The sequence below is a fragment of the Nonomuraea pusilla genome, assembly GCF_900109355.1.
Taxonomy (GTDB): domain Bacteria; phylum Actinomycetota; class Actinomycetes; order Streptosporangiales; family Streptosporangiaceae; genus Nonomuraea; species Nonomuraea pusilla.
This window is the reverse complement of sequence record NZ_FOBF01000024.1, coordinates 113,391-154,396: the sequence shown is the minus strand read 5'-3', so window position 1 is coordinate 154,396 and position 41,006 is coordinate 113,391. Positions and strand designations below refer to the sequence as shown.

At 73.2% G+C, this 41,006-nt stretch carries 34 protein-coding genes and 1 tRNA gene (1 of these 35 only partly in view); 16 read left to right on the top strand and 19 right to left on the bottom strand.

Annotated features, from left to right (window positions below):
* The coding region (locus BMX74_RS36195; protein ID WP_143078892.1) for a helix-turn-helix domain-containing protein at positions 1-220 on the bottom strand (220 nt) is incomplete at its 3' end.
* 127 nt (positions 221-347) lie between these two features.
* Here BMX74_RS36195 and BMX74_RS43475 point away from each other — a divergent pair.
* Positions 348-2,120 carry a serine/threonine-protein kinase gene (locus BMX74_RS43475; RefSeq protein WP_143078891.1) on the top strand — a complete coding sequence of 591 codons (1,773 nt, stop codon included), beginning with the start codon at positions 348-350 and terminating at the stop codon, positions 2,118-2,120.
* Here BMX74_RS43475 and BMX74_RS36185 read toward each other — a convergent pair.
* Positions 2,114-3,496 (bottom strand): LVIVD repeat-containing protein, encoded by a 1,383-nt coding sequence (locus BMX74_RS36185; RefSeq protein ID WP_256257480.1) that lies wholly within the window; start codon positions 3,494-3,496, stop codon positions 2,114-2,116. The genes BMX74_RS43475 and BMX74_RS36185 overlap by 7 nt on opposite strands.
* 80 nt (positions 3,497-3,576) lie before the next feature.
* Between BMX74_RS36185 and BMX74_RS36180 the strand changes: the two genes are divergently transcribed.
* Positions 3,577-4,188 carry a DUF305 domain-containing protein gene (locus BMX74_RS36180; RefSeq protein ID WP_082535266.1) on the top strand — a complete coding sequence of 204 codons (612 nt, stop codon included), beginning with the start codon at positions 3,577-3,579 and terminating at the stop codon, positions 4,186-4,188.
* Between the two features lies 1 nt (position 4,189).
* Here BMX74_RS36180 and BMX74_RS36175 read toward each other — a convergent pair whose 3' ends face one another.
* A complete protein-coding gene (locus BMX74_RS36175; protein ID WP_055505587.1) occupies positions 4,190-4,606 on the bottom strand; it encodes an SsgA family sporulation/cell division regulator in 417 nt (138 codons plus the stop codon).
* Positions 4,607-5,056: 450 nt separating this feature from the next.
* On the opposite strand from BMX74_RS36175, the gene BMX74_RS36170 reads away from it, so the two are divergent.
* Positions 5,057-5,131 (top strand) — tRNA-Val (locus tag BMX74_RS36170).
* Positions 5,132-6,578: 1,447 nt separating this feature from the next.
* Here BMX74_RS36170 and BMX74_RS36165 read toward each other — a convergent pair.
* From BMX74_RS36165 to BMX74_RS36155, 3 genes are read right to left on the bottom strand one after another with little or no spacing between them, the layout of a single operon-like run.
* The gene (locus BMX74_RS36165) at positions 6,579-7,271 is read right to left on the bottom strand and encodes a phosphatase PAP2 family protein (protein ID WP_143078890.1); all 693 of its coding nucleotides are present in this window, start codon (positions 7,269-7,271) and stop codon (positions 6,579-6,581) included.
* A 26-nt stretch (positions 7,272-7,297) separates the two neighbouring features.
* The gene (locus tag BMX74_RS36160; RefSeq protein ID WP_091105015.1) at positions 7,298-8,029 is read right to left on the bottom strand and encodes a phosphatase PAP2 family protein; all 732 of its coding nucleotides are present in this window, start codon (positions 8,027-8,029) and stop codon (positions 7,298-7,300) included.
* Positions 8,030-9,598 carry a phospholipase D-like domain-containing protein gene (locus BMX74_RS36155; RefSeq protein WP_256257477.1) on the bottom strand — a complete coding sequence of 523 codons (1,569 nt, stop codon included), beginning with the start codon at positions 9,596-9,598 and terminating at the stop codon, positions 8,030-8,032. It abuts the gene before it with no gap.
* A 91-nt stretch (positions 9,599-9,689) separates the two neighbouring features.
* Here BMX74_RS36155 and BMX74_RS36150 point away from each other — a divergent pair, with 91 nt between their 5' ends.
* Positions 9,690-10,553: a diacylglycerol/lipid kinase family protein gene (locus tag BMX74_RS36150; protein WP_236714916.1), complete on the top strand. Its 864-nt coding sequence runs from the start codon at positions 9,690-9,692 to the stop codon at positions 10,551-10,553.
* A gap of 24 nt (positions 10,554-10,577) precedes the next feature.
* Here BMX74_RS36150 and BMX74_RS36145 read toward each other — a convergent pair whose 3' ends face one another.
* From BMX74_RS36145 to BMX74_RS36140, 3 genes are read right to left on the bottom strand one after another with little or no spacing between them, the layout of a single operon-like run.
* On the bottom strand, positions 10,578-13,823 hold the full coding sequence (locus BMX74_RS36145) for an ATP-binding protein (protein WP_177227648.1): 3,246 nt from the start codon (positions 13,821-13,823) through the stop codon (positions 10,578-10,580).
* Positions 13,820-15,142 carry an oxygenase MpaB family protein gene (locus tag BMX74_RS44530; protein WP_055505582.1) on the bottom strand — a complete coding sequence of 441 codons (1,323 nt, stop codon included), beginning with the start codon at positions 15,140-15,142 and terminating at the stop codon, positions 13,820-13,822. Before BMX74_RS44530 ends, BMX74_RS36145 begins: the two co-directional genes overlap by 4 nt.
* Positions 15,143-15,163: 21 nt before the next feature.
* Positions 15,164-15,865 (bottom strand): Crp/Fnr family transcriptional regulator, encoded by a 702-nt coding sequence (locus BMX74_RS36140; RefSeq protein ID WP_055505581.1) that lies wholly within the window; start codon positions 15,863-15,865, stop codon positions 15,164-15,166.
* Positions 15,866-16,047: 182 nt separating this feature from the next.
* Between BMX74_RS36140 and BMX74_RS36135 the strand changes: the two genes are divergently transcribed.
* Positions 16,048-16,620 carry an RNA polymerase sigma factor gene (locus tag BMX74_RS36135; protein ID WP_055505580.1) on the top strand — a complete coding sequence of 191 codons (573 nt, stop codon included), beginning with the start codon at positions 16,048-16,050 and terminating at the stop codon, positions 16,618-16,620.
* Between the two features lie 15 nt (positions 16,621-16,635).
* On the opposite strand, the gene BMX74_RS36130 is transcribed toward BMX74_RS36135, so the two are convergent.
* Both BMX74_RS36130 and BMX74_RS36125 read right to left on the bottom strand, forming a co-directional pair.
* The gene (locus tag BMX74_RS36130; RefSeq protein WP_055505579.1) at positions 16,636-17,922 is read right to left on the bottom strand and encodes a hypothetical protein; all 1,287 of its coding nucleotides are present in this window, start codon (positions 17,920-17,922) and stop codon (positions 16,636-16,638) included.
* Positions 17,923-18,193: 271 nt separating this feature from the next.
* On the bottom strand, positions 18,194-18,613 hold the full coding sequence (locus tag BMX74_RS36125) for a hypothetical protein (protein ID WP_055505578.1): 420 nt from the start codon (positions 18,611-18,613) through the stop codon (positions 18,194-18,196).
* 132 nt (positions 18,614-18,745) lie between these two features.
* Here BMX74_RS36125 and BMX74_RS36120 point away from each other — a divergent pair, with 132 nt between their 5' ends.
* Positions 18,746-19,453: an HD domain-containing protein gene (locus BMX74_RS36120; RefSeq protein WP_091105010.1), complete on the top strand. Its 708-nt coding sequence runs from the start codon at positions 18,746-18,748 to the stop codon at positions 19,451-19,453.
* 42 nt (positions 19,454-19,495) lie between these two features.
* On the opposite strand, the gene BMX74_RS46775 is transcribed toward BMX74_RS36120, so the two are convergent.
* Positions 19,496-19,921: a DUF4031 domain-containing protein gene (locus tag BMX74_RS46775; RefSeq protein ID WP_420538158.1), complete on the bottom strand. Its 426-nt coding sequence runs from the start codon at positions 19,919-19,921 to the stop codon at positions 19,496-19,498.
* 19 nt (positions 19,922-19,940) lie between these two features.
* On the bottom strand, positions 19,941-21,110 hold the full coding sequence (locus BMX74_RS36110; RefSeq protein ID WP_055505576.1) for a cytochrome P450: 1,170 nt from the start codon (positions 21,108-21,110) through the stop codon (positions 19,941-19,943).
* Between the two features lie 385 nt (positions 21,111-21,495).
* Between BMX74_RS36110 and BMX74_RS36105 the strand changes: the two genes are divergently transcribed.
* Both BMX74_RS36105 and BMX74_RS36100 read left to right on the top strand, forming a co-directional pair.
* Positions 21,496-22,734, top strand: a complete 1,239-nt coding sequence (locus BMX74_RS36105; RefSeq protein WP_091105009.1) for a hypothetical protein — start codon at positions 21,496-21,498, stop codon at positions 22,732-22,734.
* 11 nt (positions 22,735-22,745) lie between these two features.
* Positions 22,746-23,438 (top strand): DUF2786 domain-containing protein, encoded by a 693-nt coding sequence (locus BMX74_RS36100; protein ID WP_091105007.1) that lies wholly within the window; start codon positions 22,746-22,748, stop codon positions 23,436-23,438.
* A 47-nt stretch (positions 23,439-23,485) separates the two neighbouring features.
* Here the strand turns inward: BMX74_RS36100 and pgm are convergent, their stop codons facing one another.
* Positions 23,486-25,123: a phosphoglucomutase (alpha-D-glucose-1,6-bisphosphate-dependent) gene (pgm, locus tag BMX74_RS36095; protein ID WP_091105005.1), complete on the bottom strand. Its 1,638-nt coding sequence runs from the start codon at positions 25,121-25,123 to the stop codon at positions 23,486-23,488.
* A 93-nt stretch (positions 25,124-25,216) separates the two neighbouring features.
* Between pgm and BMX74_RS36090 the strand changes: the two genes are divergently transcribed.
* From BMX74_RS36090 to thrS, 3 genes are read left to right on the top strand one after another with little or no spacing between them, the layout of a single operon-like run.
* Complete coding sequence (locus BMX74_RS36090) at positions 25,217-26,119, top strand: TIGR03564 family F420-dependent LLM class oxidoreductase (protein ID WP_091105004.1); 903 nt, start codon at positions 25,217-25,219, stop codon at positions 26,117-26,119.
* A 30-nt stretch (positions 26,120-26,149) separates the two neighbouring features.
* Positions 26,150-26,755: a glycoside hydrolase family 25 protein gene (locus tag BMX74_RS36085; RefSeq protein WP_176573459.1), complete on the top strand. Its 606-nt coding sequence runs from the start codon at positions 26,150-26,152 to the stop codon at positions 26,753-26,755.
* A gap of 42 nt (positions 26,756-26,797) precedes the next feature.
* Positions 26,798-28,759 carry a threonine--tRNA ligase gene (gene thrS / locus BMX74_RS36080; RefSeq protein WP_176573458.1) on the top strand — a complete coding sequence of 654 codons (1,962 nt, stop codon included), beginning with the start codon at positions 26,798-26,800 and terminating at the stop codon, positions 28,757-28,759.
* Between the two features lie 209 nt (positions 28,760-28,968).
* On the opposite strand, the gene BMX74_RS36075 is transcribed toward thrS, so the two are convergent.
* Positions 28,969-29,691 (bottom strand): PIG-L deacetylase family protein, encoded by a 723-nt coding sequence (locus BMX74_RS36075; protein ID WP_091105021.1) that lies wholly within the window; start codon positions 29,689-29,691, stop codon positions 28,969-28,971.
* 63 nt (positions 29,692-29,754) lie between these two features.
* Between BMX74_RS36075 and BMX74_RS36070 the strand changes: the two genes are divergently transcribed.
* Positions 29,755-30,285 carry an HIT family protein gene (locus BMX74_RS36070; RefSeq protein WP_236714915.1) on the top strand — a complete coding sequence of 177 codons (531 nt, stop codon included), beginning with the start codon at positions 29,755-29,757 and terminating at the stop codon, positions 30,283-30,285.
* Positions 30,286-30,333: 48 nt separating this feature from the next.
* Here the strand turns inward: BMX74_RS36070 and BMX74_RS36065 are convergent, their stop codons facing one another.
* On the bottom strand, positions 30,334-32,583 hold the full coding sequence (locus BMX74_RS36065; RefSeq protein WP_256257474.1) for an alkaline phosphatase family protein: 2,250 nt from the start codon (positions 32,581-32,583) through the stop codon (positions 30,334-30,336).
* 419 nt (positions 32,584-33,002) lie between these two features.
* Positions 33,003-33,902, bottom strand: a complete 900-nt coding sequence (locus BMX74_RS36060) for a branched-chain amino acid transaminase (protein WP_236714913.1) — start codon at positions 33,900-33,902, stop codon at positions 33,003-33,005.
* Between the two features lie 86 nt (positions 33,903-33,988).
* On the opposite strand from BMX74_RS36060, the gene BMX74_RS36055 reads away from it, so the two are divergent.
* Positions 33,989-35,284, top strand: a complete 1,296-nt coding sequence (locus BMX74_RS36055) for an aminotransferase-like domain-containing protein (protein WP_091105001.1) — start codon at positions 33,989-33,991, stop codon at positions 35,282-35,284.
* 176 nt (positions 35,285-35,460) lie between these two features.
* On the opposite strand, the gene BMX74_RS36050 is transcribed toward BMX74_RS36055, so the two are convergent.
* Positions 35,461-37,050 (bottom strand): glycoside hydrolase family 10-like protein, encoded by a 1,590-nt coding sequence (locus tag BMX74_RS36050; RefSeq protein WP_091104999.1) that lies wholly within the window; start codon positions 37,048-37,050, stop codon positions 35,461-35,463.
* A 138-nt stretch (positions 37,051-37,188) separates the two neighbouring features.
* Positions 37,189-39,336: an elongation factor G-like protein EF-G2 gene (locus BMX74_RS36045; protein ID WP_055506289.1), complete on the bottom strand. Its 2,148-nt coding sequence runs from the start codon at positions 39,334-39,336 to the stop codon at positions 37,189-37,191.
* 161 nt (positions 39,337-39,497) lie between these two features.
* On the opposite strand from BMX74_RS36045, the gene pgsA reads away from it, so the two are divergent.
* The 3 genes in view from pgsA to BMX74_RS36030 are tightly spaced (each overlapping or abutting the next) and all read left to right on the top strand, a layout consistent with a single transcriptional unit that may run on beyond the window.
* Complete coding sequence (gene pgsA / locus BMX74_RS36040; RefSeq protein WP_055505566.1) at positions 39,498-40,100, top strand: phosphatidylinositol phosphate synthase; 603 nt, start codon at positions 39,498-39,500, stop codon at positions 40,098-40,100.
* Positions 40,097-41,005 (top strand): phosphatidylinositol mannoside acyltransferase, encoded by a 909-nt coding sequence (locus tag BMX74_RS36035; protein ID WP_091104998.1) that lies wholly within the window; start codon positions 40,097-40,099, stop codon positions 41,003-41,005. The genes pgsA and BMX74_RS36035 overlap by 4 nt, the downstream gene beginning before the upstream one ends.
* On the top strand, positions 41,002-41,006 hold the 5' end (the start) of the coding sequence (locus BMX74_RS36030; RefSeq protein WP_091104996.1) for a glycosyltransferase family 4 protein. Its footprint extends 1,126 nt past the window's final position; the window shows 5 of its 1,131 coding nt (coding positions 1-5); its start codon is at positions 41,002-41,004; its stop codon lies off the right edge, out of view. Before BMX74_RS36035 ends, BMX74_RS36030 begins: the two co-directional genes overlap by 4 nt.

The window sequence follows — 41,006 nt, the reverse complement described above, 5'->3', positions numbered from 1 at the left end:
ACCCCTTCTCGTTGAAGGCGTGGATGACATCGCGCACGTAGTCGTCGCTGACCTGCATCAACGAGGTGATGTCCGGGACGCTTTGGCCCTGGCCGGACATCATCACCACGATCGCCCGCCGCAGCTTGACCGGATCCTTCGCGCTCCGTGTGATCCGCTGCAGCTTGCGGCCTTCCTCCATCGTTAATGGCCGGACGAACACTTCCGGTCGGCGAGCCACGACCACCTCCCAATGTCGAAGAGGCAGCCAGCCTGACGGGTTCACCGCCGGAGATCAATTACCCGTCCGAGATTCGGTGACGGGCCACTAGTCTCGGATGCCCCACAACTGATCATGTGAGGCGCTCGTGGCCGTCCACCCCCTCCGCCCCGGCGACCCGCGGGCGATCGGCCCCCTCCGCATCGAGGGCCGCATCGGCCAGGGCGGGCAGGGCGTGGTCTACCTCGGGGAGTTCCCCGACGGCGTGCGGGCGGCCGTCAAGGTCATGAGCGGCGGCATCGACCGCTCCTTCGCCAAGGAGCTGGCCGCCGCCCGCAAGGTCGACGAGTTCTGCACGGCCAGGGTCCTGCTGGCCGACCTCGACCACGACCCGCCGTACGTGGCGAGCGAGTACATCGACGGCCCCGCCCTCTCGGCGGCGGGGCCGCTGCGGGGGGCCGCGCTCACCCGGCTCGCCATCGGCACCGTCACCGCGCTCGCCGCGATCCACCGGGCCGGGGTGGTCCACCGCGACTTCAAGCCGGGCAACGTCCTGCTGGGGCCCGACGGGCCGCGCGTCATCGACTTCGGCATCGCGCGGCTCGCCGACGCCACCGCGACCACCGGGCACCCGGCGGGCACGCCGCCGTACATGGCGCCCGAACAGCTCTCCGGCGGCGCCGCCGGGCCCGCCTCCGACGTCTTCGCGTGGGGCTCCACCATGGTCTTCGCCTGCACCGGCAGGCCGCCGTTCGGCGCCGACACCTTCGCCGCCGTCGCGTACCGCATCCTGCACGCCGAGCCCGACCTCGGCGACCTGCCCGAGCCGCTGCGCTCGATCGTGGCGCGCTGCCTCGACAAGGACCCGTCCCGGCGACCTTCCGCGAGAGACGTCCTGCTGGAACTCCTCGGCGAGCCCGCGGCGGAGGCGGAGGCCCTCAGCAAGGGAGCCAGGGCCGCCGCGGGTCCGGCCCCGGTCCGGCGGCGCGCGCTGCTGCTCGGGGCCGGAGCGGCCGCCGCCGCGGCCGCCGTGACGGGCGGTCTGCTGTGGCGCGCCCGCCCCGGCGAGGGGCCGGCCACCGGCCGCGGCGCCTCCACCTCGACGGCGGGGGCGCCGGGCACGGGCGGCACCTCCCAGGGCGCCGCCCCCAGCCCCTCCACGAACCCGCCGAGCGGCTCAGGCGCGCCCGCCTCCGAGCCGCCGGACTCCGGGGCGCCCGGTTCCCCCACGGCCTCGCCCGACCCCTCAGGGACGCCGGCCTCCGACCCCACGTCCGAGCCGCCGGCCGAGAACCCCACGGACCTCGCGATCGCCGTGGAGACCGCCCTCGCGGTGAAGCCCCTCGCCGACCTGGCCTTCGACGGCGGCCTGGACCAGAGCTCCTTCAACGCCCGCGCCGCCGGCCGCGTCCGCTACCTGCCCGGCGCCACGTACAGCGGCGCGAGCAGCGACTTCGCGGTCAGGATGAACGCCGCGGAGATCGGCGCGGCCGACATCACGGTCCTGTGGCGGGACGGCGCCGACCGGGGCACGTACCTGAACGGCCGCAAGACGGCGAAGCTGACGAAGGACTGGGACCTGTACGTCACGATGCTGGTGGCCATGGCGAGCGTCGGCGTCGTCCTCGACCTCGTGACGCACACCTCCCGCATCGACCGCGCGGGGCGCCGCTACGCCGGTGGGCTGTCGGCGGCGGCCGCTCCCAGCTCGCTGCGGGAGGCGCTGCTGCGGATCAGCGGGTTGGAGGACGACCGGCTCAAGGACACCAGGCTCGTCTGGCGGCTCGAACTCGACGCCCACAACCGCCCGTCCCTGGCGGAACTGACGTGGCGGATGCCGATCGAGAACGAGCAGCTCTCGTCCACCTTCACCTCCCACTACCGCGACTGGCGCGACGGGACGATCGCGCCGCCTCAGTAGGTCTTCTGCGTCTGGACGTTGAAGTCGGGCATCCGCACCTTCTTCGCCGGGTCGGTCAGCGGGTCGTCGATCTCCAGGACGTCCAGGCCCTCGCGGATGTCGCTGGAGTAGATGTAGCCGTTGTAGTAGTACGCCGACCACGACCCGGCGATGTCGCCGCCGCCCCCGTACGGGCCGCGCTCGAAGAACCCGATCTCCCTCGGCTTGGCCGAGTCGGTGAAGTCCCAGACCGACACGCCGCCCTGGTACCACGCCTGCACCATGACGTCCTTGCCGGGCACCGGGATGAGGGAGCCGTTGTGGGCGACGCAGTTCTCGACCTCCTGCTGCTCACGCCCGATCTTGAAGTAGCCGCGGCGCTCCAGCTTGCCGTCCTTGAGGTCGTAGATGGCGTTCGCGCCCTTGGTCCGCGGCGTGCGGGAGTCGCAGGTGGCCTGCGAGCCGCCGCCCAGCTCGTCGCTGAAGATGACCTTGGTGGCGTCGTTGTTGAACGTCGCCGAGTGCCAGATCTCGAAGTTCTCGGTGTCGCGGAACTGCTGCAGCACCTTGGGCCGCACCGGGTCGGAGATGTCGAGCAGCACGCCGTCGCCGAAGCAGGCCGCCGCCGCGAGCTTCTTCTCCGGGTAGGCGGTGATGTCGTGGCAGCCGGCCGCGAAGTCCGTGTCCTGGTGGTCGGGGAAGATCTCCGGGCTCGCCACGACCTTCGCGTCCTTGGGCGACTTCGTCGGGATCTCCACCACCTGGATGATCTCGTGGGGCGGCGGGCAGGTCTTGGAGTCCGGCTCCGGGCCGGGCGAGGAGACGTAGACGTACAGCGTCTCGCCCGCGGGGACCATCGTGTGGGTGTGCGAGCCGCAGTCGGTCCTGACGGCCGTCACGTACTTCGGGCTCTTCTTGTCGCTGATGTCGAAGATCCGCAGGCCCTCCCAGTCGCGCACGTCGGCGTTCGAGTCGCAGCCCTCGCCGCTGCGCGGCTCGTCCACGGACAGGACCAGCAGGTCGCCGTGGACGGAGACGTCGTTCTGCTGCGCCGGGCACGACACCTGGCTCACGGTCTTCGGCTGCTTCGGGTCGCTGATGTCGTAGATCGTGAACCCGCCGAAGTTGCCGACGAAGGCGTAGTCGCCCTGGAAGGCTAAGTCGGTGTTCCAGTCCATGTCGCCGTCGAGCGGCGCGGCCCTCGGGACATGAGCCACCTGCCGGACGTTCTTGCTGGTCATGACGTCACCGTCGGCGTTCTTCCCCGCGTCGGACGAGCCCGCGCGAGGCGTGTCCCGCGCGGACTGGCGCTCCCCGGCCGGCCCGCCCCCCGAGCAGGCGGCGGCCAGCAGCAGCACCGCGCACATCACCGCTCCGCGCACCTTGGCAGAGATCAACACGCGTCCCCTTTGTCTCGTGGCTCACTATGGAAGCTATGCCAGCACATTCGCGGGCGCGTGCGCTCTTCATCACGGTTATGGCGGCATTCTCCCTGTCCGCCTGTGCCGGGCAGCCCTCCGGGCCGTCCGCGGTCGGCACCGGGGCCCCCGTCCTCGTGCCGGGCACTCCCGGCGCGGCGGCGCGTACCGCGACGCCGGGCGAGCACGTCGGTCAGAGCCGGGCCGAGCCCGTGGCCGCCGACGTCAGGTTCGCCGAGGGGATGATCCCGCACCACCGGCAGGCCCTGGAGATGACCTCGCTGGTGGAGGAGCGCACCACCACCCCGGCCATCCGGTCGCTGGCCCGGCAGATCACCGCGGCGCAGACACCGGAGATCGAGCTGATGGCCCGCTGGCTGGCCGCGCTGGGCCGCCGCCCTCCCGCGGAGCACGCCCACGAGGGCATGACGGGGTACGGCATGGCCACGGAGGAGGAGCTGAACGCCCTGCGCGCCGCGCGCGGCGGGGACTTCGACCGCGCTTTCCTGCGGCTGATGACACGGCACCACGAGGGTGCCGTCACGATGGCGGGGGAGGAGCTCGCCTCGGGGAAGGACCAGCAGATGCGCATGCTGGCCAAGGACGTCTACTCGGGACAGAGCATCGAGGTCGCCAGGATGCGGCGCGTGCTCGCCGCCCTGCCCGCGTAGCTCAGGACGGCCAGAGCATGTTCGTCAGCTCGGCGTCGATGTCCATGAAGTCCGTCTCGCGACCCGCCGGCACCTTCTCGTAGGTGCGGTGGAGGAACTCGGTCAACGGCGCCAGGGGGACTTCGAAGAGCGCCTGCCCGAACGGCGACGTCAGGCTGATGTGCAGAGTGCGTTCGCCGTCGGCGCGTGCGGGCCACACCTGCACGTCGCCGTCGCCGACGCGTCGCACGATGCCGACGGTCAGGAGTTCACGGGCAAAGATCCACTCGACCGGTTCGTCGTTCCCTACGTGGAAGGCCATACGGATGGCGTACGGGTCGTCGGCTGTGTAGCTCAGTCCGGCGAGCAGGGGGACGGTCGTACGGTCGGGGACCACAAGCCGAAGGCCAAGCTCGGCGGAGACGGTGGTGCTGTTCATCGTCAGCCAAACCTTTTCGTCGTAGGTCCCCTCTTCGGGGCTTTCACTGCTCTGACGGACTTCGTCCTGAGCTATGACGCGGAACGAAGAAACCAGTAGGAAAGATTCCGCTCCCAGGCCGTTCTGTAACGCACATCACAGCTGGACATTCGGGCATCTACCTGGCTAAACGGCATCTATCGGGTCGTATTTGCGAGGGTTTTGCTGTTGGCGAAGGCGTTCCGGGACGCCGACCAAGAACGTTTCTCTGAAAGATCTCGATCGTCGTCTTCCGGGACAGCACGATGGTAAGCCAACCGCCTGTCGCGCCGACGGGCAACCGCCCCGTTTCACCCGAATCCCTCCCGCCTCCCTCCCCTCGGCCGTCGCCTCACCGGGCTTCGCTTCGCCAGCAGGTGCCGGAGTGCGGTATGGTTTTCCCCGTCGGCACCACGAAGGAGCCGGCAGGGCGGGCGATTAGCTCAGCGGGAGAGCGCTTCGTTCACACCGAAGAGGTCACTGGTTCGATCCCAGTATCGCCCACCAGCACGTCAGAGGCCGTCTCCCACGCGGGAGGCGGCCTCTTTCGCCGTACGGGGCCGTTCCGGCCCCGTCTCGTCTCGCGGGCGCCGCCCGCCTCGGCCGTTGTGACGCACATCACACCTATCGCTGCTGTCGCCATGCCCCCTTTCCGGCCCGCCGTTTCCGGGGAGGGCGGCGCGATGCCTCTTTTTCGGCCCGCCCGTTTCGGCGACGACCCCATCAGCGGGACGGAGACGGCACGAACCCCACCGCCCCGCGCGAGCCGTCCCCGCCCGAACCCGCCGCGCGCCGCAACGCGCCAGCGTCCTGACCTCCGCTCGAAGCCGACCGGAGTGCGCCGGCCTGGCGTCCCGAGCTCCCGAGCTCCCGAGCCCCTGAGCTCCTGAGCTCCCGAGCTCCTGAGCGCCTCGGGCGATGTGCGGCTCCGCGTCGGCCGCACGCCGTGGCCGGTGGGGCGTCCTTCTGCCGGCTGCCTTTCGGGGGCGTTCCTCTGTCATCGGGCCTCCTGGGGGCCGCCGGCGGCCCTGGAGTCCGGGCGCGCGAGGCCCGAGGCGGCCTGGGACCTGAAGGCCCGGAACATGGGGACGTGCCGACCTGGGGCCGCAGCGGCAGCGCCCGGCGCTCCCGGTTCCCGGCTTCCAAGGTCTCCGGCGATGTCGCGCGCCGCCCGGACTGCCGGACCAGCGGCGGCTTCGACAGGGCGGCTCGTGGGTGCCGAGACCGGCGGCGGCTTCGGTAGGGCAGCTCGTGGGTGCCGAGACCGGCGGCGGCTTCGGTAGGGCAGCTCATGGGTGCCGAGACCGGCGGCGGCTTCGACAGGGCGGCCCGTGGGTGCCGAGACCGGCGGCGGCTTCGGCAGGGCGGCTCGTGGGCGCTGGGGCCCGTGACGGCTCTCAGGGAGCGCAGGGGGTGGAGCCGCGCTGATGGCGGGCTCCGGGGGGGTGTCTTGCCCACGGCGTCTTGCCCACGGCGTCATACCTATGGCGTCTTGGGCGGGCCGTCTTACCTGTGGCGTCTTGGGCGGGCCGTCTTACCTGTGGGGTCTTGCGTGGGCGTCTTGGGTGTGGCGTGCTGGTCGGGCCGGGCCTCCGGGTCGGTGTCGTCGGGGCATGGGCGGTCCCAGGGGTGCGATCACGGTCGTCCAGGGGGACTCCGGGTCGGTCGCGTGGTCCCCGTTTCGGAGCTTCTCTCCGGCTTCTGTCTTCCCGATTCTGGTCTCCTTCCGAAAAGCCCTGCCGGGACGCGGCCTTCCGGTGCGGGGCGGCGCTTCGGGCGGGTGTTGTCGAGGGCTCGCAGGGCGAGGGGCGGGCGACCTAGATGTCCGGCTCTGTCGGGCTTTGTGGTGGTTTTGGGGATATGAAACTAGGGTGCATGAGTAATTTGCGGGTAAATCTGGCTTTAGACGGCAAAATTGCTATGTAAGGGATATTTCCACTAGAGGATTCCCGTTCTAACCCGCGCCGCCGAAATGGCCGACCGTGGCCGTCGATTTCACCTCGTCGCGGGCGCGCGGGCGGGCGTACAGGATGGCCCTCGCCGCCACCACCAGGCAGCAGACGCCGAGCAGCAGCCCCCAGAGCACGTCCGAGAGGAAGTGCATGCCCCGGTACAGCCGGGAGAAGGCGACCGCGAGCGGCGCGGCCACGCCCACCGCCCAGATCAGCGCCTGCAGCGCCCTGTTCCTGACGTGGGCCGCGAGGACGAGCGCCACCGCGCAGTAGAACCCGACGGCGGCGCTGACGTGCCCCGAGGGGAAGCTGGACGTGGGCGGCGCGGGGTCGAGGTGGTGCACCGGCGGGCGGTGCCGCCCGACGAGCTCGGTGGTGGCGAGGAACACCAGCGACTGCCCCCACACGGAGGCCACCAGGAACGCCGCCTCGCGCCAGCGGCGGAGGACGAGGCGGAAGGCGACGGCCGCGACGGCGGTCAGCGCCACGACGTACGGGGTGTCCGACAGGCTGCTGCCGAAGTCGGTCAGCGTGTTCCACAGCGGGGTGCGGGCCGCCTCCAGGCTCCTGCTCGTCGCGGCCTCACCGGTCGGCCAGGCGAGGATCGCCCGACCGGCGGCGTACGTCACGGCCGCCAGCACCAGCAGCGGCAGCACGAGGGATAACGCGTAGTACTTCATGTCCTGTCCGGTCACGCGAGGTCTGGGCTCTCTGGTCACGGTCACTTCCGTTCACGGGTCATCCGCGCGGAGTCGGGCTCCACGCCTTCCTCCAGCGGCTCGGCCGGCCTGAGGCCGTGCTCGCGCCGCCACGTCTCGAACGCCGCGGCCGTCGCCGCGATCACCGCCGCCCCGAGCACGATCCCGGCGACGACGTCGCTCACCCAGTGCACGCCGAGGGCGATCCGCGTGTACGCCACCGACAGCACCAGGAACCACGCGACCGCCCACGCCGCCCGCCGCCCCCACCGGGGCAGGTACGGCAGCAGGAGCAGCACGATCACGCCCGCGCCGAGCGTCACGTTCACCGCGTGCCCCGACGGGAACGAGTCGCCGGGCGCGAGCGCGACGGGGTCCGGCAGGCTCGGCCTGGCCCGGGCCACCACGATCTTCAGCGCCAGCCCCAGCAGCCCGCCGACGGTGACCGTCGTGAGCGCCCACAGCGCCAGCCGCGGCGCGCCCCGGTACAGCAGCCAGGCGGAGAACGCCGCCACCGCGACGCGCCACGGCCAGGGCCCGAACAGGTCGGTCCACACGACCAGCACCCTGGTCACGCCGGGGTTGGCCAGCGCGTACGCGTGCAGCCGCTCGGCGACGTCCCTGTCCAGGTCGTTGAGCGGCAGCTTGGCCACGACGAGCAGCAGCGTGAACGGGACCATGATCAGCCCGACGGCCAGGCCGGCGACGGCCAGCCGCAGGCCCAGCCCACGCCCCTGGCCCTGTCCGCCCCACATCTAGAACCTCCTCGATCTGCGCAGCGCCGGCGGACGGCCGTCCGGGTCGATCGCGAACCGGTAGAGCGGCAGCGCCAGCGCCCTGCGCACGCGGGGCAGCCGGGGCACGGGGTGCGGGCGCAGCCGTCCCGGCGGTCGCGGCCCCGTGCGCCCGGCCGCGTGCCAGGACTCAAGCCTGGCAGCCGACGCCGCGAACGCCTCGAAGGCGGTCACCGGGTCGCACAGCGCGTCCCGTTCGGGGCCGTCGCCGGGCAGGTCGAGGTGTTCGGCCATGAGCGCGAGCCGCAGCTCCCTGGCGAAGCGCCGCGCGCCGCCCGGCGGGCGCGGGTCCTCCTGCTCGTCGAGGACGGCGCAGCTCAGCTCCGAGTCGTAGCTCCACGAGCGCAGGTTCACGTTGTCGGAGCCGACGGCCGCCCACACGTCGTCCACCACGCACGCCTTGGCGTGGACGTACACGGGCGTGCCCCGGTGGTTCTCCAGGTCGTAGATCGCGACCCGGTCGCCGCCCGCCTGGAGCAGCCGGTGCAGCGCGTCGGCCCGGCCGATGAGGCTCGCCGGTCCCGCGAGCCAGCCGTCCTGATCGGGATGGCGGGGGACGACGACCACCATGCGCAGCCCCGGCTCGCGCTCCAGCGCCTCGGCGAACGGCTCGATCACGTCCGTGGACCACAGGTACTGGTCCTCCAGGTAGATCAGCGAGCGGGCCCTGCGCAGCACCTTGTGGTAGGCGCGGGCGACGCTGCGTTCGCCGTGCGGCGCGAACGGGTAGCCGGCGCGCCTCGCCGGATAGGTCCGCAGGAGCTGCACCGCGTGGGTGCCCGCAGGGGGAGGGGGCGGCCCGGGGCGGGGGAGCGGGGGCTCGTCGTCCAGCCGCTGGAGGTGGTCGCGCAGCCGGCGCAGAGGGTCCCTGGTCTCCGGCGCAGGGTCCTCCCAGCGCTCGCAGAACACCTTCTCCACCTCGGCGACGGCCGGGCCGCGCACCGCCACCTGGACGTCGTGCCACGGCGGGCGGGGGCCGTACACGCCGGGCATGGGGCAGGGCTGCGGGTCGCCCAGGTGCTCGGCGTCGTCCCTGCGGCTGTGGCATAAGTCGATGCCGCCGAGGAAGGCCACGTCCCTGGACGGGTCGCCGCGACGGCGCACGATGACGAACTTCTGGTGGTGGGAGCCGCCCGGCTTGGTCCGCGTGTCCAGCACGGCCTGGCCGCCCGCGGCCTCGATCCGCTCGCCCAGGTGCCGGTTCTCCGCCGAACTGAACCGCAGCAGGTCCAGGTGGGAACGCCAGATGAGCCCCCTGACGAGCGCGCCGCGCGCGGCGGCCGCCGCGACGGCGGCGCCGATCTCCGGCCCGCCGTCGGTGAGCCGCTCGTCGGGGTCGCCGCGCCAGTCGGCGAACAGCAGCAGGTCGCCCTCGCCCAGCTCGTCCAGCCGGGCCGCCAGCTCGGCGAAGTACGCGGCCCCGTGGATGAGCGGGCGCACCTCGTTGCCCAGCGACCAGGGGTCGAGCCCGGTCGCCCGGTTGCCTCGTTCCTCGGCCGTGAGGAACCAGTCCTCGATCCGCATTCGCATGCCGCTACCCGGGCCGCGCCGGATGATTCGTCGCCTGAAACGCCGCGCCCGGGGTAGTGCGGTGCCCGTGTCTCCCGAGAAGCCCCCTACGGTGGCCGTGATCGCCCACCGCAAGAAGACCCTCGGCGCCGGGCTCGACAGGGCCCGCGTGCTCATCACCGACCACGGCGTCGGCGACCTGCTCTGGTACGAGGTCCCGAAGAGCAGGAAGGCGCCGAAGAAGGTCCGCGACGCGCTGCGGCGCGGGGCGGACCTCGTGTTCGTCTGGGGCGGCGACGGCATGGTGCAGCGCTGCGCCGACGTCATGGCCGGGTCCGGCGTGCCCATGGCGATACTCCCCGCCGGCACCGGCAACCTGTTCGCCACCAACCTCGGCATCCCCGTGGACCTGGAGGAGGCCGTGCGCGCCGGCTTCCGCGGCCGCCGCGCCGAGCTGGACCTCGGCCGGGTCAACGGCGAGCACTTCGCCGTCATGGCCGGGGCCGGGTTCGAGGCCGAGATGATCGCCGACGCCGACGGGCGGGCCAAGAAGCGGTTCGGCAGGCTCGGCTACGTCAGGGCCGCCGTCCGGCACGTCGGCGGGCCGCTCGTCCCCATGAAGGTCGAGATCGACGGGACGCCCTGGTTCGAGGGCGAGGCGAGCTGCCTGCTCATCGGCAACGTCGGCACGATCGCCGGGGGCGTCGAGGCGTTCGACGACGCCCGCCCCGACGACGGCTGGCTGGAGGTGGGCGTGTCCACCGCCAAGGGTCCCGTGCAGTGGGCGCGGGTGCTCGGCACGATGGCCACCGGACGGTCCGACGAGTCGCCGTTCGTCCGCGTGACCCGGGCGAGGAAGGTCAAGGCCAGGTTCGGGTCGCCGCTGACGTACGAGCTGGACGGCGGCGACAGGAAGGCGACGACCCGCATCAAGGCCAGAGCCGTCCCCGGCGCCCTCACCGTCTGCCTGCCCTGACCGGCGGGGCGCCGCTCCGGCCCGCTACGACTCCCCGGCGGGGAGCCGGCGGGCCAGGTGGTGGGCGGCGCGGCCCCGCAGGAGCGAGGCGCACCAGCGGCGCAGGTCCGCCGGCTTGGGCCCGTCGGCCTCGCCGCGGTCCAGCAGGCCCGCCCAGTCGAGCAGCGACTCGGCCAGCATGAGCGGCACCCCGGCACGCTCGTGCACCTCGGCCGCCGCCTCGAAGTGCCGCGACGCCCGGCCGGGCTCGCCCAGCGTCACGGCGAGGTGCGCCAGGTAGTGGTGCCCGCAGTGGTGCGCCACCGCGCCGTGCCCGAACGTCTCGCCCTCCTCCTCCAGCGTCTCGTACACCCGGGCGGCCAGGTCGGGACGGTTCAGCCGGGCGGCGGCCACGGCGAGGTTGTCCAGGGCGGGACGCTGGGCCATGTTCCTCGGCGGCACCCCGCCCCGCCCGGCCAGGATCCGGTCGAGCAGCGGGCCGGCCTGCTCGTCGTCCAGCTCGCACAGGTAGCGCAGCACCGCGTGCACGGGGTCCACGCGGGGTGCCTGCCCGGCGCGGCGCAGCCGGTCGCGCAGCTCCCACAGCCGCCCCTGCAGCCGCCGGATCTCGGCGATCTGCTCCGAGTAGATCGCGACGGCCTCCAGGCGGCGGCCGATCTCGCCGCCCAGGCGCAGCGCCCGCTCGGCCTCCGACTCGGCCTGCGCCAGGTCGCCCTGCATGAGGGTCAGCCCGGCCCTGGAGTAGCCGATCAGCCACGTCAGGTGCGGCTGCGCGAGCCTGCGGGCCAGCTCCTCGGCCCGGTCGAGCAGCTCGGCGGCGCGCGCGGTGTCGCCGCTGTCGAGCACCGGCGGCGTGCGCTGCACCATGGCGTGGAACAGCACCAGGTCGTCGCCGGTCCTGCGGGCGGCCTCCAGCATCTCGTCGCCGTCCCTGTGCCGCTGGTGCAGCGGGTCGGCGGGGATGATCGTCAGGCTGCGCAGCCCCAGCACCTGGGCGAGCGTGCGCGGGTCGCCCGACTTGCGGGCCAGCGCCACCGCCTCGTCGCTCATGGCGAAGCGCCGCTCGCCGTCGGGCGCCCAGATCAGCTCGGACGCGAGCTGCGCCGCCAGCAGCGCCCTGGTGCTGACGTCCGTGGAGTCGACCAGGGTGCGCGCCTCGGTCAGCAGCGCGATGCGCTCGTGGTCGGGCGTGGCAGAGATGCCCGAGCCGCGGTCGCCGCCGAGCGCCGCGGTGACGATCAGGTCGCTGCGCCCGCACTGCCTGGCCAGGTCGGCGGCGTCCAGCAGGGTACGCCTGGCGTCCGGGTGGCCGGCCAGCCACATGGCCCGCCCGCAGTCCATCAGCAGCTCGGCCCTGCGCTCGGCCGGGTCGCCCTCGTCGGGCTCGCCCAGCAGGCCGAGGGCCCGCTGGTACCAGGTGACCGCCTCGCGGTGGGCCAGCCCCTCCAGCGCGTGCTCGGCGGCGCGCACCGCCGCGAGGCCCGCCTGGCGCACCCGGGCGGGGTCGCGGCCGTGCTCGGCGGCGGCCACGAGGTGCGTGGCCACCACGTACGGGCGCGACTGCATCGCGTTCGGGTCGGCCTCGCACAACGCGTCGGCCACCCGGCCGTGCAGCAGCCCGGCGCGCGCCGGCGACAGCGTCGAGTACAGGGCGGTCCTGGTGAGCTCGTGCGAGAACTGGCAGCGGCCCGCGCCCGTCATGGTGACGAGCCCGGCGCCCATGGCCTCCTCGGCGGCGGCGACGAACCTGGCCTCGTCCAGGCCGAGGGCGTGCCGCAGCTCGGCCGACTCCATCCGCTCGCCGACGGCGAGCAGGGTGACGAGCTCCCTCGCGTCCGGCGGGAGCTGAGCCCTGCGGATGCCCACCATGCGGGTGACGGAGTCGGGCACGGCCAGCGCGTCGAACTCCTTGCCCGCGGCCAGCTCCCTGGCCACCTCGCTGACGAGGAAGGCGTTGCCGCCGGTGACCCGGTGCAGCAGCTCCGCCTCCCCGGCCGGTCTGCGCAGGCCGGCCAGGGCGTGGCCGACCTCGTCCAGGCCGAAGGAGGAGACGGGGACGACCCGGCCGCCCGCGGTCAGCTTGTGCAGCTCGGGCACCGCCGACTCGGGCACCGGCCGCGACGTGGCGAGCACCAGCAGCGGCAGCGCGTCGGCGTCCCAGGTGAGCGCGTGCAGCATCTGCAGCGACTCCAGCGTCGCCCACTGCAGGTCGTCGATCACGAGCAGCACCGGCCGGATGTCGGCCAGCCGCTCGATCAGCGTGCGCGCGGCCGCCATGAGGTGGTACCGCTCCGACACCGGTTCCGTCGCGGGTGGCACGGCGAGCGACAGCGGCGGCGCCGCCAGCGAAGGCGCGAGCCGGACGAGCTGGCCGCACTGCTGGTCGACCCCGGCCCGCAGCAGCAGCGCGGGCGACGTGCGGGCCAGCCGCTCGACCGCCCCCGCGATCGGCTCGTACGCCTGCCTGGCCGGGTCGGTGCACCGGCCGGCCAGCACCGTGAACCGCCGCTTCAGCGCCCGCCTGGCCACCTCGGACGCCAGCCGCGTCTTGCCCACGCCCGGCTCGCCCTGCAGGATGACCAGCCCGCTGCCGAACTCGGCCGCGTTCAGCTCGCCGTCGAGCAGCCGCAGCTCCTCGTCCCTGCCGAGGAACGGCAGGACGTGCCCGCCGTGCCCCCCGTGCTCCCCGTGGCCGCCGTCCAGCCACGGCGGCAGCCCGCCGCCGTCACGCTGGTCGGCGCTCTGCCAGTGCAGCTCGTACGTGTGCATGGGCTCCCGCAGCCCCTTGCCGGGGAGCCGCCCGAGGTCCTTGAACTCGTGCCGGCCCCGGCCCTGCGCCAGCCGCCGCACCAGGTCGGTGCAGAGCACCTGGCCGCCCTCGGCGATCGCGACCAGCCGGGCCGCCTCCACCGTGGGCAGGCCGCTGACGTCGTCGTGCCCCCAGCACACGTCGCCCGCCGCCAGCGCGGCCCTGATGGAGATCTTCTCCATGGCCCGCTCGTTCTCCTCGGCCACGGCGTGCTCGACGGCGATGACCGCGTCCAGCCCGGCCGTGGCCGAGTCGAACACCGCCATCAGCCCGTCGCCCAGGCTCTTGGTGAACGACGCGCCGTTCGCGGTCACCACCGAGTGCAGCAGGACGTACAGGCGGCGGAAGACGTCGTTGGCGCGCTCCTCGCCGAGCCTGATCCGCAGCGCGGTGGAGCTGACCACGTCCGTGAACAGGATGGTGGCCGTGGTCAGGCGGCCGGGCGGGTACGGCGCGCTCACGGGACGGTCCCGCCGCCGCCGGGGGAGGGCGAGCGCTTCGCCGCGGACGCGCCGGGCCCGGCCCGGTGTCCCACGGTGCGCCGCACGCCCCGCCGCACGCCCCGCCTGACCCGGCGCGCCGCGACCGCGCCGCGCGACTGCCTGACCCGCCACTCCCGCGCCAGCTCCTCAGGGATGCGGAATGGGGCCCGGCCGCCCGAGTGGCGGTCGACCAGGGCGATGACGATGTGCCTGCCGGCCTTGGCGCCCAGCCGGCGCGCCACCCGGTCCAGCGCGCCGCCCGTGCCGCCCGCCCGGTTGACCGCCCGCATGACGCGGAACAGCAGCGTGAACCACCACGCGGGAGGCGGCACGTCGAGCAGGCGCGGCACCTGGTCGGCGCCGTACGCGGCGTCGCGGAAGAGCCAGTGGACGAGGCTGCGCGGCAGCTTGCGCCAGCCGAGCGGCATGAACTCCTCCATCTCCTCCAGCAGCCTCGCCATGAGCCTGCGGCCGTCGTCGCAGGCCTCGTACAGGCGGCCGAGCCGGGTGCTGACGGGCTCGACGTCGTCGAGGGTGAGCGGCCGGTCGCGGCACGCCTCCACGCCCATGAGGTGCCCGAAGACGCTCCACGTGTACAGGTGGGCGGCGCGGTCCTCCTCGCTCAGCACCACCCCCATCGACTCCAGCGCCTCCCAGGTGACGACGGAGAAGTCGAAGATCGTGGCGAGCAGCAGCTCCTGGTTCACCGGCGGGCCGTACCGTTCGGCGTCCCAGTCGGGGAAACGGTCGTCCACCAGCGCGCGGACGAACGCGTGCAGCACGCGCAGCCCGATCGCCGTCGTGTAGCCGGGGCCGCCGGGGGCCAGGCTGTCGGTCGCCTTGAGGCCCATGACGTCCACCAGCATCTGGCCGGTCTCCGCCACCCGCCTGGTCAGGCTGTGCGTGGCCAGGTCGGACACGCCGGCCAGCACCTTGGCGCTGGACACCTCCACGTACGCCATGGGCAGGCACTTGCAGAACAGCGCCGCCGCCTGGTGCAGCCCGTAGTCGGAGAAGACGGCCTGCCCCCTCGCCAGCAGCTCCCTGTCGTGGCCCCAGTCGGGTAACCCGGACGGGAAGTCGATGGCGGCGAAGACGTCGGCGGCGCTCTTGGCCCCCGACGACTCCCTGGCCTCCCTCTTGGCCCGTCCCAGCTCCTGGATGACCTCGCGGACCAGCGCGAGCGGGTTGCCGCCCCGGGGCCGCGTCGCGAGGTACGCGCTCACCACCTGGTCGATCTCGGGGTCGGCCCGGTGCCGCAGCTCCCGGAATCTCTCCTCCGGCCAGTCGTCGTTCATGTGCGCCCACTCCAGATCAGGTCAGAGCCCGCCCCGCTTGCGCAGGGCGGCGACGTCGAGCAGCGTGATGGTGCGGCCTTCGACCGCGATGAGGTTGCGCGCCACGAGGGACTGCAGGGCGCGGTTGACCGCCGGGCGGGACGCTCCGATGAGCGCCGCGAGGTCCGACTGCGTGAGCCCCGGCAGGCTCACCACGCCGTCGGCGCCGCCGTGCTTGCCCGCCAGGTGCAGCAGCAGCTTCGCCAGCCGCCCGCCGAGGTCGAGGAAGGCCAGGTCGGCGGCCTGCTCGGTGAGCCGGCGCACCAGGCCGCCGAGCAGGTGCAGGAACTCGTCGGCCAGCGCGGGGTGCTCGCGCATCAGCTCCAGCAGCCGCGCCCTGGGCAGCGCGAACGCCCAGGCCGGCCGTACGGCGACGATCGAGGCCGAGCGCGGCGAGCCGTCGAGCAGCGCCAGCTCGCCGAACGTCTCCCCGCGGCCCAGCACGTTGAGCACGATCTCGTCGCCCTGCTCGGTGCTGAAGACCACCTTCACCATGCCGTCGAGCAGCGCGTACAGCGACTCGCCCGGGTCGCCCTGGTGGAAGATGATCTGCCCGGGACGGTAGTGGCGCGACAGGCCCGCCCTGGCCGCCCGCGCGACGCCCTCCTCGCCCAGCGCGCTGAACAACGGGATCGCCGCCAGCTCGGCGGCGACGCGCTCTGCGTCGTGCGGGGGGCCGGTCATGGCAGCACTCTAGGCCGCAATGACCGGACGGGCAGTACGGCGTCTCCGATGTCCGGAATGTGATGCGGAACACATCCGGACTGTCACGTACGAGACAGCTCTCGCCGGCGATCCGGCGGACCGTTGAGCCGCGGGCCGGTTCCGGCCCCGCCACAGGACGTCCCGTACCCGGGGAGAGTGACATGCACGTGCAGACCGCCGAGCGCGACGACACCGCCGCCCTGGTGTCAGCCGCCCAGGACGGGGACGCCGACGCCTGGGAGCGGCTCGTCGCCGAGTTCACCCCGATGCTCAGGGCGCGCATCCGCCGGTTCAGGCTCAGCCACGAGGACGCCCAGGACGTCCTGCAGACGACCTGGCTGCTGGCCTGGCAGAACCTCGGCAGCGTCGCCGACGGCCGCCGCATGGCCGGCTGGCTCGCCACGATCGCCTTCAGGGAGTGCCTGAAGCTCGGGAGGCGGACCAAGGAGATCTGCACCCCCGACCTGGACACCGTCGGCGGCACCGACGACGTCGACAGGGAACTGGCCAGGGTCTGGCTCGCGGGGACGCTCGCCGAGCTCGTCGAGGAACTGCCCGACTCGCAGCGGACCCTGTTCATGGCGCTCACGGAGACCTCCGAACCCCACTACGCGGACGTCGCACGCAGGCTGGGCAGGCCGGTCGGCAGCATCGGCCCCACCCGGGCCCGCTGCTTCGCCAGGCTGCGCGGCCTGCTGCAGGCCCGCGAGATCACCAGGGACTTCCTCGACTGACCCGCCCCCGCGGCCCTACCGTCCCGACTTCTCAAGGGCGATCGCCTCCAGGAACGGCTCGAAGTCGAAGCGCGCCATCTCGTACGCGTCCGGGTCGGTCTCCGTCGGGTACCGGTACGTCCTGCGCCGCAGGCGGGGCAGCAGCCGCCCCTTGCGGGAGCGGCCGGTCGCGGGCAGCGCGTCGACCGCCTCGGGCAGCAGGCCCACGGCCATCTCCTCGTGCAGCTCCGCGGCGAGCGCCGGGTCGAACGGCGGGTCGTAGAGCGCGCCCACCGTCTGGTACATCCGGAAGTAGGAGACGATGAACCGCATCCGGTCCTCGTAGGTCACCCAGTTCGCCACCGGGGCCGTCGCCGCCTCCACGTCCTCCGGGATGAACTCGGCCGCGAGCTTCCGCACCCTGTCGTCCCTGATCGGCGCCCACGCCCGCGCCGCGTCCACCGCGGGCGGCGCCGCCAGCGGGCGGCCCACCCTGATGTCGCTCACCGGCGTCCGCACCGAGAACAGGCGGCGGGTGTAGAGCCCCGCCCACGCCTGCTCCAGCACCCGCGTCAGCCACGGCTGCCGCTCGTGCGGCGCGCTGTAGAGCCGGAAGCGGCGGAACGGGCGGCCCGTCACCAGCGAGCGCGCCGACCGCCACGACACCCGCGTCAGCCACCGCACCGGCCGGTACAGCACCAGCTCCAGCGCCTTCTGCGCCCGCTTCTGCTCGTACGCCGACAGCGCGATGTTCGCGCCCAGCATCAGCTCGGCCCGCCTGGCAGGGTCCTGCTCCGCCCTGGCCTCGGCGAACAGCTCCGCGGCGTCCCTGAGGTAGCGCTCGTCGGCGTCCTCCAGCAGGTCCGACAGGAACTCGGGCGGCATCTCCGCCTCCCCGCCCGCCCGCACCCTCAGGTAGGCGCCGGGGGAGTCGTCCTTCCACAGGGCGACGGCGAGGCTCGCCGTCTCCAGGAAGATCGCCCGGTTGGCCAGAGCGAGCCCCAGTTGGTAGCTCGGGCCGAGCAGCGTCAGCAGCGCGCCGCGGAACAGCCCGCGCAGCCGCCGCGGCACCCCGAGCCGGCGGCCGAAGTCCGTCAGGAACGGCGAGCCCGGCCGCAGGTCGAGGCTCTCGCCCACCGCCTTGGACGTCCAGGTGGCGTAGCAGTACCAGTTGTTGGCCGCCCGCCCCAGGTGCGTGGCCAGGTCGCAGGCGATGCGGTGGTAGCCGTAGGCGATCACCATCGCCTCGCGCGAAGGGCCGCGGTCCTTGCACGCGGCGATGCGCAGCACGTCCTCCGCGGTCAGCGGGACGTCGACGGACATGGGTCCTCCCGTGTACGGCCGCCGGGGCCGGTGTACGCCTCGACCGGTGAGAGCGCCCGGCGGTTGATCCTGATACGTGCCGCGACCCGCCTCCCCCGGGGCCGCAGGCGAGGAGCGTAGGAGCGGCCCCTTGCGGCGGGCTTGCAGCGCGCCGGACGACGCCCCCTGGCGGGGCCCCTCGCGGGTGGCTTGCAGCGCGCCGGACGACGCCCCGTGACGCGCGCCGCGCCGCGGCCCTCCGCCTTCGCTCCGCCCCCGCCCTCGCCTTCCGTCACGGCCTGACCTGGAGCCCGCCGATGACGACGAAGCCGCCGAGCGCCCCCGCGGAGCCGGCGGCCGTCGTCGTCGTCAGGTTGACCACCAGGTCATAGGTGCCGGGCGAGAGCGCGCCGCGCATCGGGATCGAGGCGGTGTACCGGCCCGACCCCGGGGTGAACGTCATCTCCACCGGAGGCGTGGGATGCCGCGTCTCTCCACCCCCCAGCAGGTCCGCCACCACCTCCAGGCACCACCGCCCCGCCAGCCAGTCCACGAGCTCGCCCGTGATCTCCCAGCTCACGTCCACGGTCCAGCCCTCGTTGCGCCGCACCACCGTCGTGGGCTGCGACCCGGGATCGACCACCTGGCCGTGCAGCGTCCCGGCCAGCTGCTCCCCCGGGACCTTCATGACCTGGAACTCACCGGTTGCCATCCCGTTCTCCTCTCCCTGCAACCCCTGCCAGGGAGCCAGAGGGGCGTACCAGGTGCCCAGATACGTCCGGGTGGCGGGGCTTGCGGACGGCGCAGGGGCGGGGCGTTCCCGGCGGGCGCGTACGGTGGGGGCGTGATCGACGACTGGACCGCGCTCGCGGGCGACTCCCCGGCGTCCCGCGCCACCCGGGCCGAGCTGCTGGCCCGCTGGTCCGAGCCGCACCGCCGCTACCACACGACCGCGCACCTGTCCGCCGTGCTCGCCGCCGTGGACCGGCTCACCGCGCCTGAGGACGGCACGGGGGCGGGCGGCGCGGCGGCGGAGGGCGCGGGGGCGGAGGGCGCGGGGGCGGAGGGCGCGGGGGCGGAGGGCGCGGGGGAGCGGGGAGCCTTCGACCCGGTCGCCGTGCGGCTGGCCGCCTGGTTCCACGACGCCGTCTACGAGGGCCGTCCCGGGTGGGACGAGGAGCGCAGCGCGCAGCTCGCGCAGTCGAGGCTGCCCCGCTGCGGCGTCCCGGCCGCCCGGGTGGCGGAGGTGGCCAGGCTGGTGCGCCTCACCGCCGCCCACGACCGGGCCGAGCCCGGCGACCGCGACGCCGCCGTCCTGTGCGACGCCGACCTGGCCGTCCTGGCCGGGCCCGGCTACGACGCGTACGCCGCGGCCGTGCGCGAGGAGTACGCCCACGTGCCCGACGAGGCGTTCCGCCGGGGCCGGGCCGAGGTGCTGCGCCGCCTGCTGAACACCCCGTCGCTCTACCGCACGCGGCGCGGGCGGGAGCTGTGGGAGGAGCGGGCCCGCGCCAACCTGGCCGCGGAACTCGCCGTCCTCGAACGCCGGTAGCGCCGGTAGCGCCGGTAGCGCCGGTAGCGCTGGGGGCCGGGGTCAGCGCGGGGTGAGGTGGGGTTTGCGGCGGCGCAGGCCCGCCGCCATCAGGCGGCGCAGCAGCTCGCGCGAGCTGACCGCCTCGGCGCCCAGCTCCACCGCCAGCGCGTGCGCGGTCTCCGGCACGTCGTAGTGGTCGCGGTCGAACGCCCGCGCCGGCGCGCCGAGGCGCAGCGCGAAGGTGTGGAGCTCGTCCAGGGAGGCGTCGCTCACCAGGTGCGACCACATGAGGCCGCGCGGCCCCGGCCAGTTCGGAGGGTCGATGAGAACGGTCACGTCCCCAAGGGTAGGACGGCGCCCGTCGCCGACGGCCCGCCCGGATCCGGCGCCGGACCGCGCCGCGCGGCCGCGCAGGAGCCCGTCGAAGACGTGCTTCCAGGCGGCCGCGCCCACCCGGGCGGTGCCGGTGACCACGGCGTCGTCCACACGCGTGAACGCGGCCGTCTCACCAGGCGACAGGGAGTTCCTTGAGCCCGTACACGATGGCGAGCTCCCTGAACGGCACCTCGCCGGCGACGTGCAGGTTGGGGAAGCGGCGCAGCAGCGCGGGGAAGGCGATGCGCATCTCCATCTGCGCGAGCGGCGCGCCGACGCAGCGGTGGATGCCGTGACCGAACGCCATGTGCGAGCCGGCCGTCTCGCGTCCCGGCCTGACCTGGTCCATGTCGTCGCCCAGGCTCGGGTCGCGGTTGGCGGCGGCCAGCGAGCAGAGCACCATCTCGCCCTTCTTGATCTGGTGCCCGTGCAGCTCCAGGTCGTCGCGGGCGAAGCGGGGGAAGGCGACCTGCACGACGGTCATGTAGCGCAGCAGCTCCTCGACCACGTCGTTGACGTAGCCGTCGACCTCGCGCACCTTCGCCGCCTGGTCGGGATTCTGCATGAGCCAGAGCGTGCCGAGCGCGAGCATGCTGGTGCTCGTGTCGTGGCCGCCGGTGAGGATGCCGTCGGCCATGCTGGCGAGGGTGCGGTCGTCGAGCTCGTCGCCGTGCTCGCGCAGGAGCTGGCCGAGCAGGCCGTCGCCCGGGTTCTCCCGCTCGCGGGCCACGAGGTCCGTGAGGTACGTCATGGCGTCGTTGATCGCCTGGAGCGACGCCTCGGGGCCGGCGGTGAAGTCGAAGCGGTCGGCGCTCATCCGCATGAAGTCGGCGCGCTCCTCGTACGGGACGCCGAGCAGCTCGCACACCACCAGCGAGGGGATCGGCAGCGCGAACGATTCCACCAGGTCGACGGGGGAGCCCTTGGCCTCCATCCGGTCGAGGTACTCCTCGACCATCTCCTCGATCCTCGGCTCCAGGCGGCGCAGGCGACGCATGGTGAACTCAGGCGTCAGGTACTTGCGCAGCCGGGTGTGCTCGGGCGGGTCGCGGAAGCCGAGGCCGCCCGGGTCCTCCTGGTTCGAGCCGAGGCCGATGACGCCGGCGAAGTCGTTGCTGAAGCGCTCGTGGTCACCGAGCACGGCGCGCACGTCGTCCCAGCGGGTGACCAGGTACACGGTCTGCCCGCCGGGGATCTCCATGGGGTAGACGGGGTGCTCGGTCCGGATGCGGGCGAGCTCGGCCACCGGGTCGAACCCCTCGCGCATGAACTGGACGAGCGGGAAGTCTGAGTCTGCCATCAATATCCGTCCTGCTGGGATACATCGCACGATGTTGGGATAAATCCCTCGGTAGATGGTCCCATCCGGACGGGCCGGTGTTGCCCTCCGTAAGGACGATTTTCGCCTCCCCCTCGCGCCGGGTGCGCGGGCGGACCTCCATCCTGGGCCGAACCCCCCGGTGAACCGCCAGATGGCGGCCCGGCCACATCTCCCTACCCCGGACTCCCGGACAGCCGTCGTGCCTCCGGTGTCAAGGGGGCGCGCCATGGGCTGGGGAGAGGTTTTCCGGTGTGAGGGGTGGGGTTGGTGGGTGAATCGGGTTCGTTTGGCGTACAAGCGGGCGACAGTCTGCGATGATCTCGCGGGTATACAACCTGGAAGCGAGCCTCACGGATAGTGACCAATGCCGACATTTGAGGAAATAGCAGCCTTCGTCACCGAAAAGCCGCTCGCCACCGCCGTCATCGCCCTGCTGGGCCTGGTCGGTCTGGGCCTGGCCTTCCTGATCGTCAGAGTGGCCTGGCGGGCCGCGGTATGGCTGTTCGCCCGGTACGTCGCCCAGCGTCCCGTCGAGGACGTCCTCACCATCGTCGCGGCCTCCATCGCGACCGGCGTGTCGGCCCAGGGCATGTGGCGCTTCTCCGGGGACGTGCTCGGCCTCGACGGGCCGCTCCGCCTGCTGCTGTTCGCGTTCATCGAGGTCGCGATCATCACCTCCGCCGTACGCGCCCGCCGCAACATGCGGGAGAACTTCTCCGCCGGCATCGACGGCATCGCCGTCTGGGCGCTGACCTGCCTGACGGCCGTCCTGTCCAGCATGGACGCGCGCAGCCTGCCAGAGGCCGTGTTCCGTCTGGCCGCGCCGCTCGTCGCGGCCTGGCTGTGGGAGCGCGGCATGGCCATCGAGCGTCACCGCATCCGCGGCGGCGGCCGCATCAACTGGCGGCTCACCCCGGAACGCCTGCTGGTCCGCGTCGGGCTGGCCGAGGTCAGCGACCGCACGGCCAGCGAGGTCGACGCCCACCGCCGCCTCACCAGGGTCGCCCTCGCCGCCAAACGGGCCAAGGCGCTGCGCGAGGGCGGCGCGTCGGAACGCAAGATGCGCGCCGCGCTCGCCAAGCTCGACAAGGCCATGGACCAGGCCGTCGAGCACACCGGCCTGGCCGTCGACCCGGCCAGGCAGGAGGCGCTGCTCGCGCAGATCGCCGCGCTGTACAACACCTCCGCGCTCATCGACGCCGACCCCCGCGTGCCCTGGGAGCCCGAGCCGGAGCACCGGCCCGTGCCCGCCCGGCCCGCCCTGCCCCACCGCCTGGTCGAACTGGTCGAGGACGAGGACGAGGACATCGAGGTGCTCGACACCACGCCCCACGTCGTCGACACCGCCCAGCGGGCGGCGCTCATGCGGGCCGCCCGCCAGTACTGGGACCGGCAGATCGCCAAGGGCATCGTCCCGCGCACCGTGGACATCGCGCAGGAGATCGGCATCTCGCTGGCCACGGCGCGCGAGTATCGTGCCCTGTGGAAGCTGGAGCCGCGGGCGCACGCCCTCATCGAGGCTCTGTACCAGCAGCACGGCATCGTCGACACGGGCGCGTTCCCCGCGATCGACGACGACGGGCGGGTGCTGGCCAAGTCCTGAGGAGGCGCCGGGTGCGGGAACGCACGCTCGAACGGGTCAGGAAGCTCCTGGCCAAGGCCGAACGCACCGACAACGAGCACGAGCGGGCCACGTTCATGGCGGCGGCGTCCGCGCTCATGGCCAAGTACGGCATCGACGCGCTCCCGCCCGCCGGCACCAGGCAGGCTCCAGGCGACAGGGTCGTCACGCTGCCCGGCCCGTGGGCCAGGGAGAAGGCCAGGCTGGTCAGCCTGGTCGCGCAGGCGGTGCGCTGCCGTCCCCTGCTGATCGGGCGGGGCGACGGCGGCCAGCGCGTCCACGTCTTCGGCTTCGCCGCCGACCTGGAGCGGGCCGACCTGCTCGCCACCTCGCTGCTCCTGCAGATGGCCTCCGGCCTGGCCCGCGTACGCCCACCCGAGGGCGGGGCCGCCCGCGCGTACCGGCGGTCCTGGCTGCTGGGCTTCACCGACGAGGTGTACCGGCTGCTGAGGCAGGCCGAGGAGCAGGCGGCGGCCGAGGCGGGGACACCGGGCACCGCGCTGGTGCTCGCCGACCGGCGGGCCGAGGTGGACCGCGCGGTGGCCGCGCACTACCCGCGCATCCGCAGGTCGGTGCCGCGCACGAGCGGCACGGGCTACGAGGACGGCGTGGCGGTGGGCCGCCGCGCGGACCTCGGCCGCACCGGCGTGCGGGCCGCCCCGCCCCCGGAACTCGTCGGCTCCTGAGAACCCCGGAGCCCGCCCGATCGCGCGGAGCGGGCCGGCACGCGTGGTCAGGCGGTTGCGAGGGCGGACGAGACCAGCGCGCGGGCCTCCTCCTGCACCTTGGCCAGGTGGTCGGGCCCCTTGAAGGACTCCGCGTAGATCTTGTAGACGTCCTCGGTGCCCGAGGGCCGCGCCGCGAACCACGCGCTCTCCGTCGAGACCTTCACCCCGCCGAGCGCCGCGCCGTTGCCGGGCGCCGCCGTCTGCACCGCCGCGATGGGCTCGCCCGCCAGCGACGACGCCGTCACCTGGCCGGCCGACAGCCGGCCCAGCACGGCCTTCTCCTCGCGCGTGGCGGGCGCGTCGACCCGGGCGTACGCGGGCTCGCCGAAGCGCGCCGTCAGGTCCCGGTAGTGCTCGCTCGGCGACGTGCCGGTGACCGCGAGGATCTCGGACGCCAGCAGCGCCAGGATGATGCCGTCCTTGTCCGTGGACCAGGGGGAGCCGTCGCGCCGCAGGAAGGACGCGCCCGCGCTCTCCTCGCCGCCGAACCCCAGCGACCCGTCGAGCAGCCCCGGCACGAACCACTTGAAGCCCACGGGCACCTCGTACAGCCCGCGGCCGAGCGACGCGGCGACCCGGTCGATGATCCCGCTGCTGACCATGGTCTTGCCCACGCCCGCGCCGGCCGGCCAGGCGTCGCGGTGCGCGTACAGGTAGGAGACGGCCACGGCCAGGTAGTGGTTGGGGTTCATCAGGCCGCCGTCGGGCGTGACGATGCCGTGCCGGTCGGCGTCGGCGTCGTTGCCGGTGGCGATCTGGAACCTGTCGCGGCCCGCGATGAGCGAGGCCATCGCGTACGGCGACGAGCAGTCCATGCGGATCTTGCCGTCCCAGTCGAGCGTCATGAACCGCCAGGTGGGATCGACGAGGGGGTTCACGACGGTCAGGTCGAGGCGGTGGCGTTCGGCGATCTCGCCCCAGTAGGCCACGCTCGCGCCGCCCAGCGGGTCGGCCCCGATGCGCACCCCGGCCGCGCGGATCGCGTCGAGGTCCACGACGGACGGCAGGTCGTCGACGTACGAGCCGAGGAAGTCGTGACGTCCCGCCGCTTCGAGCGCCTTCGCGTACGTCACCCTGCGCACCCCCGACAGCCCGTCGGCGAGCAGCCGGTTGGCGCGGTCCTGGATCCAGGAGGTGGCGTCGGTGTCGGCGGGGCCGCCGTTCGGCGGGTTGTACTTGAAGCCGCCGTCGGAGGGCGGGTTGTGCGAGGGCGTGATGACGACGCCGTCGGCCAGGCCGGAGGAGCGGCCCCTGTTGTACGTCAGGATGGCGTGCGAGACGGCGGGCGTCGGCGTGTACCCGTCGCGCGCGTCGATGAGCACCCGCACGCCGTTGGCCGCGAACACCTCCAGCGCCGACACCCGCGCGGGCTCCGACAGCGCGTGCGTGTCGACGCCGAGGAACAGCGGCCCGTCGGTGCCCTGCGCGGCGCGGTACTCGCAGATGGCCTGGCTGGTGGCGAGGATGTGGTCCTCGTTGAACGCGGACCTGAGCGAGGAGCCGCGGTGGCCCGAGGTGCCGAACGCCACCCGCTGCCCGGCCTCGCCCGGGTCGGGATGCCGCGCGTAGTACGCGGTGACCAGCCTGGCGACGTCGACCAGGTCGGCGGGCTGAGCGGGCTGTCCTGCGCGTTCGTGGGTCATGAGGCCACTGTACAAATCCCGTCAGGCCTGCCCGATGATCGCCTCCCCGCGTGGGAGGATACAGATCCGCCCGCCACCAGAACGGAGTTCGGTATGCGTATCGGATACATGCTGAGCGAGCCCCGTGAGTCCGCCGACCCGCTGGCCGCGCTGCGCGACGAGATCGCGGGCGTCGCCGCCGACGGCTTCGACTCCGCCTGGATCTCCCACATCTTCGGCCTCGACGCGCTGACCGCGCTGGCCGTGGCCGGCCGCGACGTCCCCGGCGTCGAACTCGGCACCGGCGTCGTCCCCATCTACCCGCGCCACCCGGCCGCGCTCGCCCAGCAGGCCATGACCGCCAACGCGGCGCTCGGCGGCAGGCTCGTGCTCGGCGTCGGCCTGTCGCACCAGGTCGTCGTCGAGAACATGTTCGGCTACAGCTACGAGCGGCCCGGCCGGCAGATGAAGGAGTACCTGGACGTCCTCGTCCCCGCCAGCAGGGGCGAGCACGTGCGCTATGCCGGCGAGACCGTCAAGGCCGACCTCAGGCTCACCACCCCCGGCGCGGGCTTCCCCGTGGTCGTCGCCGCGCTCGGGCCCCGCATGCTCAGGCTCGCGGGCGCCGTGGCCGACGGCACCGTCCTCTGGATGACCGGCCCGAGGACGGTCGCCGAGCACGTCGCGCCCCGCATCAGGGCCGCCGCGGCCGAGGCGGGCCGCCCCGAGCCCCGCATCGTCTGCGCCCTGCCGGTCTGCGTCACCGACGACCGCGACGCGGCCGTCGCCCGCGCCGACGAGATCTTCGCCGTGTACGGCAGACTGCCCTCCTACCGCGCCATGCTCGACAGGGAGGGCGCCGCGGGCCCCGGCGACGTCGCGATCGCCGGCGACGAGGAGGCCGTGCTCGCCGCGATCGAGGAGCTGCGGCAGGCCGGCGTCACCGACTTCGTCGCCTCCGTGTACGGCAACGCCAGGCGCACCAGGGACCTGCTGATCGGCGCGTCGAAGGGGTGACGGGCGGGTGCCTGCATAGACTCCCGCAAGGTGAAGCGCTTGCTGCATGGCATCGACGTCTCGAACTGGCAGGGCTCGGTCGACTGGGCCGGGCACGCCCAGTCGGGCATCGCCTTCGCCTTCGCCAAGGCCACCGAGGGCGGAGACTGGACCGACACCTGGTTCTCCCGCAACTGGAACGGCATGCGGGAGAGCTGGCTGGTCTGCGGCGCCTACCACTTCGGCAGGCCCAAGGGCGACCCGGTCGCGCAGGCCCGCCACTTCCTCGACACCGTCAGGCGGGCGGGCGGGCTGCGCCGGGGCGACCTGGTGGCCCTCGACCTGGAGAGCAACGACGGCCTGCGGCCGGAGCTGGTGGCCCGCTTCGCCCGGCGCTGGTGCGAGACGGTCGAGCGGTGGACGGGGCTGCGGCCCTTCATCTACACCTTCCCCACCTTCGCCCAGCAGGGGCACTGCGCCGGGCTCGGCGACCACCCGCTGTGGCTCGCGGCCCCCGACTGGCGCGGCGACGACCCGCCCGCCCCCGGGCCGTGGCGGGACTGGACGATCCACCAGTACGCCAACCGCCCCCTCGACAGGAACGTCTTCCACGGCACCCGTCAGCAGCTGACAAAGCTGGGGTTTGACCCGCGATAGCATCGGTGTCCACACGAGAAAACCGCTATCCGAGGAGTCACCGTGTCAGCCGAGCTACGCATCACCCTCGCCGGAGCCGAGCGTGTGGTGGCGGCCGGCACGACGGCCGGTGAGGCGCTGGAGGCCGACGGGCGCACCGTCATCGCGGCCAGGGTCAACGGCGAGGCGCGCGACCTCGCGCACGAGCTCGCCGACGGCGACGTGGTCGAGCCCGTCGAGATCACCAGCGAGGAGGGCAGGGCGATCGTCCGCCACTCCACCGCGCACGTCATGGCGCAGGCGGTTCAGGAGCTGTTCCCCGAGGCCAAGCTGGGCATCGGCCCGCCCGTCGAGAACGGGTTCTACTACGACTTCGACGTCGAGCGCGCCTTCCACCCCGACGACCTCAAGCGCATCGAGAAGCGCATGCGCGAGATCGTCAAGCAGGGGCAGCTGTTCTCGCGCCGGCCCGTCTCCGACGACGAGGCCCGTCACGAGCTCGCCGGTGAGCCGTACAAGCTGGAGCTGATCGGGCTCAAGGGCGGCGCGGCGGCCGAGGAGACCGTCGAGGTCGGCGGCGGCCAGCTCACCATCTACGACAACCTCGACCCGAAGAGCGGCGAGCTGCGCTGGAAAGACCTGTGCCGCGGCCCGCACGTGCCGTCCACCCGGTCGATCCCGGCGTTCAAGCTCATGCGCTCCGGCGGCGCCTACTGGCGGGGCAGCGAGAAGAACCCCCAGCTGCAGCGCATCTACGGCACCGCGTGGGAGTCCCGCGAGCGGCAGGACGAGTACCTCACCATGCTGGAGGAGGCCGAGAAGCGCGACCACCGCAAGCTGGGCGCCGAGCTCGACCTGTTCTCCTTCCCCGACGAGCTGGGCTCCGGCCTGGCCGTCTTCCACCCCAAGGGCGGCGTGATCCGCCGGGTGATGGAGGACTACTCGCGGCGCAGGCACGAGGAGGCCGGCTACGAGTTCGTCAACACGCCGCACATCACCAAGGAGCACCTGTACGAGGTCTCCGGCCACCTCGACTGGTACCGCGACGGCATGTTCCCTCCCATGGAGCTGGAGGGCGCCCGCTACTACCTCAAGCCCATGAACTGCCCGATGCACAACCTGATCTTCAGGGCGCGCGGGCGGTCCTACCGTGAGCTTCCGCTGCGGCTGTTCGAGTTCGGCACCGTCTACCGGTACGAGAAGTCGGGCGTCGTCCACGGCCTGACCCGGGTGCGCGGCATGACGCAGGACGACGCGCACATCTACTGCACCAGGGAGCAGATGCGCGACGAGCTCACCTCGCTGCTGCGCTTCGTGCTCGACCTGCTGCGCGACTACGGCCTCGAGGACTTCTACCTCGAACTGTCCACCAAGGACCCGGAGAAGTTCGTCGGCTCCGACGAGGTGTGGGAGGAGGCCACCGAGACGCTGCGCGAGGTGGCTGAGGCCGAGAAGCTCGAACTCGTCCTCGACCCGGGCGGCGCCGCCTTCTACGGCCCGAAGATCTCCGTCCAGGCGCGCGACGCGATCGGCCGCAGCTGGCAGATGTCGACGATCCAGCTCGACTTCAACCTGCCCGAGCGCTTCGACCTCGAGTACCAGGCGGCCGACGGCTCCCGCCAGCGGCCGGTCATGATCCACCGGGCGCTGTTCGGCTCCATCGAGCGGTTCTTCGGCGTGCTCGTCGAGCACTACGCGGGCGCGTTCCCCGCCTGGCTCGCGCCGGTGCAGGTGGTCGGCATCCCGATCGCCGACGCCCACGTCCCCTACCTGCAGGACGTCGCCGCGCGTCTGCGCGAGCGGGGCATCAGGGTCGAGGTCGACGCGTCCGACGACCGCATGCAGAAGAAGATCCGCAACGCGCAGAAGGCCAAGGTGCCGTTCATGCTGCTCGCGGGCGACGACGACATCGCGGGCGGCGCGGTGTCGTTCCGCTACCGCAACGGCGAGCAGAAGAACGGCGTGCCGATCGACGAGGCGATCGCCGAGATCGTCGGCGCCGTGGAGCGCCGCGCCCAGGTCTGACCCCGCCCCCGCACAGCCCGGGGCGGTCACACCACCGCCCCGGTCCGCGCCGCGCGACCTGCGCTCGACGTCGGCCACCGCCGACGTCGCCCGTCAGGGACGGCCCATGGGCAGTCGCCCTTCAGGGACGGCCGGTGGGTCAGCGTGGGTGGCGCTTGAGGGACGGCCTGCGGGTCAGCCTGGGTGGCGCCGGAGGGGCGGCTCGGAGTTCAGCGGGGGTAGAGGCGGAAGGGCACGGCGAGGCGGTCGGCGAAGCGTTCGGCCGTCTCACGGGCGAAGCCTTCCAGCAGGTTCCTCGCGTACGTCTCCGGGTCCTCGCCCGTCAACGCCTCGATGTAGGCGCGGTGCCGCGTCAGCGACTGCACGCCCCGCTCCAGGGTGCCCGTGACGTCCACGGCGTGCGTCGGCGCGTCCGAGCCGGCCACGGCCACCCAGCGGACCCCGTTCCACGGCTTCGCCTCCGTGTCGGGGAAGATCCAGCGGTTCCCCGCGTCGCCCGCCGCGTCGAGCACCGCCCGCCCGACCGCCCGGTGGTCGGGCGTGTTCCAGTACGTGCCGCCCCAGGTGTCCTCGGGATTCAGCGTGATCAGCAGCTCGGGACGGTGCCTGCGGATCGCCGCCGCGATGTCCCGGCGCAGCGCCGTGCCGTACTCCACCACGCCGTCGGGATGGTCGAGGAACTCCACCGCCGTCACCCCGACGACGGCCGCGCTGTCGCGCTGCTCGCGCTCGCGCACCCGCGCCGCCCGCGCCGGGTCGAGCGTGTCGATGCCTGCCTCGCCCCGCGTGACCATCAGGTACGTCACCTCGCGCCCGGCGTCGGTCCAGGCGGCCACGGCCGCCGCGCAGCCGTACTCGAGGTCGTCGGGGTGGGCCACGACGGCCAGGGCGCGCTCCCAGTCGTCCGGCAGGGGGTCGAGCTGTTGCGGCATGGCCCACACCCTAGTGGGCGCCGGACGACCATGGGCGTCGTTCGTGGCCATATGCTGCTAGTTATGCACGATCAGCCAGGGGCTGGGTCCCCCGACAACTTCGAACGGCTGTGGACCCCGCATCGCATGGCCTACATCAAGGGCGAGAACAAGCCGACCGGCTCCGGCCCCGGCGACGGCTGCCCGTTCGACGCGATCCCCAAGATGAGCGACGAGGACGGCCTGATCGTCGCCAGGGGCGAGGTCGTGTACGCCGTGCTCAACCTCTACCCGTACAACTCGGGGCACCTGATGGTCGTGCCGTACCGGCACGTCTCCGACTACGACGAGCTGGACGCCGCCGAGGTGGCGGAGCTGGGGGCGTTCACCCAGCGGGCGCTGCGGGCGCTGCGCAAGGCCAGCGGCGCGCAGGGGTTCAACGTCGGCATGAACCTGGGCCATGTCGCGGGCGCCGGCATCGCCGCCCACCTGCACCAGCACGTCGTGCCCAGGTGGGGCGGCGACACCAACTTCATGCCGGTGGTCGCGCAGACCAAGGTGCTGCCGCAACTCCTGCGCGACACCCGCCAACTCCTCGCCGACGCCTGGAACTGACCACCCCCGCCCCGCACTGCCCTGCTCAGGCCCGCGCGTGCGCCGGGGTCAGGGCTTGGGGGCCTGGGCTGGTGCCGGGGCAGGGGTGGCGGGCACGGGCCGGGCCGCGCCCTCGCGGAGCGCGCCGATGCCCGTGGCAAGCAGCAGCGGTACGGCCAGGGCCAGGGCCATCGACAGCACCGCCGCGCCCGAGTCGTTCACCAGCATGCCGATCACGCCGCTCACCAGCGTGCCGATGAGCCCCGCGCGCAGCGCCGGCGAGTGCTCGAACGCCGCCGGCACCACCCCGGCCGACGCCTGCTCGGGCCGCAGGATGGCGTACACGAGGAACGCCACGGCGGTGATCACGATGGGCATGAGGTTCGGGCTGAGCAGGGTGGCGAGCATGGCCTGCAGCTTGCGGAAGATGACGTCGAACGCCTCCCCGCTGATCACCTGGCCGACGAACCGGCCGAGGTGGGTCTGCTGGTCGGCGGGCTGCAGGTAGTTCACGACGGCGAACGTCATGACGATCACCGCCCCGGCCACGCAGAACGCGCCCAGCTTCACGATCGACACCCGCCTGCCCGCCACGAGCAGCGCCGTCACGGCGATGCCGGGCACGAACGCGATGACGCCGCCGAAGTCGCTGCCCATGCCCGAGCCGCCGAGCACCATGGCGAACGCGCCGAGCACCGCGACCGCCGCCACGCCCGCCTTGCCCGGGTAGCGGTGGGCGATCACGGTGGTGGCCAGCAGCGTGCCGGTGGCCAGCAGCGCGAACGGGATGTTGCCCAGCCCGTAGTAGCGGGCGCCCACGTCCGCGCCGTAGCCCATGACGCTGTTGAGCTGCAGCGTGGTGCCGGTCAGCAGGTCGCCTGCGAGGGTGAGCGCGGTGACGCCCGCGACCACGGCGAGCGGCCCGAGCGGGGCGCGCCGCCACGGCCCGGCGAACGCGACGGCCGTGATCAGGGCCGTCCAGCCGAGCACCCCGGCGACGAGCTGCGGCAGGCCCGACCAGGGCAGCAGGTTCACCAGGTAGCTGGAGACGGGCAGCGCGGCGAGCGCCACGGCGGCGAACCGTATGGGCGCGAGGCCCTTGCGCCTGCGCAGCAGCAGGAACGCCACGACGTAGAACAGCACCTGCAGCACCGCGACGACGGTGAAGTAGACGCCCTTGACCGACCGGATGGTCTGCGCGGTGGCGTCGGCCCGCCGCAGGCGCTCCACCGTCGCCCCCGCGCCGCCCACCTTCAGCGGCACGCCCACGACCGTCTCGGGAACGGCCACGCCGAGCGCGGACAGGACGGTCGCGGTGAAGTCGGGCAGGATGGAGATGTCCTCGCGGTGGGTGGAGGCGGCGCCGAGCAGGTGACCCTCCGCCCCGGGCGCCCGCATCGCGGCCACCCGCAGGTGGGGGACGGAGCCGTGGTCCGACAGCCCCGCCAGCAGCACGGTCGTGTCGGCGGGCAGGACCGACAGCAGCGCGCCCGCCTTGGCGTCGGCCAGGCGCAGGGCGTCGCGGCGCTCCCTGGCGCCGAGCTGCTCGGGCACCTTCGGCAGGCGGTCGCCCGTCAGGTACGGGCGGATGAGGTCGTCGACGTCCAGGGCGACCAGGCGGCACTGCTCGAGGTCGGCGGTGCGGACCTGCAGCGGTGACGTGTGGTAGCGCCCCACCATGCCCTGCCGGTCCGACAGGGCGAGCGCCGCGCCGGGCCCGATGGCGATCGAGCACTGCCCGGCGGCCTTGAGCGTCTCTCCGAGGATGCCCGCGTTGCGCTGGCCCGCCACGTCGATGAGGTAGCGGTAGTCGCGGATCAGCGCGCCCTCGCCCTGCTGCTCGGGCACCGGGGGAGCGCCGCAGCCGTAGCCGACGGCCGACCTCGTGCCGGCCGAGACGGTCAGCCAGCCGTCGTAGGGGCAGGTGACGCTGCCGACGGTGCGCACCGACAGGGAGCCGATGGCGCTCGTCCTCGTGAGCTCCCACAGGTTGGGGGTGTCGGTCTTGGTGAGGTCGTTCCAGTGCAGGCCGGGGACGCCGATGAGCGCCACCCGCCCCGCCGCGCCGACGCCCGCCCGCGCCGCCGCGCTGTCTCCGGTACGAGAGGTCACGCCCGCTCCGGCCCGGGACGCGACGCTCGCGACGGCCTGGGACGCCATGGCCGCCCCGGTGTGGGATGACGCCGTCTGCGACGGTGCCGCGTGTGCGGCCGGCGTCCGGCCGGTCAGCGCCGGGCCGACCGATGACGGGCCGACCAACGACGGTCCGACCAGCACCTGGCCGACCAGCGCGGCCAGCACGACAAGCGCGCGCCTCACCCATGACCTCCCGTGATCGAACGGCCGCACCCGGGCACGACGGGACCGCTGCGCGCCTCCCGCCCGCCGGACCCGACTACTGTCTCACGGTGGCGGGCGTCCACATGCGCGCTCCGCGTGATTGCCCAGCTCACAACGGACGAGATGGCCGAACGCCCAGCGCAGGGACGCGGGATCCGGTCAGCCGGCGGCGGGCGTGAGCCCGGCGCGGACGAGGTGCGCCGGGAGCGAGCGAGCTGAGCAGGACGCGGACACGGTGAGCCGGGCGCGAACGCGGTGAGGCGACGGCGGCGGTGAGCCGGGCGCGTACCCGGCCTGCCAGGTGAGGCCGGGCGTGGGCCGATTCCTGGGCAGGCGGGTGGGCCGGTTCCTGGGCAGGTGGGTGGGCTGGGGTTTCAGCGGGTGGTGGTGGCTGAGGGTCAGGTGGTGACCGGGGTGAGCCAGGTGCGGTAGCGGTCGTCGCGGCCGTGGACGGCGGCGTCGTACGCGTCCGCCAGCTTGCCGGTGATCGGCCCGGCCCCGCCCAGCTCCCGGTTGTCCAGCGAGAAGACGGGGACGATCCCGGCCGCCGTGCCGCACAGGAACGCCTCGTCGGCGGCGTACAGGTCGGAGCGGAGGAGGTCCTGCCTGGCCACGGGCACGCCGAGGTCGGCGGCCAGCCGCTCCACGGTGTCCTGCGTGATGCCCTCCAGCGCCCCCGCGCTGGACGGCGGGGTGAACAGCCGCCCGTCGCGCACGACGAAGACGTTGGCCCCGGTGGCCTCGCTGACGTACCCGGACGCGTTGAGCAGCAGCGCCTCGTCGTAGCCGGCGTCGAGCGCCTCGGACTTGGCGAGGACGGAGTTCAGGTACGGGCCGGTGGCCTTGGCCGCGGTGGGCACCACCGTGTGGTCGTTGCGCCGCCACGAACTGGTCATCAGCCGCACCCCGGCGCCGAGCAGGGCGCCCCACTCCCAGGTGGCGATCGAGACGGTGACGGGGCAGCCGCGCGCGGCGATGCCCATCTCGCCGTAGCCGCGGTGGACGAGATGGCGGATGTAGCAGGACGGGTGGCCGTTGGCCCGCACCGTCTCAAGGGTGGCGGCCCGGAGCTCGTCCATCGTGTACGGGATGCTCAGCCCGATCATCGCGGCGCTCCTGAACAGCCGCCGCAGGTGCTCGTCGAGCCGGAACACGGCGGGGCCCGTGGCCGTCTCGAAGGCCCTGGTGCCCTCCAGGACGGCCGTGCCGTAGTGCAGCCCGTGCGACAGCACGTGCACCGTGGCGTCCGCCCACGGCACGAGCGCGCCGTCCATCCAGATGCTGTCCGATTCCTTCACCGCGTCTCCTCCAGAAGTGGCCACAGAACGCTGATATTTCCGAGCCAATCGATCGCCAATTGGCACAGTATCGGGATAATGGTGGCATGGGAAGGGAAGAGAACCTCGTCACGCTGGTCCGCGACCGCCTGCGCCTGCACCGGGGCACGCCCAGCCGCCGCCTGGCCGGGGCGCTCGCCGACCTGGCCACGACCGGGCTGCTCGCCCCCGGCTCGCGGCTGCCGTCGGAACGCGAGCTGGCCCAGGCGGTCGGGCTGAGCAGGGGCACGGTCGCGGCGGCGTTCAACGTCCTGTGCGAGGAGGGCCTGTGCGAGCGGCGGCACGGCAGCGGCACGTACCTGCTGGGCGCCCCCACCTTCAGCGGGCTGCTCCAGGCGGGCGCGGCGCCGGCGGACCTGTCCACGTCGGTCGTGCCCGACCCCTCCCACCTGAGGATGCCCGCGCTCGACCCCGCCGACCTGCTGCGCGCCCCCAGCGGCCACGGCTACGACGCCCTCGGCGACCCGCGCCTGCGCGCGATGCTCGGCGGCGACGTCCTGGTGACGGGCGGCGCCCAGCAGGGCATCGACCTGGCGGTCCGCGTGCTGGTGCGGCCCGGCGACCGGGTGCTCGTGGGCGACCCGACGTACGGGGGAGCGCTCAGCGTGCTGCGGCGGGCCGGCGCGCACGCGGCGGCGGTGGACCTGACCTCGCCCGGCGCGGTCGCCGGCGCGATCGACAGGTACCGCCCGGCCGCGGTGTTCGCCATGGGCGTGGAGAACCCCACGGGGGCCGTGCCCGACCTGCGGCACCTGCCGGAGCTCGCGCGGGAGCACGACGTCGTCCTGGTGGAGGACAGGACGCTCGCGGCCGTCGTCCACGAGGGCGCGCCGCCCGAGCCGCTCGCCGCGCTGCACCCCGAGGGCACGATCACCGTGGGGTCGCTGTCGAAGGTGCTGTGGGGCGGGCTGCGCGTGGGCTGGCTGGAGGCTCCCGAGCCGCTGCTGGCCCGGCTGGTGGAGGCCAAGCTGGACGCCGACCTGGCGACGAGCGCCGTCTCGCAGCGGCTCGCCGCCGACCTGCTGGAACTCAACCCGCCCGGCCCCTGGCTGGCGGAGATTCGCCGCCGCCGCGACCGATTCGCCGCCGCGCTCGCCGCGCGGCTGCCCGCCTGGAGCTGGACCCTTCCCGCGGGCGGCCTGTCGCTGTGGGTGCGCCTGCCGGGCGTCGACACCGACAGGTTCGCGGAACTGGCCAGGGAGCACGGGGTGGCGGTGGCGCCCGGCTCCCTGTTCTCGCCGGACGGCCGCCACCGCGACCGGCTGCGGCTCAGCTTCGCGCTGCCGCCCGACCTGCTCGACCGGGCGGTGACGGCCCTCGCCGCCGCCTGGGAGCCGGCCTGAGAACCATGGCCGTGCCCGGCGTCGCGAAGCGCCCGGCCGCGGCTTGGGGGCCGCTGTCACTGTGCTCGGCGTCGGGAAACCACGGGCGCGGCCTGGGGAGGCCCGCCGTCAACGGCCGCCGCGAAGGCCCGCCGGCGCCTCTCCGGCGGGCCGCCCTTCGCGAACGGCCGGGCGGGTCAGCCGGTGACCTTCACCCGCACCGGTTTGCTCTCGTGCTGCAGCCGGTCGAGCGCCGTGACGAGGTAGGTGCCCGGGGCGGGCGCCGTGAACGACGGGGCCGTGACCACGGCGAGCAGGCTCCGGGCGTCGTCGTGACGGCAGTCGGGGCCCGACTTCGGCTCCTGGTACACCGCGTACGCGCGCGCCCCCTTCGACGGCGTCCACGACACGGTGGCCCCCGACGCGCCGGCGCCGGCCGGCTTGGCCGGGGCCTCGCCGTCGAGCCCCTTGATCAGCGGCAGCAGGGCGGGCCGGGTGTAGTGCTCCGCGACGACCCGGTCGATGGCCCGCAGCGGGTTGGTCAGCAGCTGCTTGGCGCTGAAGTAGACGTCGCCCTTGACCTGCTCGAACTTCCGGTTGTACGTCAGGTGCGCGGACAGCTCGCCGGGCTTGGTCCAGGACTTGTCGTCGCGGGCGCCGACGCGGTACAGCGCCTGGCCGATGTAGAGCTGGACGTCGGTGCCCTTGACGGCGTCGGCCCACCAGGCGACCAGGGTGCGGTAGTCGGCCGCCTTGAAGCCGCGCGGCCAGTACAGCTGCGGGATGACGTAGTCGACGGTGCCGTGCTTGATCCAGGAGCGGGCGTCGGCGTAGATCGCGTCGTAGGCCGACATGCCGGACGTGTCGGAGCCGGATGGGTCCTCGGCCTTGTTGCGCCAGATGCCGAACGGGCTGACACCGAACTTGACGTACCCCTTGGCCTGGTGGACGGCCTCGTCGACCTCGGCGATGAGCTTGTCGACGTTGTCGCGCCGCCAGTCGGCGAGCTTCTCGCCCTTGCCGTACTTCGCGAAGGCGGCGGCGTCGTCGAACCTCCCGCCCTGGCCCGGGTATGGGTAGAAGTAGTCGTCGAAGTGGACCCCGTCGACGTCGTAGCGCCTGACCACGTCCGTGACCACCTTGGTGACGTGGTCGCGCACCTGCGGCAGGCCCGGGTTGTAGTAGAGGCGGCCGTCGTGCCTGACCACCCAGTCGGGGTGGCGGCGGGCCGGGTGGTTCGCGGGCAGGTCGGCGGCCTTGCCGTCGTAGGAGGCTCGGTACGGGTTGAACCAGGCGTGGAACTCCAGGCCCCGCTTGTGCGCCTCGTCGACGAGGAACGGGAGGGGGTCCCAGCCGGGGTCCTTGCCCGCGGTGCCCGTGAGGTACTGCGACCACGGCTCCAGCGACGACTTGTAGAGCGCGTCGGACGCCGGCCGCACCTGGACGAACACCGCGTTGAGCCGGCGCTTGACCGCGCTGTCGAGGATCTTGACGTAGTCGGCCTTCTGCCGTTCCGGCGACAGGCCGGCGCGCGAGGGCCAGTCGATGTTCTTCACGGTGGCGATCCACACGCCCCGCAGCTGGCGCTTCGGATAGCGGGGGTCGGGCGTGCAGGGCGCGGCCGCCTCCGCGGCCCCGGTGCTGCCGCTGGTGCCGGTGGCGCTGGTCGTCGTCTGCTTCCTGCTCGCCGCGGGGCTCTCTCCCGCACCCGGCCCGAACAGGTAGGCGGCGCCGGTGGTGACGAGGGCGAGAGCGGTGGCGGCTGCGAGGGGGCGTCCGGTTCGCATAATGCCCCAGTCTCGCATCGCCCCTTACATGCCCGGCCCCAAAAACCGAAATCAGTCCGTGATGTTTCTGTGATGCAACCGTAGGGGAGCGCCAAGAGGGCGGCGTCCGCGCGTGCCTCCGGGCGCTCCCGTCACGTCTCAGTCGGCGGCGACCTTGTCCGCCAGGTGCGGCGGCAGCGGCTCGTAACGCAGGAACGAGCGGTGGAAGGTGCCGGTGCCGTGGGACATCGACCGCAGGTCGATGGCGTAACGGGTGATCTCCAGCTGCGGCACCTCGGCCTTGACCAGGGTGCGTCCCGCGCCGACCGGCTCGGTGCCGAGCACCCGGCCGCGCCGCGAGCTCAGGTCGGACATCACCGAGCCCACGTAGTCGTCGGCGACCAGCACCGACAGCTCGTCCACGGGTTCGAGCAGCAGCGTGGGCACCTTGGACGCCGCCTCCTTGAGCGCGAGCTGCCCGGCGATCTGGAAGGCCATGTCGGACGAGTCCACCGAGTGGGCCTTGCCGTCGTACAGGGTGACCCGGATGTCCACCATCGGGTAGCCGGCGACGACGCCGCGTTCCATCTGGGCCCGCACGCCCTTCTCCACGGACGGGATGAACTGGCGCGGCACCACCCCGCCGACGATCTTGTCGACGAACTGGAAGCCGGAGCCCGACGGCAGCGGCTCGACCTCGATGTGGCAGATCGCGTACTGGCCGTGTCCGCCGGTCTGCTTGACGTTGCGGCCCATCGCCTGGCACCTGCCGCCGAACGTCTCGCGCAGCGGCACCCGCAGCTCGACCCGCTCCACCTCGACGCCGTACCGCTTGGACAGCCGGTCCAGCAGCACGTCGGTGTGCGCCTCGCCCATGCACCACAGGACGAGCTGCTTGGTCTCGGCGTTGTTCTCCAGCCGCAGGGTCGGGTCCTCGGCCACCAGGCGGGCGAGCGCCTGCGACAGCTTGTCCTCGTCGGCCTTGGACCTCGCCCTGATCGCGACGGGCAGCAGCGGGTCGGGCATCGTCCAGGCGGTCATGAGCAGGGGCCGCTCCACCTCGGAGAGCGTGTCGCCGGTCTCGGCGCGCGACAGCTTGGCCACCGCCACGATGTCGCCGGCGACGCCCTTGCCGACGGTGCGCTGCTGCTTGCCGAGCGGGCAGGACAGCGTGCCGATGCGCTCGTCCACGTCGTGGTCCTCGTGGCCGCGCTCGGCCAGGCCGTGGCCGGAGACGTGCACCGTCATGTCGGGGCGCAGCGTGCCGGAGAAGACGCGGACCAGGCTGATGCGGCCGACGTACGGGTCGCTGGTGGTCTTGACGACCTCGGCCACGAGGGGGCCGTCCGGGTCGCACGTGACGCCCTTGACCGGCTTGCCCTCAAGGTCGGTGATCTCGGGGAGCGGGTGCTCCAGCGGCGAGGGGAAGCCCTGCGTGACGCCCTCCAGCAGCTCGGCGGCCCCCACGAACCCGCCGGGCCCCACGCCGGTGCACAGCACCGGGTAGAAGCTTCCGCGCGCCACGGCCTTCTCCAGGTCCTGGATGAGGACCTTGGTGTCGATGGGCTCGCCGGCGAGGTAGCGGTCCATGAGCGACTCGTCCTCGCTCTCCTGGATGATCCCCTCGATGAGCGAGCCCCGGTAGGCCTCGATCTGCGCCTCGTACTCGGCTCCCGGCTCCTTCTCGGCGCGTCCGCCGCCGGTGTAGTTGTAGAACTTCTGCGTCAGCAGCCCGATGAGGCCGTTGACGTGACCGTTGGTGACGACCGGCAGGTACAGCGGCGCGACGCCGTCGCCGAAGGCGTCCTGGCAGATGGCGAGCACCTCGTCGAAGTCGGCCCGCTGGTGGTCGATCTTGGTGATGACGACGGCCCTCGGCATTCCGACGTGGGCGCACTCCTCCCACAGCATCTGGGTGAGGCCGTCGACGCCGTCGGACGCCGACACGACGAACAGCGCGGCGTCGGCGGCCCGCAGGCCGGCCCGCAGGTCGCCCACGAAGTCCGCGTAGCCGGGCGTGTCCAGGAGGTTGATCTTGACGCCGTTGTGGACGATCGGCGCGACCGTCAGGTTGACCGACCGCTGCTGCCTGACCTCGACCTCGTCGAAGTCGCTGACCGTGCTGCCGTCCTCCACCCGGCCCGGCCGCTGGATGGTGCCGGTGGCGGCCAGCAACTGCTCGACCAGGGTGGTCTTGCCCGCTCCCGAGTGGCCGACCAGCACGACGTTGCGTATCGCGTCCGCCCGGTCGGCCGAGGGCGCCCTGCCCGCGGCTCCCGCAGCGCCGCCCGTGTTTCTCTCCGCCACATCGCCTCCCGCGTCGTCGGTCTGATCCAACGCCGCGCCCGCGCGGAGGGTGACGGACCGCATGGACGCGGTGTGTTCACCAAATACCCCTGTGGCGGATATCACAAGGGGTGCGGGGCAAAGAAAGTCCTCACCCCGGTGATGGCCTACGATCGACGGCGATGCTCAAACTCCTGCGCCCGGCCGTGACCCGGATACTCACCCCGCTGGGCAGGGCTCTCGCCGGCCACGGGATCGGCCCCGACGCCGTCACGGCGATCGGCACCCTCGGCACCGTCGTCTCCGCCCTGCTCTTCTTCCCCATGGGCCTGCTCGCCGCGGGCGCCCTGGTGATCACCGTCTTCGTGCTGTTCGACCTGCTCGACGGCGTGGTCGCGCGGCTCGGCGGTAAGGGGGGCACCACCTGGGGGGCGTTCCTCGACTCCACGCTCGACCGGGTGGCCGACGCCGCCATCTTCGCCGGCCTGATCTTGTATTTCGTCTCCCGAGGCGACACGCTGATGGCCGGGGTGACGCTCGCCTGCCTCGTCTCGGGCGCGCTGGTCTCCTACGCCAAGGCGAGGGCCGAGGGGCTCGGGCTCACGTGCGACGTGGGCCTCGCGGAGCGGCCGGAGCGGCTGGTCGTGGCGCTGGTGGCGGCGTTCCTGTCCGGGCTCGGCGTGCCGTACGTGCTGCCGGCCGGGATGTGGCTGCTCGCGGCGGCGAGCACGGTCACCGTGGTGCAGCGGGTCGTCCATGTGTACCGGCAGACGAGGAAGCGATGAGCGAGAAGGTCTCCATCGGCGATCGCGTGATGGCCGCGGGCTTCGCGGCGGGCTGGGCGCTGGTGCCGCTGCTGCCGCAGCGGCCGACGGCGGCGGTGTTCCGCCTGATGGCCGACCGCGTCTGGCGCGGGCGGGGGAAGTCCGTGCAGCGCCTGGAGTCGAACCTGTCCAGGGTGACGGGCCTCGACGCCGACGGCGCCGAGCTGCGCGAGCTGAGCAGGGCGGGCATGCGCTCGTACTTCCGCTACTTCCACGAGATCTTCCGGCTGCCGCGCATGGACAGGGACGAGATCGTGCGGCGCACCCACGTCACCGGCGCGGAGCACGTCCACGACACGGTGGCGTCCGGCCGGGGCGTGGTGCTGGCGCTGCCGCACATGGGCAACTGGGACCAGGCGGGCGCCTGGCTGGTGGCGGTGGGCCACCCGTTCACCACGGTGGCGGAGCGGCTGCGGCCCGAGTCGCTGTTCCGCAGGTACGTCGCCTTCCGCGAGGGCCTCGGCATGGAGGTGCTGCCGCTGACCGGCGGCGACGGCCACAACTTCGGCACCCTCGCCACCCGGCTGCGCAAGGGTGGCGTGGTGTGCCTGCCGGCCGAGCGCGACCTGACCAGGAGCGGCGTGGAGGTGCGCTTCTTCGGCGCGGCCACCAAGGTCCCCGCGGGGCCGCCGCTGCTGGCGGTGCAGACGGGCGCGGCGCTGCTGCCCGCCGTCGTCTACTTCGACGGCGACGACTGGGGCATCGACATCCACGAGGAGGTGCCGGTGCCGGCCGAGGGCACCAGGCAGGAGAAGGTGGCGGCCGTGGCGCAGAGCCTGGTCGACGTCTTCGAGAAGGGCATCGCCGAGCACCCCGAGGACTGGCACATGCTGCAGCGGCTCTGGCTGGAGGACCTGTCCCGATGAG

Excerpts from the sequence above, each read along its gene's own strand:
- BMX74_RS36180 (WP_082535266.1), top strand. The coding sequence starts at position 3,577 with ATGGCGGCATTCTCCCTGTCCGCCTGTGCCGGGCAGCCCTCCGGGCCG.
- BMX74_RS36175 (WP_055505587.1), bottom strand. The coding sequence starts at position 4,606 with ATGAACAGCACCACCGTCTCCGCCGAGCTTGGCCTTCGGCTTGTGGTC.
- BMX74_RS36160 (WP_091105015.1), bottom strand. The coding sequence starts at position 8,029 with ATGTGGGGCGGACAGGGCCAGGGGCGTGGGCTGGGCCTGCGGCTGGCC.
- BMX74_RS36155 (WP_256257477.1), bottom strand. The coding sequence starts at position 9,598 with ATGCGAATGCGGATCGAGGACTGGTTCCTCACGGCCGAGGAACGAGGC.
- BMX74_RS44530 (WP_055505582.1), bottom strand. The coding sequence starts at position 15,142 with ATGAACGACGACTGGCCGGAGGAGAGATTCCGGGAGCTGCGGCACCGG.
- BMX74_RS36140 (WP_055505581.1), bottom strand. The coding sequence starts at position 15,865 with ATGACCGGCCCCCCGCACGACGCAGAGCGCGTCGCCGCCGAGCTGGCG.
- BMX74_RS36135 (WP_055505580.1), top strand. The coding sequence starts at position 16,048 with ATGCACGTGCAGACCGCCGAGCGCGACGACACCGCCGCCCTGGTGTCA.
- BMX74_RS36130 (WP_055505579.1), bottom strand. The coding sequence starts at position 17,922 with ATGTCCGTCGACGTCCCGCTGACCGCGGAGGACGTGCTGCGCATCGCC.
- BMX74_RS36125 (WP_055505578.1), bottom strand. The coding sequence starts at position 18,613 with ATGGCAACCGGTGAGTTCCAGGTCATGAAGGTCCCGGGGGAGCAGCTG.
- BMX74_RS36110 (WP_055505576.1), bottom strand. The coding sequence starts at position 21,110 with ATGGCAGACTCAGACTTCCCGCTCGTCCAGTTCATGCGCGAGGGGTTC.
- BMX74_RS36105 (WP_091105009.1), top strand. The coding sequence starts at position 21,496 with ATGCCGACATTTGAGGAAATAGCAGCCTTCGTCACCGAAAAGCCGCTC.
- pgm (WP_091105005.1), bottom strand. The coding sequence starts at position 25,123 with ATGACCCACGAACGCGCAGGACAGCCCGCTCAGCCCGCCGACCTGGTC.
- BMX74_RS36090 (WP_091105004.1), top strand. The coding sequence starts at position 25,217 with ATGCGTATCGGATACATGCTGAGCGAGCCCCGTGAGTCCGCCGACCCG.
- BMX74_RS36075 (WP_091105021.1), bottom strand. The coding sequence starts at position 29,691 with ATGCCGCAACAGCTCGACCCCCTGCCGGACGACTGGGAGCGCGCCCTG.
- BMX74_RS36070 (WP_236714915.1), top strand. The coding sequence starts at position 29,755 with ATGCACGATCAGCCAGGGGCTGGGTCCCCCGACAACTTCGAACGGCTG.
- BMX74_RS36055 (WP_091105001.1), top strand. The coding sequence starts at position 33,989 with ATGGGAAGGGAAGAGAACCTCGTCACGCTGGTCCGCGACCGCCTGCGC.
- BMX74_RS36050 (WP_091104999.1), bottom strand. The coding sequence starts at position 37,050 with ATGCGAACCGGACGCCCCCTCGCAGCCGCCACCGCTCTCGCCCTCGTC.
- pgsA (WP_055505566.1), top strand. The coding sequence starts at position 39,498 with ATGCTCAAACTCCTGCGCCCGGCCGTGACCCGGATACTCACCCCGCTG.
- BMX74_RS36035 (WP_091104998.1), top strand. The coding sequence starts at position 40,097 with ATGAGCGAGAAGGTCTCCATCGGCGATCGCGTGATGGCCGCGGGCTTC.